The following is a 56,343-nucleotide window of genomic DNA, read 5'->3' on the forward strand; positions in this document are numbered from 1 at the left end:
ATTCAAACGAAACTAAACAACCAGTCGCCCGTTAAATACCGACAATTGGCTGTTTAAAAGGTGTTTTCTTACTGTCTCAAAAACGACAGTCAGTGCCATGATAGGCAGCTTTTTGTTAGGCATCCGGATAGGTTTTTCGTAAAAAGGCGATAGACTGTTGAATAAGAGCTTTCAAAATTTCTTCCTCAACATCAGCGAGTTTATGAATATAAACGCAAGCTTTCCCTGTTGTGTGTTTACCAAATTGCTGTAATAATTGTGCTCGTTCATGATCACCCGGGGCAAAATATAAGCTAATTTTAGCCTTGCGAGGGGAGAATCCGACGAGTGGTGCATCGCCTTCATGACCCGTTTGATATTTATAATGATAGTGCCCAAACCCTATGATACTTGGACCCCACATTTTAGCCTCATAGCCTGAGACCTCTGTAAAAATGTCCAAAAGTCGATAGGCATCTTCCCGCTTTTTTGGATGATCTACACTTTCAATAAATTCAATGACACTTGCATCGGTTTCTTTCGTCTTTAATTCATACATATATATCCCTCACCTTCACAAAATAGGATGTATCATCCCCTATTATTCCCTATTCTGCCTGCTCTAACAATAGCTTTTGTTGGAGCTGACAATACATGCCCTGTTGTTGCATCAGCTCTTGATGATTGCCTTGCTCGACAATTTCGCCCTGTTGAATAACGAGTATTTGGTCCGCGTTCTCAATGGTTTTTAAACGATGGGCGATAACAAAGCTTGTGCGACCCTGCATTAAATGCTGTAAACCTTTTTGAATATCGACCTCTGTTTGCGTATCCACACTTGATGTCGCTTCATCTAAGATTAAAATATCCGCGTTCTCTAGGATGGCACGGGCAATGGCGATGAGCTGCCGTTGTCCCTGACTTAAATTAGCGCCACCTGCTTGAACAGGCGTATCGTATTGTGCTGGTAAATATTTTATGAAATGATGGGCATTCGCGATTTTTGCTGCCTCGACAACCTCTGCATCTGTCGCATCCAGCTTCCCAAAGCGAATGTTCTCACGAATAGTGCCCGAAAACAAATAGGTGTCCTGTAAAACCACACCTACCCTTTGACGAATCGTTGCCATTTTATAGTGTTCAATATTGTGCCCATCAATTAAAATTTCACCTTGATCAACGTCATAAAAACGTGTTAGTAAATTAATAATGGTCGTTTTCCCTGAGCCAGTTGGACCAACAAGTGCTATTGTTTCCCCTGCCTTAGCATAGAAGTTAATGTTTTGGAGAACCGATTTCCCTTGTTCGTAGCTAAATGACACTTGCTGAAAAACGACATCCCCTTTTAACGATGACGCCTCGATGGCCAGAGGTTGATCAGCCACCTCTGATGGTTCATCTAATATTTCAAACACACGCTCCGCTCCAGCAATAGCCGACTGAAAGGTGTTTAAAAGGTTAGATAATTGATTGAGCGGGCGGAAAAATTGCCGTGTATAAGTGACAAATGCTGCAATAATCCCAACCGTCACAAAACCCTTCACCGCTAAAAAGGCTCCTGTCCCGATGACTATCGCTAGCCCTAAGTTATTCATAAAGTTATTAATGGGTCCTAATAATCCCGAAGTAATCTCTGCGCGTTGTGCGGAGTTTCGCAAGTTTTCATTTTGCTGATGGAATGTATCAATGGATTGCTGTTCCTTGCCAAAAAGTGTGAGTACCTCTGCACCCGTAATCATTTCCTCAATATAGCCATTTAGTTTACCAAGATCGCGTTGACGCGCTGCGTAATTTTTACTGCTGCGTTTGATAATTTGCTTGGTTGTGAAAACGATAAGCGGGATAATGATTAAGGTCACAATCGCTAATGGCCAGCTTAATGTGAACATGGCAATACTAACGCCAATGACGGTTAAGATGGACGACACAATTTGCGTCACACTTTGAGCTAGAGCTGTATTTAAATTATCTATATCGTTCGTGACACGACTCATTAAATCGCCGAGCGCCCGTTGATCAAAAAATCTTAAAGTAAGCGTTTGTAGCTTTTGAAATAATTCCAGACGCAATGAGCGAATTGTTTTCATCGCCACATGAATCATGACATAGGTTTGCAGCCATGTCAGAATAGACGCTACTGTAAAAATAACGGCTAAAACGATACCAAGTCGGATTGTCCCGTCGATATCTTTTTTCATAATGTAGTCATCAATGATATGGCCAATCAGATAGGGTCCTGCCAAGCTTAAAATGGTAGAAGCTATGACAAAGAAAATGGAAAAATACAGCCCTATTTTTTGCTGTTTGACATAGTGCCAAACTCTTGTTAAAGTTGCTTTTTGATTTTTCGCTTTTTCAGCTGGCGCACCCATACGAGGTCCACGTCCAAAATTCATTTGCTTTGGTTGATTTTGACTCATCCTTCTTCACCAGCCTTTTGCTGTGACGCGTATATTGCTTGGTAATGCACATTGTTTTGTAGTAGCTGCTGATGGGTTCCTTGCCCAACAATCTCGCCATCCTCTAAGACAAGAATGACATCTGCCTGCTGAATCGAGGTAATTTTCGATGCCACAATTAACGTCGTCGTGTCTTGAAAATTTGCTGCAATGGCCTGTTGCACATGTTTTTCTGAAGCACTATCGAGCGCTGAGGTAGTATCATCCAGCACGAGAATAGCTGGCTTTCGAATGAATGCCCGACCTAATGCCAAGCGCTGCTTTTGCCCACCAGAGAGATTCGTAGCACCCTGTGTCAATTCATGGGCTAAGCCTTGATCAAGTCGCTCCACAAATTCACTGGCACACGCGGCGTCTAATGCCTGTTGTATTTCCTCAGCCGTTGCATGTTCTTTACCAAGGCGTATATTTTTTTCAATTGCACCAGAGAACAATAAGGCCTTTTGCGAGGTAAATCCGATATGATCCCGTAGCGTGGATAAAGAGTAAGCATTTAGCGGTTTGCCATCCAAGCGAATTTCTCCACCTGTTGGATCAAATAAGCGCGGTAATAGCTTTACAAGTGTCGATTTACCACTACCTGTTTTCCCAATGATTCCAACCGTTTGCCCAGGCTTCACAGAAAACGAAATGTTCTTAAGAACATCTTCTGCCGTATCGTAGTAACGGTAACACACATGATCAAAGTCAATTGCTCCTTTTATGGGTTCCGTCAGCGCATGTTCTGCTTCCTTGACGGCAATGTCTTTGTTTAAGACATCCATAATCCGCTCTCCTGATGGCAATGCACGCGCAATTTGCATCAACACCATACTTGAAGACATTAAACCATTTAATATAATAGTTAAGTAGTTGATAAAAGCGAGAATGACCCCAACCTTTAGCGACCCTGCCTCCACCTTGATGGCCCCAAGCCAAAGTGCCGCGACGATTCCAAGATTGACCACGAACATCGTAAAGGGCACAAGCACTCCTACAATTTGCTCGGCAGTGATGAAGCGTTTTGTCAACCCATCATTCAGGTCACTAAATTGTGATACCTGTTGCGTTTCACGACGAAAAGCTTTAACGACACGAATACCTGCTAAGTTTTCCTGCAACTTCGTATTGACCGCATCAATAGCCTCTTGTACGCGGCGATACAACACACCCGAATACTTTGTGAAGAAGTACATGGCGATGATCAATATCGGCACAATAATGAGAAGTATAGAAAAAAGCTCACGCGCTGTTACAAACACGATAATTACTGCTCCGATAAAGAGTAGAGGTCCACGCACAAAAATACGCAGCGTCATCATAAACGCACGCTGAATACTTTCGACATCACTCGTTAAAATGGTAATCAGCTTGCCAGTCGTAAAGGCATCCCGCTCCTTTGCCGAATACTTCATCATTTTCTCATAAAGAGCCTGGCGAACATCCGAAGCAAAATGAATCGCTGCCTTTGAGCTATAATACGAACAACCAATCCCACCAACAAGCCCAAATACCGCACTTGCTAGCATCCATACAAACATGCTCAGCACATAAGCATGATCCCCATTGGCAATTCCTGTATCAATCATATGCTGCATGATCGTTGGCTGAATTAAATCCATCGTCACCTCCAACACCATCAAAAGCGGCGCTATCAAGGTGAAAAATTTATAGGGTCCCAAATACTGCCCTAACTGTTTTATTGCCTGCATACATTCGTCTCCGTTCTATTTAAATCCCATTCGTTCCTCATTATAACTGAAAACCATTCCCATTTGGCAATATTTTTTCGAGACTCGTAATATTTGAGATTTAACTAAATGATGAGATATGGTCGAGCTTATGGCTGACATCCTTCCAAATAAAAACCCCCATGCCTATAACATGGAGGTTGCTTTAAATGATTCTTGTACCGCTCATTGGATTTTTTTCAAAGCAGTCGTTTTGCTCAAAACAAACCCTATTGCATTGTACTTATCCGTAGTTTTTCAAAATTTCTTTGGAAAAATTGGTGTGCCAACTGCTCTTTTTCTGGATGAATACCAAGTAAAATAACTGTACTTGGTCCGGCTGATTTGGTCATATCATGTGAACATTCAACTAATTGCTGGCCAAAAAGACGCCCACATTCACCTTGAAGTCCCTTTGATCCGACAGGCCACACTTGCTGAACGATTTCCGCCAGCCATGCCTGATAAACAGGTCGCAGCTGCGCCACATCATCAGGCTGTGCTAATAGTTCCTCGCCAACAAGTGGTAAGCCGTATGTGTACCAACTGAGTTGTTCAAAGTCCAATGCCTTTCGCTGTTGTATTTCCCCAAACATAGTAATTGCTATACCAGACTGTAAAGTAGGCATATTGGATTCCGAACTGCCAGCAATGGCTGGACAAGAAAGGCCTGTTTCCTCGAACACTTGCTGAATCCCGCTTTCATAGCGTGACCATGTAGCATCCCCTGAAAAATTAGCGAGTAGAATTTGAATAGGAAGTGCCTGTGCAGCCAGCTGCTCTAGAAATGTCACACGGGCAGTCATATAGGCTGTCAATTGATCGGATGCCGACACAACATCTTGTGGCTTCTCCCCGATGGCTGCCGCATTATCCATTGTCGCAATAAACGCGCCCACTTTCATAGCATTCCTCACTAAACTCGACCTGCCTTACGCACAAAAACCTTGGACAGAATGGGCATGACCACCGCTACAATAATTAAATTAATAGCGGTTGCTATGAAAATACTCGCTAAAGCACCCCAGAAAAAGGCAGGACTAATAATAAAATAAAATGGAAGTGGCGCTACGATGCCGTTTAATACTAGGGCAACTGGCCATTTCCAAAAATGCATACCTTTTTTATGCATGACCCCAAAAATCCAGACAACGATAAACATTTCTACAGCAATAATTGCATGGAGTGGGCCAAGTGGGAAGCCAGCAGTTAATGCGCTAATAAAATGACCAATGAGACCTGCTACCCCAGCTAATAATGGCGATAAAAAGACAACACCTAAAAAGGCAGGTGCTGAATCAAGAGCTGCCGTTGAAATAAATGCGGGTACTTTAATGGCGGCTCCTACTGCACAAATGGCTGCTACCATAGCCGTTAGTATCCATTTCATTAATTTTTGTCGATCCATTTCATTTCCTCTTTTCCGTTAGTATGTTGACCTCACTTGAGTTGCTCGCTAATCCCGTACCAAATACGTACGACTCGCTCCGCCTCAGTAAATAATGCTTGGTATAGGCGGCCACAAGTATCACGTAATAAACGTGCTTGTTTTTCCATCGGTACAATACCGCGGCCCATATCTGTAACAATAAGTGCCAGCGAACAATGTTGCGCAAGGGCTGTTAATTTGGTGAGGACTGATTGTACTACAAGCTCATCTTCCTCAAGATTTTGTGTCATAAGCCATTTTTCCACATGTTTGATGACTAGGATTTCACAGGCTGGTGCAACATCCGGTAGATCGCCATCGATAAGTACCACCTCGTGCTGTTCATATAAACGCATCACATAATCGGTTTTTCCGCTATAGGCGCCTCCGATAAAAACATGCATCTAGCTCCCTCCTCCCAAGCCTTTCTAGTAAATGTTAAATTAAATTGGTGATCATGTGGCACTTGGTATGACCAAAACGGCTGCTCTGTTGGCGCATAGGCAACGAGTAAGGCACGAATCACCCCACCATGGGCTACTAAGAAATAACGATCTTCTTCCTTTGGCAAATCGTTGAAGCCTTCCACAACTCGTGCCACAAAATCATCAAAAGCCTCACCTTGTGGCGGTGGCGCATGAATAGGGTCGTCCAACCATGCACGGTAACGAATATCCTTCTTTAAATCCTCATAGGTTTTCCCCTCAAATTCACCAAAATTTGATTCACGAAAACGTGCATCTGCATAATAGCTAGCATTCGGAAAATAATGGGTAGCCGTTACTCGACAACGTTGTAAATCACTGCCATATACCTTTTCGACACTTGCATCCACTACAGAGAGCTTGGAGATATCAGCTAATGGTGCGTCCGTCCATCCCAGATAACGCTTTTCTAAATTGGCCTTTGTGGGGGCATGCCTCATTAAGCACACAGTAACAATGTCACCCATAACACAACCTCCATCCCTTCTATAGATGCACCCAGTAAATCACCCGACACGCCGCCAAAATTGCGCAATGTAAATCGCCGAAAAATGACAAGCGCAATCGCTAAAACGATGACTAATAGAATTGGTAAGATCGAGAACTTTGTGACGATCACCACAACTGACATGGCCGCTAAAAGTGATAACAGCATTAAAATTTTTAGTCGTTTCGCATTAATATGGGATTTAAAAAAGTAGGCAAGTCCTTTTTCCTTCGAACAGTTGAGTGACATAAAATAAAAGCTCATTCCAACCCTTGTTAAAAAAGGTACAAATAAGACCATCCATAATGCAAATCTGTGTTGTACAAAGAGCTCATGTAGAATAACAAATTTTCCTAGTATCAAAAACAATACGGATAGCACACCGAATGCGCCAACACGAGGATCATCTAAAATCTCCAGTCGTTTGTCCCGATCTCGATAAGAAAAATACGCATCCCCCATATCAATAAAGCCGTCCAAATGTAAGCCCCCTGTCCATAAAGCAAATAGACCAATGACCACAAAGGCAAGCATGACCTCACTACTAGCAGTCCATTGTGTAAGAACGTATAGGACTCCAGCCACAGTTGTGCCCATCAAGGCTCCTATCCATGGCAAGCAGGCAAACATCCCTGTAATGGTTGACCTCGTTAATGGTAGTTCTTTATGTACTGGCAATACCGTAAAAAATTGAAATGCCAACAGTAGGCTATGCCAAAAACTTTTCATCGTCTTGCCTTCCTTCTTGATTATTTCCATCTCTTCACGATACCATAATCCATTTCATAGGCCTCTTGAGCCAACGACACAAACCATTGATGGAATTGCCCTAATGTTCTTCGATACAACTCCACTTCTTCGTTCTGATAAGGAGGTTCATCAAACAGCTCATTCGACACAACCAATAATGTCACGTTCCTCTTCTGAAGAGACTGGATTGCCTGTTTGACAACCCGTAGCTTGGATTCTAAACAGCCAGGCTGCGCTAGACAGGGTGTTCCGCTGTCATAGCCTTCGTAAAAAGCATTGGTCAGCCAAGTAGTGACGCAATCCCATAGCACCACATCCCCATCCTCGAGTGTCTCGAATACAGATGCGATCGCATAGGGAGCATCGACAGTTAGCCACTGGATGGGCTGGGCTTGACGATCAGCCTGATGACGATCAATTCGTTTTTCCATTTCATCGTCCAGGGCAATACCAGAAGCAAGATACATTAAACGTTTTTTCGTACCAGGCTGTGCTTGGTAATGCTGGATCGCAGTTTGTTCCGCAAAATGAGATTTGCCACTACGCACACCACCTGTGATAAAAATTAGGGGCATTTGTGACACCTCCTATTGTAAATGATGTAGGTTACCAATTTCTTTGATTACCCACTGCTGTCCCTGACGTTCAATGACTGTGACACTTGTTCCATGAATATAAGGGGCTGTCCAGAGCTCACTCATATTACGTTGTAAAATAGCATTAATCATACATTTAATCGTCACGGCATGGGAAACTATCAGTATGGGTTCATCCCGATGCTGCTCTGCTATTTTTTTGAACGTATACATCGCTCTTTCTGTGACAGCACCAAAACTTTCCGTATGAGTGGCCAAAAATTGCGCCGGATATTTCGTATACAGTTCATAATCAAGCCCATGTGTCGCCAAAATATCCTCGATTTTCTTCCCTTGCCAATCGCCCAAAAAGATTTCCCGTAAATTATCCTCATAATAAATAGGTAATTGACGATGAGCCGTTAGAATATCCATCGTCTCCTTCGCACGACCACTGGAACTACTATAAGCTGCCGAAAACGGGATTGACTGTAGTTGCTGCTGTAACTTTACAGCCGCTTCTCTGCCATTGTCCGTTAATGGAGAATCCAACCATCCTTGTAGTCTTTGCTCCTGATTCCATTGTGTTTCCCCATGTCTTACTAGATAAAAAGTTGTCACTTTTCTCTCCCCTTATTTGCGTTAAACCAAGCTTGCAGACAATTATGTAAATAAGTCATGGCCGCAATATCTTTGATCCCAATACGGAACCATTCTCCCTGTAATCCTTTAAAGTTTTTCGTATGACGTAGGACAACCCCCTGTGCTAAACAATACGTAAAAAAGGCATCTGCTTGCTGCTCTTTTGGCAATGAAAAGCACACATAATTCGTGACACTATTGGTTACTTGGCAACCGTTTTCTTGTAAATAATGATGCAACCGCTCTCTTTGCGTTGTCGCGAAAGCAATTGCCCGCTGACTATAATGCTGCTCATCTAAACAACCCGCACCAATCACAAGCGCAAAGGCGTTTAAGTTCCAATGCGGCAGCATATCCTTTAGTTCTGTCACAATGGAGGGGTGAGCAACTAAATAGCCCAGACGCAAGCCAGGTATTGCGTACATTTTGGTCATCGAGCGCACGATAAGAACATGTGGATTTTCTGCACTAACGTGGATGAGAGAATTCGCCTCATCGACCCAATCCATAAAGGCTTCATCGATGACAAGTTCACATTTGACAGCTCGACCATGTTCCATTAAGACAAGTAAATCTTCCTTCCTTGGCAGTACGCCTGTAGGATTGTTCGGTGTACAAATATAGATAGCATCTGCCTCCATCATTTCTTGTTTAAGCCGTTCCATAGGCAAAGTGTACTGGATGAAGTCCGTCACCAAAATGGGAATAATAGTAGCGTTCGCAGCTCGCAATGTTCGCTCATATTCTGAAAAAGTCGGATGCACAACAATGACACGTTTTTGCGCATAACGTCTTGCGACAATACTAAAGAGCTCTGACGCCCCGTTGCCTAGTAAAATCGTCTCCTTCGCGACTTGATGAAAAGCAGCGACCTTTGTTAGAAATGGCTCACCATCTGGATCTGGATAACGTTGAATCAGCGGGTAAAATGTACGCCAACGTGCCTCGACAAAGGCAGGTGGTCCTGCTGCATTCACATTTTCACTAAAATCATACACCTCTTCTGGCATTGTTAAGCCTAATTGCTGATAAACATTTTGCGGATTTGCTCCGTGATTAGGTAATGGCATAAATGAACACCTCCACTGCTAACATGATAAGCGTAAAGAGCACTGTGGCTATACGCATATGAATAATAGATGTTGCAATATGCTCCTTTGTTAAAGGAACTAATTTTTCTCCCATAATTGCTCGATGAGAGACAACGCCCTGATAGGTATTTTTCCCACCTAGCTGCACCCCAAGCTGCACTGCTGTCGCTGCCTCTAAATAACCGCTATTGGGACTCGGATGTTTTTTAGCGTCCTGTGCCCAGCGCTTTAATCGTTGACCAAATGAATGACTCGTTTCATTTTTCGTACCTAGCACGATCAGGAAGCCCGTGATACGACTTGGAATAAAATTCAAGACATCATCAAGTTTGGCAGAAAACATACCAAAGTCTTTGTATTTCTCATTTTTATAGCCGACCATTGAATCTAACGTATTGACTGCCTTATAGCCCCATAAACCAATGGCACCAAATAAAAAGGCATAAAAGAGCGGTGCCGTCACCCCATCACTTGTATTCTCAGAAACGGTTTCTACTACACCTCGTACAATCTCATCTTCGCCTAGCTTATCGGTATCACGTCCCACAATCCAAGACAGCTTGACACGCGCTTCCGCAAAATCACCTCTAACAAGAGGCTCATAAACTGCCATTGCTGCCTCCTTCAAACTACGCTGTGCCAGTCCAATACCAATTAAAAGCCCTTCAACCAAAATTCCAAAAACCACACTTACCTGATAGCTAAGTAGCAAAATAAGTGTGACTACAAACATCGTCGTACCGACTACCGCAAGTGCCATCACCATGCCTCGCAGTTTCCGCCATTTGCCCTGATTCCATAAAGCTGTTTGCGATTGAATCAACTTGCCAATCCAGCGTACAGGGTGAGGAAGCTTCGGAGGATCTCCCACTAAAATATCGAAAATAAGCCCTATGATACAGGCAATCACTATAGCAATCATAACGCCTTCTCCTCTTTATCTTTTTTGTATTTACCAATGGCCTCACGCATCGTTTCATAGACACCATAGCCAATGACCTTACCTAACATTGTGATCGGACCAGCATATTGATGGTAGTCACCCTCTTCGGTAGAGGCAATGAGCAAGCTATCGGTAGAAGTTCCAGTAGCTTGCGTACCTGTAGTAGGGTCAGTTATGCCTTCATCCATTAAGGCCTTTACCTTAGCTTCCGTTGTCGAAATCATGGCCTGAAATAATGCTTCATCAGACAATTTTCCATTGATGAGCACCCATGTATTAATCGTTCCTGCATGATATTGTTCCTCGCGATGAAAAGCGCGTGTTATATCTACCGCATTGCCTAGGCCTGCGGTAATCATAATGACCAGGTGAATACCTTCATATGTAAAGTCACGAATAGTTGCAAACTTGGCTTGGACAGCCGTCATCATCGCCACTGTGTTGTCGATTGGAAAGCCCTGCCCCTGCAAAAAATGCTGTAAATCACGATGTGGTTGTCGCTCATCATAGGTAATGGGCACTGTCCGATTCATCAGATGGCTATAATGACCAAAGCCTGGATTATGCATGGCAGAGGATACGACCTTCATGGGTGAAGCTGCTTGAAGTGCTACATAATGGTCTGAAATTTGAATATGATCCTTTGAAAGTATCGGCATTCGATCGCCTCCTCACGAAAAATATGCTGCTGAACATAAAAAAACAAATTCTTACAAAGAAGAATTTGTACGGTCGATTCTTTATTAAAATTTGAACCTTCTGAACATTTGTACAGAATAACAACTTCATAATACTCAAATTATTTATTTTCTTTGAAATTGTATCATAAATTCTCCTATTGTCACAATTCCATTTTGAAGTGTTGTTACTGCTTTTGTTTGAGATTCTTAAAGCGGATAACGGAGCCAATGATGATAAAGACCCAACCAATGCCTATGTAAACCACTTTCATTGTTTTTGTCGATGACGGTAAAATATCCATAATCGTTAAACAGACAAAAAGTATCCCAATAATCGAAAAAAGCATACCAATTGTTAAATTCTTCACGCAAAACCCTCCCAACTATGTACGCCCTCGATTTTACCGTATTCTCAGCAAAAAGAAAACACTAATCCAAGCAAGGAACGCTTGGATTAGTGATAATTGTGTCATTAAGCATTCGCATGGGCAAAAAACTCTCCATATAACGCTTGTAAAATACGGTTTTCATATTCCTGAAGTACACCGAAAACGAGGCTTACTTCAGAAGAGCCTTGATTAATCATTTCAATGTTTGCCCCAGTTCTTGAAATCGCTGTGGCAGCACGGGCAGCTAAACCTGTATTATGTCGCATACCTTCGCCAACAATTACGATCATCGAAAAACCGTGACGCATTTCTACATACTCTGCATGTAGCTCTTCTTTCACTCGACTGATAATACGCTCTTCATTATCTATTGTTAATTGATTAGAACGCATGATGACTGAGATATCGTCTAGACCAGAAGGTGTGTGTTCATAAGAAATATTTTCATCTTCTAAAATTTGTAGTAGCTTACGTCCAAAGCCTACTTCACGATTCATCAAATATTTAGAGACATATAAAGTTGAAAAGCCACTGTCTGCCGAGATACCTGTAACGGGACGACCTGTTGCAGGACGACTTGGTACGATACGAGTACCTGGGGCTGATGGATTATTTGTATTTTTTATGTTAACGGGCACCCCAATCTTGTAGACAGGCATTAACGCTTCATCATGGAACACTGAAAAGCCTGCATATGATAATTCGCGCATTTCGCGATACGTAATTTCTTTAATTTCCACTGGATCATTGACAACCTTCGGATTCGCAGAGAACACACAATCCACATCCGTAAAGTTTTCATACAACTCCGCTTCAACAGCTGCTGCTAAAATGGAGCCAGTAATATCAGAGCCACCGCGGTCAAATGTTCGCAATACGCCCGCTTTAGTGTAACCGAAGAACCCTGGGAACACAATAATTTCTTTTGTGTCTTTTAAAGGGGCTAAATTAGCATACGCTTCGGGTAAAGCAAATGTGCGTTCAGGCAAATCATTGACCACTAAACCTTCTTTAGGACTTACATAGCGTGCGGGCATTCCAATCGCATTAAAATAAGCTGCAATAAGCTTGGCGTTATTATCTTCACCGGCTGCTTTTATGCTATCGACGAATAATTCCACGTTTGTTTTGTCACCTTGTACACGTTCACGTAAATCTTCTGCAATCACGTCACAAATGGCATCATCTAACCCCAAACCATCTGCAATTGCTCGAAAACGATCGACCACAATATGCAATTTGTCTTCGGTATCTTCATGTTGTAACGCGGCAGTTGCTAATTGTATTAATAGATCAGTTACTTTTATATCGTCACCAGAGCGTTTCCCTGGTGCTGAAACGGCAACGATTTTACGTGCCGGATTAGATTTCACAATGTTTGCCACTTTTTGAATTTGTTCTGCGTTTGCTACAGATGTTCCACCAAATTTACACACGATCATATACATCAAATCCTAACTTTTTCAAATTAATTGTATTCCTCCAAAAAACAATTGAATGTACACAGTGTACAAATTATCGTTTCCTACGTCAATACAATTTAAAAAATTCACGCAATTTACTGAGAAATATGGACAATTTTCGTACTGTTTGATTTATTATACGGATTTCATATGAAATAGTTAAGGTTTTTGTGAATTTTTTTTCGTGACGTTCACAGATTCGTGAAATTTTCAGTTTTGACTTTCTTCTATATAATGAAGAAAACGCTTACTCCCCCCTATGATATGCACAAACATCCTTGTTGTTTGTGCTAATTTGCAGGCGAAAGTAGGGATTTTCGTGCAAGGGACTATGCTTCTATATGGTGTTTTTACATCTTGACCACGCTATTCACCTAATCAGGGTGGACTAGTACTCAACCCGGAGGTTTATCACCATTAAAACTCCACTCCAAGTATTCACACATGAATCGAGGGATATCCCCCCATCAATCTGCTATTCCAATAAAAAAACTAGGCTCACAATTAGTGAAACCTAGTTTTAGTACGCTATTCGATTAAATCGCTGTCCAGCCGCCGTCAATGACTAGTTCAGCACCTGTCATAAAGCGTGATTCGTCAGATGCTAGGAAGACCACACCGTATGCTACATCTTCCGGCGCGCCAAAGTAAGGTAGCTGTGTATAGGTTTTGTAGAATGGCAATGCACCGCCCTCTTCCATCGTTGGCGCTGTCATTGGCGTAACAATAATCCCTGGGTGAACAGAATTCACGCGAATGTTCTCTTTCCCGTATTCTACTGCAGCTGATTTAGATAGCACTCGGAGCGCTCCTTTCGCTGCTGTATATGGGCTAGTACCTGCCATCCCCACGATCCCACCGATTGAAGAAATATTGACGATTGAACCGCCACCAGCTTTTTGCATTTCTGGAATCACATATTTCATACCAATGATACAGCCATTTAAGTTAATGTCCATGACTTTATTCCATTCGTCCATTTCCATATTGGCGATCGTTTTTGGTGATGAAATCCCTGCATTGTTGACCAGTACATCGACTTTACCATATGCCTTCACTGCCTCTGCAATCACTGCTTTCCACTCATCTTCAGAAGTTACATTATGTGAAAGACCTATAATATCTCCGCCATTTTCTTTAATTTCTTTGACTAAGTTATTCAATGCCTCGATTTGGACATCTGTCGCAATAACCTTTGCCCCTTCTTGTGCAAATAGTCTTGCTTCAGAAGCTCCCATGCCCATTGCCGCTCCTGTAATAATAGCTACTTTCCCATTTAAACGTCCCATATTAAAACTCCCTTTCTATTATCTATCAAATACGTCTTGGCGTAATTGCCACTGACGCATCACCTTTAGAAAAAAAACATTTACTCAATCAAGAGAAATGAACAATTCGTGAACACGTTAACAACTAGTTGTATTATCGACACCGTGTCGTTAAGATTATTATAACCTTCTGCTCAAAAAGGGCAAACAACACTCGTGCATTGATTGACGCATTAACAACATTTAAGACTAGCGTGTTGTGAAAACGATAAATTTAATACAAGGAGCTTGAAAATGTCGAAAAAAACGGACCCACGCGTAATAAGAACACGCCAGTTATTGAGAGATGCACTGGTAGAGTTAATAGATGAACAAGGCTATGAGAAAATTACTGTACAAGATATTACACAACGGGCAACCTTGAACCGTGCCACTTTTTATTTACATTACCGCGATAAATTAGACTTACTCTATCAAAGTTCAGAGGAGATCCTACATGAATTAGTAGGGAGTATTCATCCAACATTTGAAGAGAAGAAGGATTTTGATTTATTGCCCCACTACGATCAGCCCCATGAGACCTTTATGCATTTGTTTGAACAAATTGCGCTTAATAGTAAGCTTTACAAAGTCTATCTCACGGAAAAAAATATCCCTTATTTTTCTGCAGGCTTGAAAGACATTATTATCGATTTTGTATCAAGTGGCATTCAATACATGGAGCCTGATGATGAAAATTTAACAGTACCACGTGAGATGGCTATCCGATTTTATGCCGCCGCCTTCCTAGAGGTAATTGTTTGGTGGCTAGAAAAAGATATGCCGTATACGCCAAAATTTATGGCGACCCAGTTGATGCGTATTACCATTAAAGGGCCCTACGTTGATAATCCCTTCCAACAATCATAAAAGCTGGCACTATAGATGCCAGCTTTTTTCATAGATTATTTCCTGGAAAATCTATTATCCAGCTAAAATAAATATTGCATATGCGCGTCAAATCTAGGACACTTTTTCACCAACGATTACAACTCTTGCGGCAGTGGCATCAACTATACCCTCAGCCATGAAATACTATTCTAAAAGTTCGAACAGCCCTCACCGAATAGGATTTTCAAAGTTCCAGTTCGTATAAATGACAGCTGCAGTAATTGGGGCTGCGGACGTATCTTCTGTAAAACCGCCTATTAGATTACCCACTCTAAATGTTGGCTCAAAAAATTGTTCTTCTTTCGGTGGTGCAGTTGGACCATCTATCCCCAATTTCGTTTCATCTGTAACGACTACTTCCATTCCGTTATCCAACGTAAAGCTAAGTCCATCTTCTCCAACTTCAGTGATAACTCCTTCGATATTTACGACAGCACTTGCAGCAGGAGCTGAATGATCTACCACAATTCTTTCTGTTAAATCTACTGTTGTATCATTGTTTAAATTAACGAAAGCAACTACAGCAATTACTGCACAGGCAACTAAACTTCCAACACTTATTCTTACTTTTTTCATAAAGACCCTCTTTTCTTTTTCTTCAAATTCCATCATCTCTTTTTGCATCTTTCTCTTAAAATCTTCGGAAGCATGAATCTGCTTCATCACGTTCTTATAAGCATTCATCACACCTTACTCCCTTCTTCTAACATCAATTTCAACTTCATTCGTGCTCTTCTCAGCTTGGAGCCAACTGTGTTTACTTTCATTTCTAATAGATTGGCGATTTCTGCAGTTGTGTAGCCTTCGTAATAATGTAGATAAACAATAACTCTCTCTTCTTGATGAAGCTCAAAAATTTCCGAAAGAATCATTTGTTCCTCTTTTGCGATAAAGGACATTTCCTCTGTGATCGGTACCGTCTTCTTGACACGGGAAGACTTAAAGTAATCCTTGCATTTATTAAAAGTCACTTTGATGAGCCAAGCCTTTAAATGATCTACATTCTCGAAAGGCTTTTTCTGTTTCATAAGTGTCATATAAACGTCTTGCACAATATCCTCTGCCTCAGACATGCTTTTTGTCTGCTGCACAGCAATTCTTATTAGGGTGTCACTATATGTTTGAACAATCTCTTGAACACATAAGCCAGCAAACTTTTTCATATTTTTTATCTAGCCTCCTTCATTTCATAATACGATTCATCTTCTTTAATTCGTGCAGCAGGCATTTTTTTCACATAATTAACTCAAGAGAAATAGAATTGTTGTAAAAAGATGACAAGCCTTAATAGAAAAAGAAGAGAAAACTCATCCGTAGTAGATAAATCCTCTCTCCTTATGAAGTCATTTATTGTTTCTTTGAATAAGCATAAAAAAATCATGACAGAGGGTTATCTTACCATCTAACACCAAGAAATCATAAGCGAAATCCTGTGAATCAGAGCACATGCTTGAGGATTTCATTACAAATATAAAATAGATCAACATAATGATTGCTCTAGCAGTTATACTGAATATTAATTTATAATTATAAGACAAGCGTTGTAATTATTATTAACAGGAGAATGATAGATGAAAATAGTAATTGCAGAAAAACCAGACCAGGCAGCCAAGTTAGCTGCTCCCTTTTCCTTTACTAAAAAGACAGGATATTTTGAAGTAAAAGCAAACTCATATTTTCCAAACGGAGCACTTATCACATGGGCAATCGGTCATCTATGTGAATTAAAAACGCCTGAAGAATATAATCCAACATGGAAAAAGTGGAAGTTAGAAACATTACCTATTATTCCAGATAGATTTGAATACAAAGTGTCTAAATCAAAGTATAAACAGTTCAATATCATAAAAAATTTAGTAAAAAGACCAGACATACAAGAAATTATAATCGGGGGAGATGCAGGTCGTGAAGGTGAATTAATTATTCGCACCATTCTAAGAGTATGTGGTGTAAATAAACCAATGAAACGATTATGGATATCATCCTTAACTGAAAACTCGGTAAAAAACGGGTTTTCAAATTTGCTACCAGAAGCGAAAACAAAAGATATTTATTTTGAAGCACTAAGTCGTTCATGTGCAGATTGGTTAATCGGCATTAATACATCAAGATTATATACGGTCCTACTGAAGAAAAACGGTGTAAAAGATGTCTTTTCAATAGGGAGAGTTCAAACCCCTACCCTTGCATTAATTGTTAATAGAGAACATGAAATCTCGAAATTTAAACCTGAACCTTTTTGGGAAGTCGAAGCAGCGTTTAATTTCGCAGGAAAAATTCTTAAAGCAAAATGGCACAAAAATAATATTTCAAGGGTTTCAGAGGAAAAACAAGCGGTGGCGATCGCGAATTTTTGTCTAAATAAAGAGGTGGAAATTACAAGCATAAATAAAGAAACAAAGGAATACGCCCCACCTCTGTTATTTAATCTATCAGCGTTACAGGCTACAGCAAATAAGTCTTATAAATTTTCACCACAAAAGACTCTTGATATTTTACAAAAACTTTATTTGAAAGGTTTAGTTTCATACCCAAGATCAGATTCGCAATTTTTGACAAGTGAAGAAGCCAAAACACTTCCAACTATATTAGACAATTTGAGTAAAATTGAAAGGTATAAAAACCTTCTTCCTGCCCCCAAAAACTCAATTATGAATAACAAAAGATATGTGAACGAGAAAAAAGTTACTGATCACCATGCGATTATCATGACCGAACAATTACCTAACTTTGCAAAGCTCAGCATGGAAGAAGCGAATATTTACGATTTAGTAGCTAGGCAAATCATTGCAGCACATTATAACAATGCGATTTTCTCTTACACAACGATTCATTCGCTTGTAGATAAACGGGCTGAGTTCATTTCTAAGGGAAAGGAACAACTAGAGGAAGGCTGGCGTAAAGTAATTTATCAGGCTAAAGATTCATCTGCTGACGTAGGAGAAATGCTTCCACTACTCCATGAAAATGAGCTTGGAATTGTTGTTCAAGCTAGCGTTAAAAACGGGGAAACACAACCACCAAATCGATATTCAGAAGGTAATTTAATTACATTAATGAAAACAGCTGGTAAACATTTAGAGGATGCGGAATTAGAAAAGGTTTTGTCTAAAACAGAAGGATTAGGAACTGAAGCAACACGCGCTGGCATTATTGGTACACTAAAAGATCGAAACTATATTGAAATAAAGAAAAATCAAGTATTTGCAACAACTAAAGGGATGCTCCTAATTGAGGCATTAGGAGAAAGCATATTAACTTCCCCATCGATGACTGCAAAATGGGAGCAACGGCTATCTGCAATCGGTGAAGGCAATGCTTCTCCTCAAGCATTTATGGAACAAGTCAAAAAGCTTACCTATAAATTGATTACAGATGCCAATGACCGCGAACAAATGTGGGCATTCGACCAAAAAGAAGTTGAAGAAATTAGTGCCAATAACCCCTATCATAAAAAATATAAAAAGGAAAAAACGGCTGTAGGAAATTGTATTCTTTGCAATGGCTCCATCATAGATCATGGAACTTTTTATGGGTGCTCAAATTATAAGGCGGCAAACTGTAAATTTTCTGTTTCAAAGAAAATACTAAGTAAAACCATTTCACAAGCGAATATGAGAAAGCTACTAGCCACTGGTGAAACAGGTATAATTAAAGGGTTCAAAAAAGGCCAAAAGACTTTCAATGCTCATTTAATTTGGGATGAAAAAGATCATAAGGTTAATTTTAAATTTCCTCAGTAACAAACAATCATCATGATTTATGATTGAGTTAAAACATTCAATGTTAGACCTTCAAAGGGCGATACACATTAGACATGACTAATATGTATCGCCCTTTTTTATCGCCGTCCCACATGGAGGACAAAAATAATTGGTGTGGAGTGTGCCCTTTAGATTGTTTTCAGCACATTAGTATCCTTCATAAGAAATACTGTAAAGCATTGTTTCCGGAGGTAATTAACGCTAACAAACCTGCTACCATGATCCATATCGCATATTGGTTCTCTTCTTGTTTCCTCTTGCCTACCCAAATTAATATAAAGCTGATGAATAATAAAATTACCCCTAATATCGCACCTGTAATAATCCCGATCATCATTCCCAATTGCTGTCGCCTCCTTTTTTACACCTTGTCACAAACATCAATCATTGCTTTTTTCATCATTATTATCTTACCTAGACTATCCTTTTCATGTACTTTCATTGTAGATACCAATCATCACTTTTTTCTTACTCATTTCTTACATATTTATTAAATTAAACTTCTCTTTATATACGTATATCGCAATGATTCGCTACCAAAATAAATACACCTTGATAGTGAGATTAGTTCTCCAACTATCAAGGTGTAGCTCGCCTTAAAACCTTTATTAATTTTATTTTTATAGTTCTTCAATAAATTCACTAAAAATCACCTTTCCATTAGCTATTAAATAAGTAATAGAAAGCATGATTCGATTCGTTCACTACCTATACCTATTTAAAATACGATCCCAATTATGATAGCCGATAGAACACTTACTAGGGAAGCACCATATAACAATTTTAATCCAAAACGAGCAACCACATTTCCTTGCTTTTCATTTAAACCTTTAACTGCACCCACGATTGTACCAATGGACCCAAAGTTAGCAAATGATATAAGGAAAACAGATACAATTGCAGCTGTTCGCTCACTGAAACTATCTTGGATTTTAACAAAGTCCAACATGGCAACAAATTCATTTGCCACAAGCTTTGTCGCCATAATACTACCAGCATTAACAGCTTCATGCCAAGGTACACCCATGACAAAGGCAATTGGTGCAAAGACATACCCTAAGAAGCCTTGGAACGAGATGCCGAATATACCACTAAATAGGCCATTAATTAGGGCGATCAAGCCAACAAAACCTACCAACATTACCCCAACTATGATGGCTACCTTAAAACCATCCATAATATATTCGCCTAGCATTTCAAAAAACGTTTGCTTTTCGCCTTCCTGCACCTCAATTATATCTTCCTCCGCTTTTACTTCATATGGATTAATGATGGAGGCAACAATAAAACCACCAAATAAGTTTAATATTAATGCGGCCACTACATACTTCGGTTCTAGCATTGTCATATAGGAGCCAACAATTGACATAGATACTGTTGACATCGCAGAAGCACATAGTGTATACAGACGGTGTTTCGGTAAAAATCCAATTTGGTTTTTGACCGAAATAAATACTTCATTTTGTCCCACTATTGCTGCTGCAACCGCATTATATGATTCTAGTTTACCCATCCCATTTATTTTACTTAGTACTAAACCAATATACTTGATAATAAACGGAAGGATTTTATAATGTTGCAATATTCCGATTATTGCTGACATAAAAACAATTGGCATTAAAACGAAAAGAAAAAATGTATGTGCTCCCTCGTTCGCCATCCCACCGAATACAAAATTAGTACCTTCGTTGGCATATTCAAGTAATTTTGCAAAACTATCAGCAAAACCCTTAATTAAAAATTCCCCGATACCCGTTTTAAGTAAAAGAAATCCTAAAACAAGTTGGATAACAATCATCACAATGATCGGTCGATATTTAATCTTTTTCTTATTATTACTTGCAGCCCATGCTAACAATAGAACTAGAATTAGACCTACTACAGAAATTAAATAATGCATCTTGTCTCCTCCATAAATATCAGTGTTTAAGATATGATCTTACTCGAAAGTTTTTCCTTCCATATTAATCCTTGTTCTAGAATAATAGCTAAAAGGCTCCCACATATTAATCCATTATTTAAAATAGCAATCACGACAGGAGATAACTGGATTGTGGCAGATGAAGGGATAAACATTAAACCAACACCAACTAAAAGGGATACGCCACTAACGACATATGTTCGTTCCTCGTGAGTAACCGTTTTCAATTCTTTCATGGCGATTCCGACCATCTTGACAAAAATAACGAAGGTTACGGCATAGCCTATTGGTGCTGGAATACCCGCTAATATATGCATAAAAGGTGGTAGCAAGGAGATACAGATAACGAAGCAACACCCAATTAAAAACGATCTGCGTTCCTTCATACCTGTTTGTTCAACATATCCTGCTGCTCCCGAGATTGGCACTGAACCGATCGCACCCAAACCTCCACAAATTAGTTGTGTGATCCCTGACATAAATCCAGCACGCAAATAACGGTTTTCATCAATTGATTGTTTTTGTTTTACGACGGTCTCCATCAAACGGATTGATGCAATCGCATTAAATATTAACAACAGTGTTAATAAGAATGCTGTAGTGATGGTCCCACTGTCAAAGCTCGGCCATCCAAATGGGAACAACTCTGGGAGCTTTACTAGTGTATCTACCTGTGAAATTACCGATGTCTGACAGAAAATCACAAATAATAACCAACCTATTACTATACTAATGATGATTGAAAATTGTCGCAGCATAGCGTAGCGGCTGTTACCTAGCCAAAAGGTGATACAAATGACAATCGTACTAAGTAGAAATACTTTAACATTTACGGTTGCGTGGCTTGATGAAATACCCATCATCCCTTTCATAAAGGAGCCACTTAATTGAAAGATTAATAAAAGCAAATAGATAAATGTTATAGTCGGTGTAAATAAACGAGCAATTTTATCCATTAGCTTAAGTGCTGACAGTAGGATAAATAAAATACCGCTTATCATCATTCCTCCACATAATGCTTGTAAAGCAGCAATGTGAGAGGTATATAATACCCCTACCAAACTTGCATAAATGGTAAAAATGCTCCACCATAAACCTGCTGGTCCTTCATGGATCGGTAATTTATGACCAATCAGCCCTTGTAAAAAACCAGCTATTCCTAAAGTAATAATTGTACTTTGGATCAGCCCAGACGTTTCAATGGGTGTTAGATTATATAAATCTGCGATAGCAATCGGTGCTGCAATTGCACCCGCAAGCATAAAAATCATCCACTGCAATCCAGACAATATAACCTTCATTTCTTTCTTCCTCTTTCCTTACGATTACTATTTCATGACTCATCGATGATTGTATGAAGAGCAATTTCCACCATTTCATAAAAGGACTTTTCACTTTCCTCGTGCGATAAGCTTTCATTCGTTAATAACTGACTACCTACCGTCAAAATAGATAATGCCTGGACACCATATTTAGCAGCTAGGGTATAGAGGGATGTACTTTCCATTTCTACACCTAACACACCGAATTCCATAAACTTGTGTAGCCTGTCTAATGTTTCACGGTAGAATTCATCAGAATTATAAATGTTGCCAACAAAGACATTTACTTTTTTGTCTTGTGCATTTTGATACGCCTTCATTAACAAGGAAAAATCTGCAGTTGGTGCATAATTATTGCCGTAGAATATTTTCTCCGTCAGATTACTATCTGAGGACACTGCTTGGGCTAATATAATATCGCGGATATGAATGTCCTTTTGCATCGCACCACATGTTCCGATACGAACCAATTTCTTCACGCCATAATCGTTTACCAATTCAGTACCATATATACTCATCGATGGATTCCCCATCCCAGTCCCCTGAACTGAAATCGGCACACCTTTGTACATACCTGTGTAACCATACATCCCTCTTACTTCGTTATAACAATATGCCTTCTCTAAAAAATGCTCTGCGACAAATCTTGCACGCAAAGGATCTCCAGGAAGCAACACTCGTTCAGCTATTTCTCCCTTTTTTGCACCTAAATGCCTACTCATCTCTATCCCTCCAACTATTTATCTCAAATTCATTAAGGTAAACGTTTTCATTTGCCATTAAAAAAACTCATAGCCATTTCGAAACCAATTTCTCTTAAAAGAAATCCGTTCAGAAACTACTATGAGTATAAGATTTTTTTATCATGACAAACTAGACCAGATTGTTACGTAGCGTACGGGAAATAATTGACCAAATTACTGAAGCAATTCTTGACGTATATTTTCTAAATCTCTTTTAGAAGGGATCGTTGAAATAATAACAACTGGCACTGTCGTTAAGGCAACAGGAAAATTACTTATGACAAAATCAATGTGATGCTGCTGCACCATTTCATCGGTTAGCCCCTTCATAATGGAAGTATTAATAATTAACTGATCCCCAATTTCGTTCTTTATCAAATTAGCTACGTAATGGCGGATAGAAAACTCCTCTCCAATGACCAAGAAGGCTCTTTTACTTTTATAACGGAGCCCTGAACGAACAAGTAAGGTGAGTTTGGTTAAATGAAAGTCATTATACAGCACAGAAGGGTATACTATTTGCCACTGTTGCATACTATTCTGCATATCTTGATAAATCTGTTGACATTCCATTTGAACATAGCTGGTTAAATTACTTTTTGATATCGTCATCCATTCAGGGATCCCATTATCGATTAAAAGCTTGTCCAAGAATTCATATACTTCCAAGATAAAACGCTCTTGCATATCTAGATTGGGGTAAACCTTTGCCAATATGGTTAATAACTCCTGCGCCATTCGATCTACTTCTTTATTCTTGTATAACTCAATTTCTTTCATTGGTGTCATGTCTGAACCTTCATAATAATGATATTGACTTAGGCTAAATAGGGATTGCATGAAATACCATTCACTTTTTGGTAATTCAATAGAAAATCTTTCTTCCAATGCCTGCGCTAAGGCTTTTACTGGCAAATAAAAAAGACCGTTTTCCCAAATGTAATCACCCTCAGTAATTTTTACATAATTCCCGTTTCTCACTCTTTCAAGTACAATTGCTACTAAAAAGGATAATTTCCTTTTGGCATTGATAAAATAAACAATGTTTTGCTCGTCCTCTATATTTGTGATTAATTGACTGATAAAATCCAAGTCACTATTCGCAAATGGCCATCCTGTAAACTCGTAGGCATCACCATATAACTTCCAATAAAAATATCGAATATTCAATTCATTTCCCTTTAATGCTGGCGTTGAGTATGAAATTCGCAGTTTATATGGCTTCAGATCATGATTATTTAATTGCATAATCAATTTTTTCAAAGTTGAGGTGCTCATAAACATGGCTTCCGCAAGCCCCTCCATTGAGAATTGATTTCCATTTGTAAACAATAAATTCATTAGTCGATAGTAGATGGTTTGCCTGAACATGCTAGAAACCACTTCACTAACTGTTGTACTTCGACCGTCGCGTTGTAGAAAGATTCCCTTTCCTCTAGAAACTTCAATAGTCATTGCTGATGGCAATTGCCTATTGATTTCCTCAACTAGCTTACGTATGGTTTTATCTGAAATATGTAAACTTTTTTCAACCTCCGCTAAGGTAAACCATCTTTGTTCAGAATCCAGCAGAATTAATAAATGACTAGCTAATTTGAATTCCTTATCCACGTTCTCACCCTTTTCCATATTTCACAAAAAAGGAACATACACATCTATATGTATGTCCCTTCCTCTTATTTCATATACGTATTCAATACATTGTCGATATGAGCATTCAACTTGTTAAGATCAACTGCCTGTACGGGTTGATTAACAAGCTGATATTTTTGTTTCAGCTGAATGATTCTACGGACACTATCATTAATTTGTTTCTCAGTTATTTCTCCATTCTTTACGGCTGCCTTTAATGCATCTATAGCCGATGTGACATTGGAGAACTCATGAGCGATTAAAATAATATCATTACCCGCCTTCACAGAATCTACAGCAGCTTGCCCGATATTAAAATGATTCGTGATGGCTTTCATCGTCATATCATCAGTCATGACAACTCCATCGAAGCCAAGCTGATTTCTTAGGATCCCTGTAATGATTTCCTTCGACATCGATGAAGGATATTGTTGATCAATTTTTGGCAATAATATATGGCCAACCATGACCACATCCACACCCTTGTCAATGGCCGCTTTAAATGGAATGAGCTCCAGCTGTTTTAAATCATCCAGACTTTTTGACACCTTAGGCAGCTCCAAATGAGAATCCACTGATGTGTCACCATGGCCAGGGAAATGCTTGATGACAGGAATCACCTGTTGACTTTCTAACCCTTTCATCGTCTGAATCCCTAATTGGCTAACGATATCAGTATTACTAGAAAATGAACGATCACCAATAATTGGATTGTTCGGATTGCTGTTGACATCCATGACAGGCGCAAAGTCTAGATTGAAGCCAAATGCCTTTAATTGTTCCCCTAGTAATTGACCAATTTCAAAGGAGAACTGTGCTTGATTGATATCCCCAATCTTTTGGTTCGTTGGGAAATTTTTTAAAGGTCCTGGTAATCTGACTACTTTTCCTCCCTCTTGGTCAGTTCCCATGAAAAGTGGAAGGCGATTCGTAACATTGGCCGCCATTAAATCATTCATCAGTGATACTGTTTGCTGTGGTGTTTCAAGATTATTGGCATAAAGTATTAGTCCTCCAACCTTGTAATCACGAATCAAACTCGTAGTCTCCTGTTGGAGCGATGTGCCTGAAACACCTGCAAACATCATTTGACCAAGTTTTTCATCCAATGTCATTTGACTGATCATCTCTGTTATTTCATCTGTTAATTCTGTATAGACGGAAATGTGATGAACAGTAGGATTGGCATCATTGTCACTCGGTTTTGGCAAGATCCACTTTAGTTGATAGGTCGAATTGACTTGATAGACCAGAATGATTTGATCAGTCGTTGGATCCTGATAATAGCGGACCTGATCAGGTTCTCCCATAATATTTTTTATATCTGCTAAATGAATTTTCCTTACATTTGCTTTAAAAGAACGGATATCGAAAGCTTTCGTCCCTTGAAAGCCGATCGTTACCTCTTGTTGAAGAAAATCTTCGTACTGGCCATTAGCACTCTCCACTACTTCCTGAGGATCTCCCCATTGTTGATGCACCGAACGGCTATCTACCTCCCCAGCAATAAAGGGCACATCAGGTACTTTCCCTTCTCGTGCTAGGTCGACAATGTCTTGAATCAACATGTTACGATTTTTTGTCTCACCCTCAGTAGCTGAATCGCTATGCTCTTGGACTGGGGTTGACTCAGAATTTCTAGTCGATTGTGTGGCTGGCCTCATCTTCATACCGATAAAAAAAGCAAAACCCATTAAAATCAGCACAAGAAACAGGAGCAAGCCACGTCTTCTTTTATGCATGAAAAAACCTCCTCAAACCAACCCTAAGTGGTAACATATAATTCTACCAGCTAACGTTATCATAACTAACGAATGAATTCAAAACATGTGAAACCAACAGAATCGATTCACTCTTAAGAAAATATTATCGTAAGCTAGCAAAAATGCAAAAAAAGATGTTAAAATATTCTCATAAAGGGGGATGCAAAGTATGGGGAAATTAAGTAAAAGGAATATACTGTGGATTATACCAATCGGTATTTTAGGGGTGTTTTGGTACTTTTATGGTCCACAAAAGGATATTACAGACAATGAATATATTACATATGTAAAAAACTATTCTTATGAAAATAGTACAAAAACATTAGAAAATGGCTTTGCGGCTGCTTGCGAAAATCCCTATTGGGTTTATTTTGAAACACAAAAAGGACAGGATGTAGTAGAGTTCAAGGGAGATTGCTCCGTTGACAATGCAGTAACAAAAGTTAATGTGCAATTCCTTGTTGACAACGCCATCACAAGTGTTACAAATGGTGCGATGCTAGTGGATAGTAAAATGCAGGAAGAAACGGATCGCGATCAATTTTTACTGGCTTTAGTCAAATAAACAGTGCACACCCTCATAACTTGAGCTATGAGGGTGTTTAGATGAGAAGATTGTGACAAAAAAAGCCTTTGATTGATAGACCATTTTTTTGTTAATAGCTTTACTCCATTAATGATGGTGATATCGCTAGCGTGATGGATGACATTAAAAACCCATGCACTCAAAAATAGGCATGGGTTGAGCTACTATTCACATTTTTTTGAGGACTTTATAATGATCCGTTCAATCACTCTAATTTCGCTATTTAGCTTCGCAATCGCTGCTTCAATTTGTTGATAGCGCTCCATTTGGTTGATATTCTCGGTTGAAATTGAATCTTTCAAAGCGGCATGTCCTGCGTATAAGCTTGCTAATAAATCTAGCTTTTGAAAATAAGCTGTGCTGTATTGCTCCATAACACCCAGCCCCTCGCCTGTTACTTTTTTGGACAAACAGTTAAATTATTGTTCCTAAAACTCTATATCCGAAAAAAGCAAGCTCAAAACTTCCATTGTCGCTTAATTTATTATCCATTTTCAGTTAAATTATTATTCTTCTAAAGCCACTAGCTCTTTTTTAACAAAGAATAGATAAAAGTATCATGTGCATTTCCCTTTTGCACCATATAGTCTCTTAGAATCCCTTCTTGCTGGAACCCGAGCTTAAGCAGTAGTTGATTGGAGGCTTCATTTTCTAAAAATACGACAGCCCCAATTCGATGTAAGTTCATGTGTTCAAAGCCATAGGCGATCACCTTTTGGACTGCTTCTTTTGTATAGCCCTGGCGCCAGTAATCAGGATGAATTTCATAGCCAATTTCCGCTCGTTTATGTGCGGCTGACCATAAATGATAACCAATTGTACCAATGACTTCCCCTGTCTCTTTACGTTCAATACCCCAACGTATTCCTCTTTTTTCTTCAAAGTTTTTGCCAAATTGCTTGATTAACTGTCCAGCCTGTTGTTTTTCAACAAAGGGTTCCTGACCATAATAGCGTGTAACGGCTTCATTTGAAAAACAATGAAAAATCGCAGATACATCCGCCTGAGTCAGTTCTCTTAACTTAAGTCGTTCCGTTTCTAATATTGGAAACATCATGTTCTCCTCCCCTACCATCTATACCATTCTCTTTAGATTATCCTTCAAAAACCATACTGTACATAAGTAATTTCTCTTAAATATTAATAGAAATAGAAATTATTACTATATAAATATTATTAAATAGCTTATAATAGTAATCAGACTATGCACTCCTACTACATGCATATCCATTACAGCTCAGCTGCCGTATTCTTCGGTATATCATTTCTGCTGAGTATAGATAAAGGTGATTTTCAACATGACATCCTATGAACGTATACTTATAATGGTCCCGCCGTTTCCCTAGCTACGCTTTCTACTTGTAACTGACAAAGTAGAATTTGCTTGTAGGAGGGCAATATGTTGAAAAAACAGGCAGTACCATCTTTATTGTTAATGATTGTTCTTGTGGCGTTTCCACAAATTAGTGAAACAATTTACACTCCATCTCTACCGGATATTGCAGATGCACTCGGTGTATCCAATAGCTCTGTTCAATTAACCTTAAGCATCTATTTTATTGGATTTGCATTGGGCGTTTTTTGCTGGGGATGGATTTCTGATACCATTGGCCGTAGACCTGCCATGTTAGCCGGTTTAATTTTTTATGGAATAGGGAGCGCATTATGTTTTTATGCAGATACAATACCCTTTCTAATCGTTAGTCGCTTTATTCAAGCATTCGGGGCTGCTACTGGCTCCATCATTACCCAGACTATTTTGCGTGAAAGTGTAACAGGAAGTAAACGACATGCCATGTTCGCACAAATTTCCGCGGTCATTGCCTTTACCCCTGCGGTTGGGCCATTAATTGGCGGTTGGGTGGACCAAGCACTTGGTTTCCGCGCTGTATTTTTTGTCCTTGTGGTCATGAGTATATTGCTATTCATCTATGCATATGCCAGACTCCCTGAAACAACGGATCCGGCCACAAGGCAGAGAATAGCGGTATGGCCTGTCGTCAAACGCATTCTTGCCTCCCCAATCGTCCTTGTCTATGGACTGCTAATTGGGGGCATTAACGGTGTGCTATTTAGCTATTATGCGGAGGCACCTTTTATTTTCATTGATCACTTTCAGATGACGCCTGGCCTCTATGGTTTTCTTGGCATCATCGTAGCGTTGGCATCGATTTTAGGAGCCATGATCTCTAAGCGACTTATCACCTCCCATCCACCTCAACAAATTATTTATGTTGGCTGTTTGGTGATGTTGCTCGGTGCTTTCCTGTTGACGATTGTCTGTATATTCCCATTGCCTGCTAGTATGCTAGCTTTGAGCATCATGGGTACAGTTTTTATTATGCTGTTAGGCTCGGGCATTGCTCTTCCTAACTGTCTAAGTCTTGCATTAGTAGACTTTCAGGATGTTATTGGCACAGCAGGCGCCATTTTTAGTCTTGGCTACTACTTGCTTGTCAGTGTTATCACATCTGGTATGAGTTTGCTTCACAATGGTTCTTTGCTGACGATGCCACTTTATTTCTTGGTGTTAACGATCACGATGTGGTTTAGTGCAAAAAAATATATTCGATAATTGATGACAGCGGGCATCTAATCTATTTAAACAAAAACGCCACCCTTATTTAATTTAGGGTGGCTTCTCCATTTATTGAAAATAGTAGTCCACAACTTCCTGCGCGGATTGGAAGATCTTATTACTTTGTGTTTTATAGAGAAATTTTGGATTCGTACATGCTTTTTCAAGACTTTTGGCTTGCTTTAGCTTATCCGTCATTTGCTCAATAATATCAGTATAGCCATCCAGCTGGTTTGAAATTTTTGATAGCATAACCGGTGAGATGTCTAACACAATAGACAACTGATCCTCTGCGTAGCTATTTAAATTGATAAAAAAGCATTGTTCCAAATGCTTAGAATGTTTATCGACATTAATCACTGCTTCTTGATAATGGGCGATTAGGCCAGTAGAAGTTTTCGTGATGGTAAAACCTTGTTGTGCCAACTGTTGTTCAACAAGCTGCAAAAACTGATCAACTTCAGCATCTAGTTTCGGCGTGACCGTTGATAGGATTAAATTATCACAATTTTGATAAATTGTATCGATTTCAGACTGTTTTTCAACAAGTATTTTAAAATTGGACATTGAATACACGCTTCATCTCCCCTTTTTATTAAGGTAGACATTCGTGAAGCGTTTTAGTCATTGCCATATAAATTAACAAACCTAGGGAGGTTCCTATGATAAGAAATTCTGTCAAAGCCGTCATCCTCATTGATGGTAAAATACTGCTGACCAAAAATAAAGATTCGGAGGGCTATTTTTATCTTTGTCCAGGAGGCGGACAAGAGCATGGTGAAACATTTCATACGACACTTCAACGAGAATGCCTAGAAGAAATTGGGGCGTCTGTTCATATTGGAGAACTTCTTTTTATTCGGGAATATATCGGAAAAAATCATGAGCATGCTGCTTTCGACGCAGATGTTCATCAAGTCGAATATTATTTTCACTGTCAGTTAAACGAACAAGGGACCCAACCAACCAATCCAGATAGTCACCAAATTGGGACAGAATGGGTCTCGTTGGAGAAGCTCCATGACTTCAGACTTTATCCCAAAGCATTAATTCGACAACTTCAACGATATGAGCAAGGACAACAAACTACGATTTATTTAGGGGACATTAATTAGAAAAGGCTGCCTATTTCTATAGACGGCCTTATTCAAACACAAGTGTTTTTACCATTGTATAATAACTACTGCCCGGCGGATAATCTTTAATTTCACCCACAACTTGGTAGCCTCTTGCTTCATAAAACGTTCGAGCTTGGAATGCATATGTTGTCAGCAAAGCCTTCTTAGCGCCCATTTCCTTTGCTGCCATTTCTGCTTGTGCCAGTAGCTTACTGCCCAAACCTTTTCCACGATGTTCTTCATGAAACCAAAATTTATGGATTTCCACCCATCCCCAGTAAACCTCTGCAGTTATACCACCAATCCATTGCTGTTGTTGATCGGTAACTATCAAATTTAGAGGACGAATTGCCCCCTTCTGCCTACTTTCTCGATGGTACGGAGAATGTTCGTTATTAAAGCCACGAATTTTTTCGCTTAAAAAGTGTGTAAAATCATCATGCTGTTCATATAAAATCGAAATGTATGTATCTATTTTGAATTCCTCCTAATCCTGATAACGTTTCAAAAGCTTGTCTTGATGCGCCTTAAAAATTTCTTCAAGTGGTATATCATATTGATTCGCAATATCAATGATATTCCCTATTACATCGCCTAGCTCCTCAATAAGTTCTTGTTTATTTTCCTCATAGGATTGAGTTTTTTCATCAGGTCGATCTCGGCCAATTTCTAATGCTCTTATAGCTCTGGCTACCTCACCAGTTTCCTCTGCTAGAAAGCCGATTCGTGTGAAAATATTAAGCTCTGACCACCCACGGCTTTCATAGTAATCCTTTACCCAACGTTGAAACTCATTTAATTCCATTTTCTGTCCTCCATTTCCTTCCTCTTCAAATTAAATTATACTATAAAAGAATCTCATCAGATATGGAGGAATCAACTATGAAAAGTATGGCAGTATTTTGCGGATCTAGCATTGGCGCATCAGATGCCTATCGTGAAGGTGCGATACTACTAGGAAAGGAATTAGCCAAACGTCAAATTACCCTTATTTATGGTGGGGCAAGCGTTGGCATCATGGCTACAGTAGCGAATACGGTGCTGCAAGAAGGTGGTAAGGTCGTTGGCGTGATTCCGACATTGTTAGAAGAGTGCGAAATTGCCCATCAGCAGTTAACAGAGCTGATCGTTGTAAACACAATGCATGAACGCAAAAGTAAAATGATGGAACTAGCAGATGGCTTTATCGCTCTACCTGGTGGTCCAGGTACATTAGAGGAATTTTTTGAAGTGTTTACTTGGAATCAAATCGGCCTTCATCAAAAACCTTGTGCCATTTTCAATATCGAACGTTATTTTGATTTATTAATTTCATTTTTTGATCATATGCAACAGGAACAATTTTTAAAAGCACAATATCGAGAGGCTTTAATCGTTGATGCAGATGCAGCAGCGCTTTTAGATAAATGTCAAAGCTTTGTTCCTCCAACTGTCAAAACCTATGAGCTTAGCAAATAATCAGATGGTAAGATTGGTCATACTCGACTAATCTTACCACCTTTTATTTTGGTCTCATCACATCCCGTTTTTTCACCGCAACTACAGCCACCAACACCATAATAAGCTTCACCGCCAAAATGAACGCATAAAAACTAAATGAGATAATGGTTGGTAATAATACAAGCCACCATGACCAAGCAATAATATCTGTTACCTTTAAGAGGACAAGGACAATGGTCAATACTTCTGCAATGCCCATCTTTTCACCACCTTACCATTTTCTTTAACTATGTACCTTCGTGTAGGAAAATAATGCAACAGCAGATGTGTCCTATTTTTGTAAAAAGTGAGTTTGCTCCTTTAAAAAGAGCTCAATAAAATCCATGTGTCGTTAGAAGATGCATACGGTAGAATATGTCGATTTTACTATTTCAAGAAGCTTTGGCGGTACCTTCAGATGTCGTACACAACCACTATTTCACATGAGTGTTGTGTGTTACTTGTGAAGTCTTTATCCACCTTCAAAAAAATAATATGAATAATGCGCAACCTGAAATGGCACATTATTTGTAGGAGGTGGACAAATTATGTCTAGAATTATTGGTGTTGAAGAATCATTATCTAATGTTGAGGATGCTTTAAAAGCAAAAGGCTATGAAGTTATTCCCCTGCGCAATGAAGAGGATGCCAAAAAATGTGATGCTTGTATCATTACAGGTCAGGACCGGGATGTCATGGGGATTAGTGATCCCGTCATGGCAGGTCCTGTTATTGATGCAGATGGGCTTACGGCAAACGAAGTCGTTCAACGCGTCGAAAAATATTTCCACTAACTACGAGGTGCTGCCGCAATGTCTCTTTCACTGCGAGCAGCACTTTCTTATTTGTTTTCCCTACATACTTATTTATCTCTACTTATAATACACCTATTAGTTGTACAAAATAAATAATAGGAACTTAAAAAGTAGGGAGACATATGAGCCAAAAAAATATAGTACTTATTATTTTAATGCTTACGACTACACTACTCTTATCAGGCTGTTGGGATGTAACAGAGCCCCAAAGAATGTATTATGTGCAAGGTGTGGGTGTAGATTACAAGGATAATGAATATATAGCGTACATCCAAATTATGAACTTCGCCAATGTAGCAAAAACCGAACAATCGAACCCACAAGCTTCACCTACGGAAGTTGGTAAGGCTACGGGGAAAACAATCGAAGAAGCCATCTATAAATTGTATCGATCCATGGACCAAGAAGTATTTTGGGGACATATGACCTTTCTTCTTTTCTCTGAGAAAGCCATGGAAAGTGAGCACGCCATTCCCATTATCGACACTTTTTTACGCTTTCGAGAGACAAGATATCATATTTGGGTCTATTGCACACAAGACCCTATTGAGGAAGTTTTATTAGTGTCTCCTATTTTGGAAAAATCACCGACTGCCACCAAATTGAGTAATCCTAAAAATACGGCAAAGCAGGAGTCATTTGTAGAACCCGTTAACCTAAGAGAGCTAGTCATTGGTTTGAATGAGCCGAATCATGAAATGAAAGTCCCAATGGTTTCCATCAATAAAGACTGGGAAACAGCAGAGGATTCCAGAACAGAAACCACTTTTGCAGGTGTAGGCATTCTATCAAAGAACGGTTTCAAGGGCTTTATTAAAGGCAATACAGCCCGAGGTATTGAATGGATGAATGATGCAACCCAGCAAGGTGAAATCACGATAAAATTAGATAATAATGAGGACCACGACTATTTAACAGTTGATATAAAAAAGTTAGATGTTCGTGTTAAACCGATCGTTCGTAACAATCAAGTAAAATTTGAAGTGGTTATAAAATTTAATACTATTTTGAATGGTTTTAAAGGGGAAATCACCCCCCGTCAAGTAAGAAAAAAAGTGGAGGAAGAAGTCAAAAAAGAAATTATGGCAACCTTTGAGGAAGGCTTGAACATAAATGCGGACGTCTTTCGTTTATCAGAATACCTCTATCGCGATAATGTAAAGGTATGGAAAAGACTAGAAAAGGATGGCAAAATACCTTTAACGAAGGAATCCATTAGTAAAATCAATATTCATATCAACAAAGTTAGCCCTGGTCGAAAAACATTTGAAGAGACCATTACCGAATAAAAACAAGAGACCACCCATTATTGGCGTGGTCTCTTGTTCATGACAAAATTTTATGAAGCTGCTCAAGGACAGCTCCCCTACTTATGCCACCGTGATAGCAAACAACGGTTTCAATATCAAGGTCTAGGTACTTCTGTAAAGACTGACGAGCTTCTGCTAAATCTAAAACGGTCGGTTCATGAATGCCTGCGAGGCTGCCTTCCACACTGTAAAGCGAATCACCCGCAATTAATGTTTTACTTTGGGACAAATAGAGACTTATATGTCCAGGCGTATGCCCGGGTGTGTGAATGACACGAATACCACCACAAAACGGCAATTCTTCACCGTCACTCAAGGTTACATCCACTCTTCCCTTCGGTGGGTTCTCTAAATGTGCATCCTTTAATAGTGGTAGTTCCCCTTGAATATAGGGCTTATCTAGTGTATGCGCATAAACACGAATATGCTGTCCACATGCCTGTATGAGATCTGGAAGGCAACCAATATGATCAACATCCTGATGCGTGAGGATAACCGCCTTTAATTGGTCCAATGAAATACCTACCTGTGCCAAAGCCACAAGCAAATCTTCCATTTGTCCAGGAAAACCAGCGTCCAATAAAACAGCCATGTCTTGATCCCACAAAAGCGTTGGATGAATAATGAATCCTTGATAATTCAGTTCCAGTACCTCGACACCCTTCGAAATTTCTATAGCATTCGCCCCCTTTACCGAACATTGAAAGATCATGATGATCCTATCTAGTTTCTGCTTTCAAACCGAAAGTTCCTGCCATAGCAACACGCATGTATTTATTTTTTCTTGTTCATGGAATCTTTATAGACTAACATAGCAACAAGAAGGAAGCTTATGCTAACAAGACGGAAAATCATCTCTAAACTAATCCATTCGGCTAAAAGCCCCAATATAAATGCACTAATGCCAACACCAACATCAAAACTTGAAAGGAATGTTGCATTAGCTGCACCACTTTTTGCCTCACTTACTTTTTGAACAGTCCATGTTTGTAAACATGGCATAACTGTTCCATAACCTGCTCCGAATAAGATGGCTGCGATAATAAGCAACAAATTATTGGTCGCATAAGATAGCACGATAAGTGATAAAAATCCTACTGCTGCTGACACAATGATAATAGACCATGGCCCAGTTTTATCAAACCACTTTCCTGTAAATGGACGAAGTAAAGTGGAAACAATCGCATTGATTAGAAAGAATAAAAAAATATGATCTAATCCCTTTTGTTCGCCGTAAAGCACAAGGAAGGTAATTATTGCGCCAAAGCCAAGCGTCGTCAAAACAGTCAGTAATGCTTGAAACCATACATCTTTCTCAAAAACAGCTTCCAAAAATCGAAATGGCTGCTTCTCATGCTTAATTGGTGCAGCCGAATAAACAAATTGAAGCGCTATAACTGCCAGTAAGCAAAGTATTACAGAAGAATAAATTAATATATCGAAAGAAAATGCATTATAGATAAGGATACCTAAACTTGGCGCAACGATAGCCCCTACTGTTGTTGAAATAGAGAAATAGCCAATTCCTTCTCCTAATCTTGCTTTAGGAATTAAATCCACCGCCATTGTACTATTGGCAGTAGTAGATACTCCCCATGTTGCTCCATGGAAAAAACGTAACAACAGGAAAAGCCAAATAGTGTTCAAAAAAGGATATATGAATGTAATAATCAATAATGTTACGCCAGCCACAATAGCTAGACCTTTTCTTGTGTTATCGACTAAATAGTAGCCTACAAAAGGTCTTATGATAATAGCGCCTATTGTAAATACCGTAGTGACCAAACCTACTTGAAAAGGAGAGGCATGTATGCTGATTAAATAGGCTGGTAGAATAGGTAATAACATTTCAAATCCTATGAAAGTTAAAAAATTACTTATAAAAAGAAAAAGAAATGATGAAGTAAAAATTGTTTGTTTTTGCATTTTAAAATTCCTCGCTTCTAATAATTTTTTTAAATTAGAAGCGGATGGCACACTGAAACATTCCTAAATTGTCTTAATTTTTTAAGCAATCGTCTCACCCTTTCAAAACTAAAATAACAGGAGTTTTATTTACATCTCCTTCGACAAATACGCATACATCTTTACCAACTTTCCTTTTTTAAAAGCACAAAAAGACGCCAGATAACCGGCGTCAGATCATAGCATAGCGTATTCAAAAAGAACAAACTTAAAGATTTTTCTTCAAATTTTAAATACAAAGGCAAAAAGCTTCCGGTTGCTGAATTCTATATGAAGTTTCTCTAAAAAACCACAGACTGGTCCCGTTGACATGAAATCAGCTAATTGTAAAAATGTCTTAACTTCAATCGCCGTTCTTCTGAAAACAGTTTCCATAACTTTTTGCCTCCTCTCTAAATTTCAATAAACAGTTTAATATAATTTAATACAAATTGAGCAAAAAAGCAAATTCAGTTTTACCATATTGCATCTTCTAGGCCCAAATTGATCGATCCTCACACGTAAAAAAGTGAAAATATTACCTGTGCACAATATAACCCACCTTACGTGGAGCCACTACATTCTTCTTTTCAATACTTTTCATACGATCATCCGGCGTTTTTTTCATGGGCGTTACCAAAAGCTCAAACATGGTTATTTGTTTATCCATACACTTCCCCCTTTAGTAAAGGTACTGTACGTTTTCTATGGCTGCTTTTCTTATATATGAAGTACAACATGATTTTATACTAGCGAATTAAATTAAACGTGGATGGCACAACAAAAAGAACCAGGCTAGTACCTGGTTCTTTCATGATAAGGATTCATCTTGCGGCTTCATGAATACAAAAAGATAAGCTATCCAAACGATTGTCAGTAGTAACGCCAGTAATGTCCAGCCATTAAAAAAGATATGATTAGAAAAAGTGTTGAGAAGTGCAATTTCTGCTAGATCAGTAACTGAATCATTATGATGAAAGATGATTAATCTTACCTCTTTTGCTTTTTTGATCGTTAACAAAACCATCACACTCGGAAAAATGAACGAAAGTAGCATCATAATTTTAAATGACACCGTTTTAAAAGTTCTTTTTGCAGCAACATAGGCAATTTTGAATGTACCAATAATCGAAACAATGAAGAACGGGGTGATAAATAATAAGGGAAAGAGACCTGGATTACCATTACTTATAGAATTCTTTGAACTTCCTATTATTATTGGCTCAGTTAAAAAATGGACGAAACTAAAAATAATAGCTGTTATAATAAGGCTTAGGACATAAAAAAACAATGATAATTTACTCATTCTTCACTCCTATTATTGTTTGAAGGTCATCCTACTTGATGAATGGAAAATTAGCTTCCTTTTTGAACACCTATAAAATGCGTGCAGTCTCTCCGTCCCTTATTTTAATATGGATATACCTTGAGGCTCCTCCTTCAATATGTTTTGGAACTTCTGATAAATCGAGTAATTCCTTTATATGAAAGGATTTTTTACGATTAGCTTCAATCGTCATATGATAAGGACCCTCTATATTCATCAGGGACTCCATACGCATTCCATCCTCTAGAAATGGTCATCTAAAAATTCTAATTCAAATGACACCGCTCATTACTTCGATTTTGTAATTCAAGATGACATTCCCCATTTAATAAATCTTTACCTACCATATCAAATTTGCATTCGCCATACTCAGTATAGGAAATGGCATTTATACCATTAGCTAATGTTTCTTGATAGATTGTAATAAGGTAATGGGGTAAAAACGTATATACCATTAGCACTAAAACTATTGTTAGTAGGCGATATTTCTTTATGCTCTTGACAAGTAAAATCATGGCAATGATAAACAAAACAGAGCCAAATATTCCAAGTGACACATAGCCATCATAATTGGTGATGGGAAACGCCATGAAGGAAGATGTAGTTTTAATCATTAGATTATTTGGAAATGGGAAAAATAAACACATACAAATTCCTAAAATAACGATTGAATATATGAGCTTCTCTTTACTTTTTATCATTCTATCCCTCCTCTTTTAGAAATGAAAATAACGATGTCTCATTGCTACAACAGCGCACATAATTCTCTAACCTTTTTAGTCACTTATTTTATGTATAAACACAGAGAAATCTTAATTGTAAATTATTTATCAAATTCCTATTCAGTAAGGATCATTTAATATAATTTACCGCCCTTTTCTAAATTAATCGCTAAAATTATATATACAATAATGGATGTTGGACTTGTTACAAAAAATAGTATCCTTATAATTGTAGAAGATATTCCGAAGAATTCTGCCAGCCCTCCACAAACACCTTGCAACATCTTATCTTTTGAAGATTTTTTTAATGTTTGCAAAATATAATACCTCCTTCATAATTTTTTATTACATTAAATACTTCCAAGTTTAATCATACATCATTTAACATTAAATTGGATAAATTTTTCCATTTTAAATGCAAATACAATAAGACCACTCATCGTAAAGCGGTCTTATTTTTGTTTATGTAACTCCCAACCTTTATTATTACCTATTACTCTTCTAGACTTAATTAGGAAATATATATTAGTTCGAATCATAAGATTATCATTTGTAATGTTCAAAGTACTTACCTTTTTCAACAATGTCTTTGCACTTAAAGCCGTCCAATCCTTGGAAATCATCTATAGTCATTGTTCCTGAATTAAATTTATCTAATTATAGTTTTTCGAACTTCCCTTTTTCTACAGCTTGCATGATATGTAATCTTGTAAAATCTAATACTCTTTACATTGATATGACTCTTCTATATAGCAATGAAACTAATGGTTTTACCTCCTAAAAATAAAAAAACTGGCATTGTTAATTTCCTAAAGGGGTAATGTTGGAGCTAAAATATTCCCAAATTAAACGCTCGTGCACTAGTAATTAGTTTGATGATGTAATATAACTGGTCACTCTCTATATTTTTTAACTTATTACTCTACACATAATTCTCTAAAATTACATCCTCGACAATGCCATTTTTCTTGTGTTTGTTCAAAATCTTCATAGTCCACGGGCTCGTTGGAGAAAATATCGGCCTGGTACTTTTTCATTTCTAAAACACTACGTTGAAATGTATGTAAAATATTCTCCATATCGAAATCGGTCAAAACATATTTCTTCCGTTTTCCCGTTAGTAAATATTCGTTATACACTTCAATTTGCTCAAGCGACACCCTATATTTTTGCTGCACATAATAGGCATAGAGCGCCAATTGCTGGCGATCATCATCGGACTCTCCCCCTGTCTTCCAGTCGACAATAACCCATTTATCTGTCTGTTCATTAAAATAATGAAAATCCATTACGACAAACACCTGGATGTCGTTGATTTTCATCGAACGGAATTGTTCTGGTTCCCCAATCCGTAAAGAGCCTCTTTGTGACGTGATTTGTTGAAATGTTTCACTCATCAAAAAATGCTCAAAGACAAGCTGTAAACGCTCTTTATAGTCATGTACGAGATCGGATGATAATGTGCCATGATAGTAAATTTCCTGCATCATATAATATTTATTAGGCTTTTGCCTCCATGATTCAAGGTGGCGAGTAGAATCAATAAAAGCTGCATTAAGCTGGCCTCTAGCCCAATGAATCAGCTCCTCTAATGTAGGGGCCTTCCCTGTTTGTAAATAATCATTAATAGCTTGTTCAATATAACGGTGAACAATTTGCCCAAATAAAATAGGCATGGGCTGTAGCTTTTTTAAGCGATAAACATGCTGATGATAGGGCTCCACATTGTAACTCAGCCACCCATTATGGGAAAAGTAATATTCATAGCCATATTTGCGGGCACAGCTTGTTAGCGTTTTATGCCGTGAAAGTGACCATGAAAAGGTAGGGTACGGTGTAATTTCAAACAGGACAATCGCCTCCTATAGCTGTTGGATAAAATCATAGACAAGCTGTACGATGAGGATAATGGTTACAATACGGAGTAGAAGTTTGACTTGATTTGCTTTCACCTTTCTTGCTAAAACAAGACCAATTTGCGCACCAATTGTAGACCCAACCATTAAAACAAGAGTGAGTGGCCATTCAATTTTCCCTGTTGCAATATATGTAATCGCTGCGCCTGAACACATGGCGAATACACCTACTCTCGATAGTCCGACTGCTTTGATATAGGAAATTTTCTCATGGGCATATGTATAAAGGGCTAGTGTACTACTGCCAGGTCCAAACATACCATCATAAAAACCAACCCCAAGTAGAATTGGTCCATTTTTCCGATTCATCCTAAAGAGTTCCTTATCCCCAAAGTCAGCCCCTCCCAAAAAGGACATAATCAGGGCAAAGCCTAATAAAATTATGGCGATGACCGTCAAAGCTTGACTACTCATGAACGAGGCGAAAAGCCCACCCAAAGTTCCGCCAATTAAGGATACTAATAAGACCGATCGCATTTCGGACCAAGCTAATTCTTTTCGTTTATAGATTGTATAAAAGCTTGAAAAAGCACTCACCATATTGGACACTTTATTGGCACCAATTGCCGAATGGACAGGCACCCCCATTAACATCATCGTTGGCAATGTGATTAAACCACCGCCACCCACTAACGTTCCAATGACATTCCCCATGATGCCAATTAATAAAAATAACAAGTATTCCATCATATCCTTCTTTCTCTCTCACAAATGCATTCATTCTATGATAAAGTATAACAGATTGTGATTTTGAATGATGATGGAAATGAGGGGCAAGGATGCATACACAACAAAAAACACCAACACCACGCTTTTGTCACCAGCTGTCGGTCATCGTGGCCACCATTTTTTTAGCTGGCTTCACAGCAACGCTGATTCAATATCGGAAGCTTCCTGCAATGATTCCAGTCTTACAAAGCTTTACGAGTGACCATGCACAGTTTGGACCAAAAATTGCTATTTTTTATTTACCTTTCATCGCACTCATGCTATTTTTACTTTTACACTATTTAGAGATGAAAGCGGCTTATCCAGTGATGCGAAAAAATAAATCCCCACTATCACATAGCCAACGTCAAAATGGCATCATCACTATTTGTCTGATAAAAAATAGCATATTATTGTATTTTACATACTCTCTTTTCAACGACCTCACCGTGGCATTAGGCCGAGATCGAATTTTACAGCAGTGGCATGCTTACCTATTTCTTTTCTTGCTATGTGGTATCTTCAGTATGGGCATCGTTCGAGGGATTTTATTGGGTAAAAAGCGTTAAAAAAGACGTATTAAAGAGTTGCTCTTTAATACGTCTGCCAAAAATGAAACCATTAGATGAATTACATAAATGGAATAAATTGATCTTCTTGCGCACAATCAATAGCTATTTTATTGCGTGCCAGGTGACCACATTTCATACATGGGTGCACGAAAACCCTTAATAAACAGTACTAATTATTCACTACCCCAATCTTTTTCCATTTGTCTAAAATTATGTATTAAACCATACTTCTGTACGCCACGCGCTTGTTCGATACTGGCATCAGCCCATTGGCGGAACAATGCTTGATCCTTTTGGGTATGGGCGTACACTGCTTCTATGGCGGGTTGCATCCAAGACTGTGTCAGCTTATCACTTCTCATAGCAACTGTTCGACCTTCCAGGGCAGCGAGATAGCAAAAGGCATAGCTTGATAATGGCTCCTTGTTAATTTGCTGAGCAGCAGCCTTTGCCGCCCCATGATTCTCCTCCATGATCGCTTTCATAAATTGATAATTGTACTTGATGGCTGGCTGCTTATATTGGTGGATGATGACATCGAAAGCACGAATTTGTTCCTCGAGCGTCCCATAAGCAGATGCATAGAGAGCTGCAAAGATAGGCTCTTTTCGACGGCGCTTCACCCATTTATCCACAAGTTCCATATTGTTTGTTCGATATAGGATATGTATATGGCGATAAATCATAGCCACCGCGAGCACAGCAAATATTCCGAGTGAAAAGGATAAACGCACCCCTGATAAAGATAGGACCATCGCCAACAATATAATGGCTAAATAAAAGAATATTAATTGAATAATTTTCATAATGCCCCCTACTGTAATTTCCTGCGCATTTTACGTGAAAAGATGAGGCCGGCACCTAAAAAGAAGACTAGTGCCATTACTTTCATGATAGGGATGATAAATAGCTTACTGATGAGGAAAACAACGACTACATAATAGACCACCATTGCCAGTAAAAATAACGTCAACTTATTCATGAGGCTCCCTACTTTCCTTTAATGCCGCTTCAATCGCGGCGAGCGCTTTCGGCCCCATTCCATGTAAATGAGCTAAAGTGGAAAGGTCAACGTTCTCCAGCTGCTGTAATTGTGTATAGCCCGCTGCCTGTAATGCACGAACTGCAGGTTTGGCTACTCCCTTCGGCCATTCTGTCATGTTTGCACTTCCCTTCATTAAAAAACCTTCTCTGCCCTATTATGCAAGCGACAGCAAAGAAATGCAAATTAGTCATAACCTATAGAATTTGAAACAGGGATAAGCACGCAGCCATTAAATTAACGAAACTATGAATACTCCAACTAGTGACAATGGAGCCACCCCCAACCCGCTCATTCATCCACCCCATCACATAGCCTGCCAGTGCAGTAGTTAGTACGACTAGCAGGATGATGTGTAATGGCAGTGCCATCCACAACAGGGCCCCATGTACGCAGCCAAAAAGGAAACTTTGTACGAGATTCCCTACTTGGAAACCAAACGATTTTGCCAGTCTTTTCAATAAAAAGCCACGGAACAATAGCTCCTCAGATAGGCCAGTTTGAATAATAGCATAAATAAGAGCTGGTATGACCCCCGCCAAGCCAAGGCCAATGAATTGATTGTACGCTAATAAGGAATGATCAATATAAAAAAAGATGATAACCCAACTCGGTATCACTAACACCACAATAGAAAGGAAAAAAAACATGATATATCTTCCTTTATGGGCAACCACTGGCTTTTGAAAGCCTAACCACCCTAGAAACGACTGTTCCTTTCTAGCTGTGAAAAACCACCAAATAAATGGTATCACTGAAAATAACATTACTTGCACAATAGCACTGATCATTTTTTCCCCTCCTGATCGCATGTTACGTTAAGTGTAGAAGAAAATGGCAGACAATTCAATAGTATTTTAATGATAATCGTTAATTTTTTTATCTTTAATATTAATTTTTAAATGTTTAGCAATAAATAAATAGAATTTAACATCTCTTTATTGAGATTCGTGTCATTTTCATTTACACTTAATTACAGATATAACAGGTCTATAATATATACATTATCATTGGAGGCTATCGCTATGAATTTAGATTCTACACATTTAGAGGAGAAGGCTCATACCTATGAGCAAAACGCCCGTATCTCTGTACCAGCCTACGATACTTTGTTTGCCATGACACAAGCCTATTTCCGTACACATTTAGGCAATCAAGTATCCTCCCTGTTAGTTGTAGGGGCTGGTGGTGGAAATGAACTTTCCGCATGGGGGCCCTCAAATCCCAACTGGACTTTTACAGGCATTGACCCGTCTGAAGAGATGCTTCAAATCGCACAACGTAAAGCGCGACAACTGTCTATAGAAAGCCGAGTTCAACTTCTTCACGGAACCATTGATATCTTGTCATCTACTCCTTCCACATTCGATGCTGCTAGCTGTATCCTTGTGCTGCATTTTATCCAAGATAGACAGGAAAAGCTTAAATTATTACGCAACATTCACGCACAATTAAAGCCAGGAAAACCATTTGTCCTCGCTTGTGCCTATGGAGAACGTGAAAGTGACGAACTACAAGATCGCATTAAAATCTGGCAAAGTTTCTTTTTAGATGTAGGATACAAAAAAGCAAAAGTGGAAGATATGGGGAAAGTCATTATGAATATCTCTTTCATTTCAGATCAAGAAATTCAAGAATTATTGCAAGAAGCTGGATTTAAACATATTACACGCTTTTTCAGTTCTGGTCTTTTCGCAGGCTGGATGAGTCATGCCTAAGTGAAAACCCCCGCCATTTGAGCTCAAATGGCGAGGGCATTTATTCCACATTAAAATGAGCAGCTCATTCTTCACCAATACACACTGTAATAGTAAACATGATCATCCCTCGTCATACCCACTTTCTCATAGAGCTTCTGGGCGTTGACATTGTTCTTAGCTGTTTCGAGCATCATGTAACGAGCGTTCTCCTGTTGACAATAGGCATAGCATTGTTCGATTAAAGCTGTGGCCACTCCTCCATTTCTGGCATGTCCCGCCACAAATAAATCATTTAAAATAAACGCTTTTTTCATGGCTACGGATGAAAAAATAGGAAATAGCTGCGCAAAACCTACTGGTTCCTTTTCATGATAGGCAAGAAAAATGATGGATTGATCCTTCTCCACACGCTCCTTGATAAACTGCTCGGCTTGTTTTAAATCAGACGGCTGACCATAAAATTCTCGATAGGCATTAAATAGCGGTACTACTTCCCCCATTGTTGCCTGTGTCACTGTACAAATGTTCATATTCGACTCCTCATTTCATTTTCATTGTCCTTCTAGTATGATGGTAGTAAACAATCTGACATTTCAAAAGAAACAGTTTTAAACATTTCAGCATGTCAAAGAGGTGCACAATGGACGATTTCATCTTTTTATTAACAGACAATGAGGCCAAATATAAGCAAATCTATCAGCAATTGAAAGCACTCATTTTGCAAGGCACATTGGCAATGAATGAATCTCTGCCTTCTATTCGGAAAATGGCAGAAACATTGCAGGTTAGTCGAAACACAACATTAACTGCCTATGAACAGCTTGTAGCTGAGGGCTATATTCGGGGAGAAGGGCGCAAAGGTTACTTTGTGAATGCATTGGAGCAAGTTTTCTTACAAGAGCAGCCACAGCTGGTTCTATCGCAGCCACAGAGGGATACTTCCCCATTGCTAGTAGATTTTCTGGCTGGTGCTGTTGATCAACAACACTTTCCCATAAAGACATGGCGTCAAATGGCCAATCAAATTTTACAAGAATCACCATGCTATCAATACGGGGAAATGTTTGGAGAGTCATCGCTAAAGGAGCAGCTTGCCCAATATTTACTGCAAGCAAGGGGTGTTTATACAAATAGTGAAAATATCATTATTGGTAGTAGTACACAGCAGATGCTCCTCTATCTCGGCTTTTTATTGAAAGACGATTTTTCGAGTATACTTTTAGAGGACCCAGGCTATAACGGGGCAAGGGAGGCTTTTCAATTACATAACTTTGGCATTGAGGTATTACCAGTGCATGAAGCAGGCGCACAGCTTGACGTCTTAAATAATTGTCTAGCACGCTTATTGTATGTCACACCGTCACACCATTTCCCATATGGTGCCTCGATGAGCATTCAGCAGCGGCAAACACTAATACGATGGGCTCAAAAAATGAATGGCTATATTCTTGAAGATGATTATGATGGCGAATTTCGTTATACACAACAGCCATTTCCTGCCCTTGCTTCCATTGACCCATCTCGGGTAATTTATCTGGGTACATTCTCAAAATCCTTTTTACCAGGCGTACGAATAAGCTATATGGTGTTACCGAATGACCTTGTTCAGCCGTATAAAATAAGATTTACTCATTTTGAACAAAATGCCTCAACCCTGCATCAACGCACCATGGCCCGATTTATGGCACAAGGTGAATGGACACGCCATATCAAAAGAATGCGCCTTACCTATAAACAAAAAATGCAGCACCTTGTTCAGGAGCTACAACAGCAATTTGGTGAGCAAGTCACTATTTTAGGTGAGCAATCAGGCCTTTATGTTTTGGTGAAAGTAAAGTCCTCACTTTCGGAACAACAGCTAATCCAACAAGCGGAGTCCCACGGTGTGAGAGTTTATCCAACCAGTCCGTTTTTTCTTCGTCAAGCAAGTGTGGAACCCATGCTACAACTAGGGTTTAGTAAGCTAACAATGGAAGAAATTACGTTAGGTGTCCACCTACTGAAAAAAGCCTGGTAGCAAAAAGCCATAACCCTCAAAGTTATGGCTTTTCCCCAGCGTTTAAAAATAATCAATAAATGTCGGAATGCCTACAGGTAATACTGCCTCAAGCAAGGCAATTTCATCTGCATGTCCCTGTAACCGTTCAATTCGTTCTAAATAGCTTGGTCGCTTATAGCCTAAAAGCATAGTAGCCAATGTTTGCACCGTTAAATGAACAGCATTATCATTCAAAGTCTCACTAACCTTTTGAACAGAAAGCTTTCCACCCACCATTTTAATGATGAATGTACCATTATTCCAAGCCACAATTCGATCACTTACAGCTAGCTGAAGCTCAAAATCCTGACCAACAAATGGATAACGCAATAAAAACTCTTTGACATCAACAATTCTCGCCATGAAATATGGAGAAACCTTTTGGATAATTTCACTATCCTCTAATAGAAAAGCTACTGCTTCATTGCCCGTGGTTTTCCCATAGACATTATAAATCATTGAACTATGAGCAGAGGCAAAATTCCATAACCCTTTTCGAGCCTCTTCCTGTAAATAGACGATTTCATCGATGTAATAATTTTCCTCCATGATACGATAAAACATGTAGCCCTGTGCCACATCCTCTTCATCGTAGTAGACTGCTGCCTGAAGGTTAACATCACTGTCAATGAATTTCTCTTCCCAGAAATCTTCCTGAAACTTCTCATTCCACGCAATACTATTTCGCACCATCACACCATGTGTTTTTTGCGCATAACGGGCGTAGATTTCCACAACATCCTGATGCTTCGGATCCACCCGACGAATTTTGCCATTGAGCCCAGCATAATGCGGAAGCTGTGTGTCCTTTACCTGAAACTCCACGATGTCACTCATAATTTCCCATCCTTTTTTTCGATAATAAGGAATGGAATATGGAAATAAATAGGATATACATTGACCTTCGTTTCGCATACTTTGTAGGCTTTCAATAATCAAGCTTTCCATTAAGCCATGTCCCGAATACTCCGGATAGGTGCCAACTGCCGTAATACCACCCATTTCATAAATCTTGCCATGGACATTGACCTCAAAAGGCAAACTTAAAATTTGCGAAACCAACTGTGAACCATCGAACCATCCGATTGCATGCCCCTCGTTAAATTGTCTACTTTTAGCATTCACAAAACGGCGGTCCTTGTGAATAGACATGGACATTTGAAAGACATAATTTAGTAAATCAATGGACTGTGCCATTTCATCCAATCGAATTTCTCGCATGACTAAGCCTTTTCGTTGATTCATGATTCCCTCTCCTCATCAAATAACTCACTTAAAATGGTTTGTGGTGCATCTAAAAAACGTTTGGTGACAATGTAATGAATGGAATCCTCATAGCGAATCGATTCAATCTCTCCATTGTCAAAACTATAAATCGTCGCATTCGGATAGCCAAGTAAAATAGGTGAATGTGTGGCAATAATAAATTGTGCCTCATGCTCTAAATCCTTGATGATTTTCAACAGGCTTAATTGCCTCGTTGGGGACAACGCCGCCTCAGGCTCATCCAATAAATAGATGGCTTTGCCCTTAAAGCGATTCATAAATAATGCTAGAAAGGATTCACCATGGGATTGGTGATGGAGAGATTTCCCACCAAAAGCGTTATATCTTCTTGGATCTTCTATCAAATCAATATGACTGGCAAATTGATAAAATGTTTCTGATCGAAGAAAAAAACCATTCGAAATCTTCGGCAACCACGATAAACGGATATAGTCTCCCAGTGAAGATTCTGCCTTATGTACTTCATAAAGATTTTGGCGACCACCACCTGCCGTATTAAAATCGCAACGATCCGCAATAGCTTCCAGTAATGTTGATTTCCCCGAACCATTTTCCCCAACAAAGAACGTCACATTCGTCGGAAACTCCAGCTCATGTAAATCCTGCAAGCTTGGAATATTAAAAGGATACATCTGTTTATTTGGAATAGTGTCCTGTAGCACCTTACATGATTTTAAATACATCTCGTTTCCTCCTTTCCCTTATTATAACGAACAATGCCGTTGCTGAAACGTCATCGCTCTACCACTTTGATAAAAAAGAAATAAGAATAGTCAAACAAATCATAAAATCATTATTTTTGTTTCTAAAGAGCTCAATAGATATAATGCTTAAAAAAGGCGGGCATAATCATCGTCAACCCCATAATTGCCTATGAAATATTTCCCGAGAAATAAATAAAAAACATGTCGAAAGTTGCAATTGAAATTCATAAAATTTTGTCATATTTTTGATTTTCATAAAAATAAATGGTGGTGGATCTCATATGGAAGAATTCTATTGAGTGTGGGGAGCAATTTCCCAGCAATAGTCAACGGGGTTCTAGGGTTATATCCAATGACATCACCCATTACACTTTCGTGAGCTCACCCTCATACCGATTCTTCATTTCCCCATAACCGAAAGGATCATCTTATAAAAAGTTCTATATACTCGGCTCCCCTCATAAATTGAGTAACAATCAAAAGTTAGAAGGAGAAGAACAATGTTTGTGACTCATTATTATGAAAATAAAACGTCCGTTTTAAGCCAATTGCTCGTCAAACTCCCTGCTATCGAAGATGATATTCGAATTAAAGGGCGCAAGGCAAAGGTGGTCGAGGTACTCCAGATTGATGACAACAATTATCATGTGAAGATTATTTTTGAAAAAATTCCTAAAAAGCAACCACTCAAAGATTTAGGAAAGAAAAAGAGATAATCCATAAAGTTTATTTCCTACAAATTCGGGAATATCCATACTACTAATGCGAATTATTCTCACCCCTAATATTTCTTCAAGCAAACTTGTTGACTTTTTAATTGATAACAATTATCATTATCACTAGATTATTTCTTTTCTCCAAATTGCTTAATTCAGAATCCCCCTCTTTTTTGAATTAGCATGTATCAAACGGATATTCTTACATCAGACTAAGAGTATCCGTTTTTATTTGTATACGTGGAGGAATTTACATAATAAAGGAGCTGTTTGGACATGGATTATCGTATTGAAAAAGACACTATGGGTGAAATTAAAGTACCTGCCGATAAAATTTGGGGTGCGCAAACACAGCGTAGTAAAGAAAATTTCCAAATTGGCACGGAACAAATGCCAATCGAGCTTGTGCAAGCCATGGCTATATTAAAGAAAAGTGCAGCGATTGCGAACAACAAACTTGGCAAGCTTTCAGATATTAAAGCACATGCAATCGTACAGGCTGCAGATGAAATTTTAAATGGACAATGGGACGATCAATTCCCTCTTGTTGTTTGGCAAACTGGTAGTGGTACACAATCGAACATGAACGTAAACGAAGTTATCGCTCACCGCGCGAACCAACTTTTACAGGATGCTGGTGAGGCGGATCGAATTCATCCGAATGATGATGTCAATAAATCACAAAGCTCGAATGATACATTCCCTACGGCATTGCATATTGCGGCTGTTTTAAAAGTGGAGGATTATTTAATACCTCGACTTCGTTTATTAAAATCAACTTTGGAAGACAAAGCAGCTCAATTTAAAGATATTATTAAAATTGGTCGTACGCATTTACAGGATGCAACACCTCTTACATTAGGTCAGGAAATTAGCGGCTGGGCAGCCATGCTGGCAAAATCGGAGCATATGATTAGCCAAAATATTAACTATTTGAAAGAGCTTGCGATCGGTGGAACAGCGGTTGGTACTGGTATCAACGCTCATCCGGAATTTGGAGATCGTGTTGCTGCGGAAATTAGTGAACTAACAGGTAAACAATTCGCTTCTGCTGCGAATAAATTCCATGCATTAACAAGCCATGATGAAGCAGTTGTTGCTCATGGTGCTCTTAAAGCATTAGCGGCTGATTTAATGAAAATTGCCAATGACGTTCGCTGGCTTGCAAGTGGTCCTCGCTCAGGAATTGGTGAAATCACTATTCCCGAAAACGAACCAGGCTCATCGATTATGCCTGGTAAAGTAAACCCTACACAAAGTGAAGCGATGACCATGGTAGTCACACAAGTTGTAGGAAATGACGCTACGATTGCTTTCGCGGCATCCCAAGGGAACTTTGAACTAAACGTCTTTAAACCAGTGATCATTTACAACTTCTTACAATCAACTCGTCTACTAGCAGATACAATGAAATCATTTAATGACCATTGTGCAATCGGCATTGAGCCAAATAAAGAAGTGCTAGATCATAACTTACAAAATTCATTAATGCTTGTAACGGCATTAAATCCATATATCGGCTACGAAAACGCAGCAAAAATCGCGAAAAAGGCTCACAAAGAAGGAACTACTTTAAAAGAGGCTGCCATCGCAAGTGGCTTATTAACAGAAGAGCAATTCGATGAATATGTAGATCCGGCAACGATGATTTACCCGAACGCAAAATAATGTAAGTGCAATCGGACCAAGCATCGATAAATCAAATCTTCATATAGCTACCTTTTGGGGCTAAATTGGTAAAAGGATTGGGGCAATAACCCCAATCCTTTTATTCTGCCTTCCACACGAGCCTTAGCACGTAGACGTACCAATTTGATCGATTAATGATTCTGAATGAGGATGTTCTCTATTTATCAGAGAATAAACATAAGTATCATTTGGAACATTATTTTGATGCATATATTTCTTTAATAATCCTTCTTTTTCAAAACCAATTTTTGTTAATAGTTTGTTTGAAGCATCATTTTCTGTGAAAACTATTGCTCCTATACGTAATAACTTCATCTCTTGAAAGCCAAATGAGATTACTTTATTAAGTGCCTCTCGTGCATACCCTTTTCCCCAACTCTCTGGGAAAAGTGCATAACTTATTTCAGCTCTTTTATGCTCGGTTGACCACTCTTGAAATCCAATAGTACCAATTAGTCCTTCTTGCCCCTTTAATTCAATTCCCCATTTAATGCCACGTTTTTCATCATAGTTTTTTGAAAAATTATTAATTATTTGTCTAACTTGCTCTAAACTAGTTAATGGATTCTGCCCGTAATGACGTAATACATCGGGATTAGAAAAGCAGTCTAAAATAGCTTGAGCGTCATTAACGGTGATCTCTCGTAACACTAATCGATCAGTATTTAAACTAGGAAACATTATTCCACCTCTTTCAAGTAAGTTGTATCTTCCATATTTTATATTAAAAGTTCGTAGATTACTCTATAGATTTATAACAATTATCAATCCAACCAATTTTTAAGCTCTATTACATATCTCAAAACCAAATAAAAAGCACGCTCTTCTGAACGTGATTTTAGATATTTATTTTATTTTGATTTTTTGAATTTCAGCAACAGATATGGAGTCCTCCGTTATTTTCACATATTGATTTTTAGATTCCTTCAAATAACCTTCTTTGTTTAAATATTCTTTTAGGTCTGATTTTTTCTTAAATATTTTTTCTTTCATTTTTTGCTCGTAGTCTTGTTCATCGTTTCCTTTAGTAATAGTCATCATATAGATTTTCGTCATGTCCATACCCCCTTGGATAACTTACGAATCGTCTTGGAAAAAGTTTCATCATCAAAATGACTTAGAGCGCCCTCTTATAATTCTTCTAAATAAATCGTAACTGTAATGCTTGTTGAACTGTATGTAAAAGCTCTTTCACTCACGGCCCTGTACTGATCTTCAAAATTCACTACATCTCCAACATTTGGAACTAAAGCTGATAAAGAACCATTAATATTGTACGTCATAATGACATCGCCGTTTTGTTCACAAAAATTAATATAAATATGTTGTAATTGACTATCCATTTTTTAAGCCCCTTTCTTTTCCTGTTTTCTTTTATCTGTAATACTTTGGATCTGAAATAAATGGCCATGTTTCATACAGTTCTTTTGTTTGCTCTACGTTGAACGATCTTCACGCTTCGCTCTACTTCATTACCATGATTACCAAAACTTTTAAAATTATAGTAAATTTGTTACAACCAAATTATACCTGCTCCGTCTAATAGTTGAAAGGGTGTGAAGGAAGATTGAACAAAAAAGTGAGTGATGAGATAAAGATACAGAGATACTACTTGAAAGTGAAACATATGATCCCAACGGTGAGTTAACAAGCTATGTCCACCCTAATCGTGGATGTGAATGTACCATTTATTCCAGACTTAGAGGACTACCAGCTTCCCATAAGCAATCAGAATAAAGTTGAAAAAGATTGAGGCTAATTGCTTCAATCTTTTTATTTGATACGATAATAGTGTCAAAGGAGTCATTAGAATATAGATCATTGGAAAGTAATACCATTTCTGTTGAATTAAAATTTACTCCCCTATCTTTTCATTGTAATCAAGCATTTTTCATAAATTTCAATCTCATTTACTGGAGACTCATTCAACGTTAGTTCGAATTTGTTCTCACAATTGTCCTCTTCTTCTCCAACCCAGCAAATATAAATCTCGCAATAGTCCCCTTTTGCTAGCAAGTCTTTTAGGAAATCAAAGACATGGAGAAAGGTTCTTTTGGATTTTTCATAATTATGTGGGGAATACATTTTATTCTCATCATGCATGTCCCAAATAGGAGCCCCCTTTGTTGCAATTTCGTAAATATATGGCGTCGAAAAATGTTTTTGTTGAACGGCCTGGCGATTTTCTTGATCAGAGAAAACATAATTTATTTCAACTTCATCTTCCGTATAGTCGTCATTTATTTCAACGGGAAAATTCAATCCAATATAGGTTGCCATACTCATCTGTGTAATCCTCCTCATAAAAAATACCCTGTCAGTGGACAGGGCGTCAGCAACGAAGCTGTTGATATTGTAAAAAGAACCGTACTTTTGGACGAACATCTATACCTTTCATGAACATCATTATTTCGAATGTCATTCTATCTTGAAATGGCTGGATGGTCATAGGCTTCAAACGACGTCTTGTCCGTTTCTTTTTGTAAGGCTTGCTACCGTGGTATGTTAACTGTAATAGCCGCCGCTTTGATAGTTTGGTGTTGCGGTGGTGTTTTCGGCTCCATATACAGCGTTGTGTAATACGCATCCGCAATCACGATCAAGTAAATAATCAAAAGTAATCGTTTTGTTCAATGGTTCAAAAATTTCATTTCTCCCTTTTTAAATCTAATAAGTATCTACTTATCATACGGGCAGCAAAGAAAAAGGTTTCAAAATTTTTTAAGGGAGACAAATTTGCCTCCCTTACGCGCCCAGACTTTTACCACCATCATTTTCCCAACGATCGATATCCCAATGATCCTGATCCTTTTCTGTGCTTGTTGGAACGAATGCCAATTCTCTCACCCTTTTCAAACGTTCTTCTCTAGTTTATGAAGGGGAAGAGGTTTTCGTTCATCGTAAGATAGGCTTAATTTTAAAACCTAAGGCAATCGCCGCGCCAATACAGCTGGAGAGGCAGCCAATGATCAAATAAATGCTACCTGTAGATTCACCAATCAGAACAGAGGCGATGCCGCCAATTACGGGAAATAAAGCGACCATATAGCCACTCTTCGCTCCCCCGATTCTTTCGACTAGTTTTAAATAAAAAAGCCAGGCAAGAAACGAGGCGATCACTGTTAAATACATCAGAGCCGTTAAATAGGTAATGGATGTCGGAATCATGATTGTTTGTCCCTGCATCCAGACAATACCACACATGACCACACTGCCAATGGCAAAACCAATAGCATTGGCATAAATCGGATCAATATGTCGCTTTGCATTTCTAGCTGAACTAGCATCGCCTATTGCCGTCAATACCGTCCCTAAAAAAGCAATCAAGATCCCTTTGAAATCAGCTAAGCCTGAAAAACTATGTAAAGTTGGATAGATTAAGACCCCCACACCTACGACGCCTAAAATACCGCCAACAAGAACACGGTGATGCAAGGGTTCTTTGAGAAAAATTCGGAGTGCGATGGGCGTTAATATCACTTTTAAAGAAAAAATTAACGTGACGATGGCCGCAGAGCTTAACATCGTCGCATAATACAGACATAAATAACTGAATGCAAAATTACAAACACCAAAAACGATGATAAAGGGTACATCCTGCTGTTGCGGTTTGCCTTGTGGTTTCATGAACCAAGCTAGTATCAAAAATAATATCGCTGTTATGACTAAACGATAGGTTAACGATAATTCTAAACTGACAGGGGTCCCTTGAATTTTTACGGCAATAAAATTAAGACCCCAGACAATTAAACAAAAAATATACATAAAATTTGTCATACTGTTTTAAATTCCTTCTATTTCTCTATGCCTTCCATCTTCCCATCATCAAAGTGTGATAGTACTTGCCATCCGAAAGGCGCTTATCATTTTTCAAAATACCTTCCACTTCGAAGCCACATTTTTGATAGAGCTGAACGGCCTTATCATTTGTTTCTAACACTTCAAGGACCATTTTCTGAATACTATTCGCATCTGCCCAGTCGATGGATACTTGCATTAGGGCTTTTCCAATGCCATAACCCCAAAAATCCTTCCGAACACCTACGCCGAATATGACCTTATGAGCAAGCCTTTTTAATGAGGAGCCCTCACACCTTGAATATCCAATAATTTGATCATCAACGACCGCTACTAAACAAAGATTTTTGGGACTTGCTGTGTCATTTAAAATGACCTGTTCGAATCCTGCTTGATCGATCAACCCCTCTCCTTGTTCTCGGTCAAAGTTTTCCGTTTCACCATCTAATTGTAGACGAAGCTCCGACAAGGCTTGTGCATCATCTTGTTTGGCGCAGCGGATCGTGTAAAACAGCTCTTTATGTCGAAAATCTCTCTTGTTAATCAGCATGTTGAAACTCCGCAACTGGCTGAATTCGCACAAAACGATTGTGCCAAACAAATTCATGATGCTGAATGATTTGAGGTGCCTCTAGTACTTCATTCGGTAATGTGCTATGGGCTTCCTTCACTAAAATATTGTGATGATAGCCATGACTATAAGCACTACGGATCGTTGTATCAAGGCAGAACTCTGTTTGAGCCCCAGCAAAAATCAGTTGGTCAATATGTTGCTCCTGTAAGTATTGTGCAAGCTCAGTTTGATAAAAAGCATCCCAGGTTGGTTTTTGAATGACCTTGTCTTCTACTTGTCTATGAAGACCATGATACAGCTCCCACCCAGGCTGACCATATGCAAAGTCTACATCATCGGCATCTGTATGCTGAATATAAATAATAGGTGCTTCATGCTTGCGTGCCCATGTGATTAACGTATTGATATTTTTGATAATCGTTTCATCATTCCATAGATTTTGTTGGCTGTCTAAAAAGAAGGCTTCTTGTATATCAATAATGATAAGTGCTTGTTTCATTGGATTCTCCTTTATATTTGACTTTTTCTTCATTATTGTACTGAATTTTTTATTGGAAGAAAATATAAAAAAAGAAGTACCTAGCAATTGGCTAGATACTTCAACGTTATTATTTCATTAATTCTTCGACAAATTTAACTGATACATATGTTTTTCCGTTTTCTAATAAAGCGGGTGCTACGTCAAATTGACGAATCGCTTTATTGTAACCATATTCCTTTTGACCACGTGTAATTGTGTAAGAAACGGCACCTTTAGAAATAATCGCACCTTTAGGCGTTACTTCTACTTTAAAGCCAAGCTCTTCTACGACTAATCGTAAAGGAACCATTTTCGTCCCTTCTACTTCATAAAAATCGTTTTGAATGATTTCTTGAATCGCTGAATCTGATGGTGCTGGTTCAGGCGTTGGCACTGGATCCACCTCAACTGGCTCTTCCTTTTCGATATTATCTAACACGATCACCTTTGAAGGTGGTGTTTGGGCAGGAATACTCATCGTCGCGATTGTGTAGAACACAACTAAGTGCTGCTCTGCTAAATCACTTGCTTTTAGTTCTTTTCCAGAAGCACTCTCAATTTTCGTGTCTTCCCCAACATTTAATTTTAAGTAATTGTCAGTATCTACTAAATTTTTATTGAAGAAATCTACTTCCACACTACCCATTTCCTCTGTTTCAACAATAACCATTTCTGGGTTATATTGTGGTGGATAGATCATAAGCATAGGCTTTTTCGCATAAGAGTAAGCCGACACCTTATCCCCTTTTTGAAGCTTAGCTTCTTTTCCTGTATTA

General features: G+C 38.7%; 68 protein-coding genes (1 of these 68 only partly in view). 13 read left to right on the forward strand and 55 right to left on the reverse strand.

Features of this window, described 5'->3' with window-relative positions; genetic code table 11:
* Positions 1-115 precede the first annotated feature (115 nt).
* The 16 genes from AO843_RS04030 to AO843_RS04105 all read right to left on the reverse strand — a co-directional run bounded on the left by AO843_RS04030 (position 116) and on the right by AO843_RS04105 (position 14,370).
* The gene (locus AO843_RS04030) at positions 116-538 is read right to left on the reverse strand and encodes a DUF1801 domain-containing protein (RefSeq protein ID WP_054609879.1); all 423 of its coding nucleotides are present in this window, start codon (positions 536-538) and stop codon (positions 116-118) included.
* Between the two features lie 49 nt (positions 539-587).
* Positions 588-2,399 (reverse strand): ABC transporter ATP-binding protein, encoded by a 1,812-nt coding sequence (locus AO843_RS04035; protein WP_054609880.1) that lies wholly within the window; start codon positions 2,397-2,399, stop codon positions 588-590.
* Positions 2,396-4,129 (reverse strand): ABC transporter ATP-binding protein, encoded by a 1,734-nt coding sequence (locus AO843_RS04040; protein ID WP_054609881.1) that lies wholly within the window; start codon positions 4,127-4,129, stop codon positions 2,396-2,398. Before AO843_RS04040 ends, AO843_RS04035 begins: the two co-directional genes overlap by 4 nt.
* A gap of 248 nt (positions 4,130-4,377) precedes the next feature.
* Entirely contained in the window at positions 4,378-5,052 is a 675-nt protein-coding gene (locus AO843_RS04045) for a hypothetical protein (RefSeq protein ID WP_054609882.1), read from the reverse strand.
* Positions 5,053-5,063: 11 nt separating this feature from the next.
* Positions 5,064-5,555, reverse strand: coding sequence for an ECF transporter S component (locus AO843_RS04050; protein ID WP_054609883.1), 492 nt, complete (start codon positions 5,553-5,555; stop codon positions 5,064-5,066).
* Positions 5,556-5,587: 32 nt separating this feature from the next.
* Positions 5,588-5,980 carry a bifunctional adenosylcobinamide kinase/adenosylcobinamide-phosphate guanylyltransferase gene (locus tag AO843_RS04055; RefSeq protein ID WP_054609884.1) on the reverse strand — a complete coding sequence of 131 codons (393 nt, stop codon included), beginning with the start codon at positions 5,978-5,980 and terminating at the stop codon, positions 5,588-5,590.
* Entirely contained in the window at positions 5,932-6,528 is a 597-nt protein-coding gene (locus tag AO843_RS04060) for a histidine phosphatase family protein (RefSeq protein ID WP_054609885.1), read from the reverse strand. Before AO843_RS04060 ends, AO843_RS04055 begins: the two co-directional genes overlap by 49 nt.
* Positions 6,501-7,277 carry an adenosylcobinamide-GDP ribazoletransferase gene (gene cobS, locus AO843_RS04065; protein WP_054610099.1) on the reverse strand — a complete coding sequence of 259 codons (777 nt, stop codon included), beginning with the start codon at positions 7,275-7,277 and terminating at the stop codon, positions 6,501-6,503. Before cobS ends, AO843_RS04060 begins: the two co-directional genes overlap by 28 nt.
* 20 nt (positions 7,278-7,297) lie before the next feature.
* Positions 7,298-7,873 carry a bifunctional adenosylcobinamide kinase/adenosylcobinamide-phosphate guanylyltransferase gene (locus tag AO843_RS04070; RefSeq protein WP_054609886.1) on the reverse strand — a complete coding sequence of 192 codons (576 nt, stop codon included), beginning with the start codon at positions 7,871-7,873 and terminating at the stop codon, positions 7,298-7,300.
* A gap of 12 nt (positions 7,874-7,885) precedes the next feature.
* Positions 7,886-8,494 (reverse strand): histidine phosphatase family protein, encoded by a 609-nt coding sequence (locus AO843_RS04075; RefSeq protein ID WP_054609887.1) that lies wholly within the window; start codon positions 8,492-8,494, stop codon positions 7,886-7,888.
* On the reverse strand, positions 8,491-9,585 hold the full coding sequence (locus AO843_RS04080) for a pyridoxal phosphate-dependent aminotransferase (RefSeq protein WP_054609888.1): 1,095 nt from the start codon (positions 9,583-9,585) through the stop codon (positions 8,491-8,493). Before AO843_RS04080 ends, AO843_RS04075 begins: the two co-directional genes overlap by 4 nt.
* Positions 9,572-10,528, reverse strand: coding sequence for an adenosylcobinamide-phosphate synthase CbiB (gene cbiB / locus AO843_RS04085; RefSeq protein WP_054609889.1), 957 nt, complete (start codon positions 10,526-10,528; stop codon positions 9,572-9,574). The genes AO843_RS04080 and cbiB overlap by 14 nt, the downstream gene beginning before the upstream one ends.
* Positions 10,525-11,208: an adenosylcobinamide amidohydrolase gene (locus tag AO843_RS04090; RefSeq protein ID WP_054609890.1), complete on the reverse strand. Its 684-nt coding sequence runs from the start codon at positions 11,206-11,208 to the stop codon at positions 10,525-10,527. The genes cbiB and AO843_RS04090 overlap by 4 nt, the downstream gene beginning before the upstream one ends.
* Before the next feature lie 206 nt (positions 11,209-11,414).
* Positions 11,415-11,597, reverse strand: coding sequence for a hypothetical protein (locus AO843_RS04095; RefSeq protein WP_054609891.1), 183 nt, complete (start codon positions 11,595-11,597; stop codon positions 11,415-11,417).
* 104 nt (positions 11,598-11,701) lie between these two features.
* Positions 11,702-13,060 carry an aspartate kinase gene (locus AO843_RS04100; RefSeq protein WP_054610100.1) on the reverse strand — a complete coding sequence of 453 codons (1,359 nt, stop codon included), beginning with the start codon at positions 13,058-13,060 and terminating at the stop codon, positions 11,702-11,704.
* 557 nt (positions 13,061-13,617) lie between these two features.
* A complete protein-coding gene (locus AO843_RS04105) occupies positions 13,618-14,370 on the reverse strand; it encodes an SDR family NAD(P)-dependent oxidoreductase (protein ID WP_054609892.1) in 753 nt (250 codons plus the stop codon).
* Between the two features lie 273 nt (positions 14,371-14,643).
* Here AO843_RS04105 and AO843_RS04110 point away from each other — a divergent pair, with 273 nt between their 5' ends.
* The gene (locus tag AO843_RS04110; RefSeq protein ID WP_054609893.1) at positions 14,644-15,258 is read left to right on the forward strand and encodes a TetR/AcrR family transcriptional regulator; all 615 of its coding nucleotides are present in this window, start codon (positions 14,644-14,646) and stop codon (positions 15,256-15,258) included.
* A 189-nt stretch (positions 15,259-15,447) separates the two neighbouring features.
* On the opposite strand, the gene AO843_RS04115 is transcribed toward AO843_RS04110, so the two are convergent.
* Together AO843_RS04115 and AO843_RS04120 are read right to left on the reverse strand one after the other, a co-directional pair.
* A complete protein-coding gene (locus tag AO843_RS04115; protein ID WP_231630062.1) occupies positions 15,448-15,963 on the reverse strand; it encodes a hypothetical protein in 516 nt (171 codons plus the stop codon).
* On the reverse strand, positions 15,963-16,442 hold the full coding sequence (locus tag AO843_RS04120; protein WP_054609895.1) for an RNA polymerase sigma factor: 480 nt from the start codon (positions 16,440-16,442) through the stop codon (positions 15,963-15,965). Before AO843_RS04120 ends, AO843_RS04115 begins: the two co-directional genes overlap by 1 nt.
* Before the next feature lie 408 nt (positions 16,443-16,850).
* Between AO843_RS04120 and AO843_RS04125 the strand changes: the two genes are divergently transcribed.
* The gene (locus AO843_RS04125) at positions 16,851-19,022 is read left to right on the forward strand and encodes a DNA topoisomerase III (RefSeq protein ID WP_054609896.1); all 2,172 of its coding nucleotides are present in this window, start codon (positions 16,851-16,853) and stop codon (positions 19,020-19,022) included.
* A gap of 178 nt (positions 19,023-19,200) precedes the next feature.
* Here the strand turns inward: AO843_RS04125 and AO843_RS04130 are convergent, their stop codons facing one another.
* From AO843_RS04130 to nagZ, 6 genes are all read right to left on the reverse strand, one after another.
* Positions 19,201-19,386 carry a hypothetical protein gene (locus AO843_RS04130; RefSeq protein ID WP_054609897.1) on the reverse strand — a complete coding sequence of 62 codons (186 nt, stop codon included), beginning with the start codon at positions 19,384-19,386 and terminating at the stop codon, positions 19,201-19,203.
* A 375-nt stretch (positions 19,387-19,761) separates the two neighbouring features.
* A complete protein-coding gene (locus AO843_RS04135; protein WP_054609898.1) occupies positions 19,762-20,943 on the reverse strand; it encodes a NupC/NupG family nucleoside CNT transporter in 1,182 nt (393 codons plus the stop codon).
* A 26-nt stretch (positions 20,944-20,969) separates the two neighbouring features.
* On the reverse strand, positions 20,970-22,265 hold the full coding sequence (locus tag AO843_RS04140; protein ID WP_054609899.1) for a purine/pyrimidine permease: 1,296 nt from the start codon (positions 22,263-22,265) through the stop codon (positions 20,970-20,972).
* A 32-nt stretch (positions 22,266-22,297) separates the two neighbouring features.
* Entirely contained in the window at positions 22,298-23,008 is a 711-nt protein-coding gene (deoD, locus tag AO843_RS04145) for a purine-nucleoside phosphorylase (RefSeq protein WP_054609900.1), read from the reverse strand.
* Between the two features lie 195 nt (positions 23,009-23,203).
* Positions 23,204-24,640, reverse strand: a complete 1,437-nt coding sequence (locus AO843_RS04150; protein WP_231630063.1) for a helix-turn-helix domain-containing protein — start codon at positions 24,638-24,640, stop codon at positions 23,204-23,206.
* Between the two features lie 65 nt (positions 24,641-24,705).
* Positions 24,706-26,403 carry a beta-N-acetylhexosaminidase gene (gene nagZ / locus AO843_RS04155; RefSeq protein ID WP_054609902.1) on the reverse strand — a complete coding sequence of 566 codons (1,698 nt, stop codon included), beginning with the start codon at positions 26,401-26,403 and terminating at the stop codon, positions 24,706-24,708.
* A 190-nt stretch (positions 26,404-26,593) separates the two neighbouring features.
* Between nagZ and AO843_RS04160 the strand changes: the two genes are divergently transcribed.
* Complete coding sequence (locus tag AO843_RS04160) at positions 26,594-26,989, forward strand: hypothetical protein (RefSeq protein WP_054609903.1); 396 nt, start codon at positions 26,594-26,596, stop codon at positions 26,987-26,989.
* Positions 26,990-27,174: 185 nt separating this feature from the next.
* Here AO843_RS04160 and AO843_RS04165 read toward each other — a convergent pair whose 3' ends face one another.
* Positions 27,175-27,384: a hypothetical protein gene (locus AO843_RS04165; RefSeq protein WP_054609904.1), complete on the reverse strand. Its 210-nt coding sequence runs from the start codon at positions 27,382-27,384 to the stop codon at positions 27,175-27,177.
* A 149-nt stretch (positions 27,385-27,533) separates the two neighbouring features.
* On the reverse strand, positions 27,534-28,064 hold the full coding sequence (locus AO843_RS04170) for a GNAT family N-acetyltransferase (protein WP_054609905.1): 531 nt from the start codon (positions 28,062-28,064) through the stop codon (positions 27,534-27,536).
* 348 nt (positions 28,065-28,412) lie between these two features.
* Here AO843_RS04170 and AO843_RS04175 point away from each other — a divergent pair, with 348 nt between their 5' ends.
* Positions 28,413-29,585, forward strand: a complete 1,173-nt coding sequence (locus AO843_RS04175) for a multidrug effflux MFS transporter (protein ID WP_197278874.1) — start codon at positions 28,413-28,415, stop codon at positions 29,583-29,585.
* Positions 29,586-29,657: 72 nt separating this feature from the next.
* On the opposite strand, the gene AO843_RS04180 is transcribed toward AO843_RS04175, so the two are convergent.
* Positions 29,658-30,155 (reverse strand): hypothetical protein, encoded by a 498-nt coding sequence (locus AO843_RS04180; RefSeq protein WP_197278875.1) that lies wholly within the window; start codon positions 30,153-30,155, stop codon positions 29,658-29,660.
* A 95-nt stretch (positions 30,156-30,250) separates the two neighbouring features.
* Between AO843_RS04180 and AO843_RS04185 the strand changes: the two genes are divergently transcribed.
* Complete coding sequence (locus tag AO843_RS04185) at positions 30,251-30,703, forward strand: NUDIX domain-containing protein (protein WP_054609908.1); 453 nt, start codon at positions 30,251-30,253, stop codon at positions 30,701-30,703.
* A gap of 28 nt (positions 30,704-30,731) precedes the next feature.
* Here the strand turns inward: AO843_RS04185 and AO843_RS04190 are convergent, their stop codons facing one another.
* On the reverse strand, positions 30,732-31,181 hold the full coding sequence (locus AO843_RS04190) for a GNAT family N-acetyltransferase (protein WP_082389385.1): 450 nt from the start codon (positions 31,179-31,181) through the stop codon (positions 30,732-30,734).
* A gap of 12 nt (positions 31,182-31,193) precedes the next feature.
* The gene (locus AO843_RS04195; RefSeq protein ID WP_054609910.1) at positions 31,194-31,511 is read right to left on the reverse strand and encodes a MazG nucleotide pyrophosphohydrolase domain-containing protein; all 318 of its coding nucleotides are present in this window, start codon (positions 31,509-31,511) and stop codon (positions 31,194-31,196) included.
* A 77-nt stretch (positions 31,512-31,588) separates the two neighbouring features.
* Here AO843_RS04195 and AO843_RS04200 point away from each other — a divergent pair, with 77 nt between their 5' ends.
* A complete protein-coding gene (locus AO843_RS04200) occupies positions 31,589-32,164 on the forward strand; it encodes an LOG family protein (RefSeq protein WP_054609911.1) in 576 nt (191 codons plus the stop codon).
* Between the two features lie 43 nt (positions 32,165-32,207).
* On the opposite strand, the gene AO843_RS04205 is transcribed toward AO843_RS04200, so the two are convergent.
* On the reverse strand, positions 32,208-32,405 hold the full coding sequence (locus tag AO843_RS04205) for a hypothetical protein (RefSeq protein WP_054609912.1): 198 nt from the start codon (positions 32,403-32,405) through the stop codon (positions 32,208-32,210).
* Between the two features lie 328 nt (positions 32,406-32,733).
* On the opposite strand from AO843_RS04205, the gene AO843_RS04210 reads away from it, so the two are divergent.
* Positions 32,734-32,979: a YkuS family protein gene (locus AO843_RS04210; protein ID WP_054609913.1), complete on the forward strand. Its 246-nt coding sequence runs from the start codon at positions 32,734-32,736 to the stop codon at positions 32,977-32,979.
* Positions 32,980-33,122: 143 nt separating this feature from the next.
* Positions 33,123-34,289: a Ger(x)C family spore germination protein gene (locus tag AO843_RS04215; protein WP_054609914.1), complete on the forward strand. Its 1,167-nt coding sequence runs from the start codon at positions 33,123-33,125 to the stop codon at positions 34,287-34,289.
* Between the two features lie 37 nt (positions 34,290-34,326).
* Here AO843_RS04215 and AO843_RS04220 read toward each other — a convergent pair whose 3' ends face one another.
* From AO843_RS04220 to AO843_RS04250, 10 genes are all read right to left on the reverse strand, one after another.
* Complete coding sequence (locus AO843_RS04220) at positions 34,327-34,986, reverse strand: MBL fold metallo-hydrolase (protein ID WP_054610101.1); 660 nt, start codon at positions 34,984-34,986, stop codon at positions 34,327-34,329.
* Positions 34,987-35,084: 98 nt separating this feature from the next.
* Entirely contained in the window at positions 35,085-36,236 is a 1,152-nt protein-coding gene (locus tag AO843_RS04225; protein WP_054610102.1) for an MFS transporter, read from the reverse strand.
* A gap of 261 nt (positions 36,237-36,497) precedes the next feature.
* Complete coding sequence (locus AO843_RS24820) at positions 36,498-36,650, reverse strand: hypothetical protein (RefSeq protein WP_197278868.1); 153 nt, start codon at positions 36,648-36,650, stop codon at positions 36,498-36,500.
* Positions 36,651-36,792: 142 nt separating this feature from the next.
* Entirely contained in the window at positions 36,793-36,924 is a 132-nt protein-coding gene (locus tag AO843_RS25350) for a hypothetical protein (RefSeq protein ID WP_255350366.1), read from the reverse strand.
* A gap of 141 nt (positions 36,925-37,065) precedes the next feature.
* Entirely contained in the window at positions 37,066-37,560 is a 495-nt protein-coding gene (locus AO843_RS04230; RefSeq protein WP_054609915.1) for a hypothetical protein, read from the reverse strand.
* A gap of 70 nt (positions 37,561-37,630) precedes the next feature.
* A complete protein-coding gene (locus AO843_RS25025) occupies positions 37,631-37,810 on the reverse strand; it encodes a hypothetical protein (RefSeq protein ID WP_231630064.1) in 180 nt (59 codons plus the stop codon).
* A gap of 37 nt (positions 37,811-37,847) precedes the next feature.
* Complete coding sequence (locus AO843_RS04235; protein ID WP_231630065.1) at positions 37,848-38,282, reverse strand: hypothetical protein; 435 nt, start codon at positions 38,280-38,282, stop codon at positions 37,848-37,850.
* 155 nt (positions 38,283-38,437) lie between these two features.
* On the reverse strand, positions 38,438-38,620 hold the full coding sequence (locus AO843_RS04240) for a PspC domain-containing protein (protein WP_369814404.1): 183 nt from the start codon (positions 38,618-38,620) through the stop codon (positions 38,438-38,440).
* Between the two features lie 600 nt (positions 38,621-39,220).
* The gene (locus AO843_RS04245) at positions 39,221-40,153 is read right to left on the reverse strand and encodes a PD-(D/E)XK nuclease family protein (protein WP_082389386.1); all 933 of its coding nucleotides are present in this window, start codon (positions 40,151-40,153) and stop codon (positions 39,221-39,223) included.
* Positions 40,154-40,165: 12 nt separating this feature from the next.
* The gene (locus tag AO843_RS04250) at positions 40,166-40,906 is read right to left on the reverse strand and encodes a sulfite exporter TauE/SafE family protein (protein WP_054609918.1); all 741 of its coding nucleotides are present in this window, start codon (positions 40,904-40,906) and stop codon (positions 40,166-40,168) included.
* Between the two features lie 92 nt (positions 40,907-40,998).
* Here AO843_RS04250 and AO843_RS04255 point away from each other — a divergent pair, with 92 nt between their 5' ends.
* Positions 40,999-41,496 (forward strand): hypothetical protein, encoded by a 498-nt coding sequence (locus tag AO843_RS04255; RefSeq protein ID WP_054609919.1) that lies wholly within the window; start codon positions 40,999-41,001, stop codon positions 41,494-41,496.
* A 176-nt stretch (positions 41,497-41,672) separates the two neighbouring features.
* On the opposite strand, the gene AO843_RS04260 is transcribed toward AO843_RS04255, so the two are convergent.
* From AO843_RS04260 to AO843_RS04270, 4 genes are all read right to left on the reverse strand, one after another.
* Positions 41,673-42,305 carry a hypothetical protein gene (locus AO843_RS04260; protein ID WP_054609920.1) on the reverse strand — a complete coding sequence of 211 codons (633 nt, stop codon included), beginning with the start codon at positions 42,303-42,305 and terminating at the stop codon, positions 41,673-41,675.
* An 8-nt stretch (positions 42,306-42,313) separates the two neighbouring features.
* The gene (locus tag AO843_RS24825) at positions 42,314-42,481 is read right to left on the reverse strand and encodes a hypothetical protein (protein ID WP_197278869.1); all 168 of its coding nucleotides are present in this window, start codon (positions 42,479-42,481) and stop codon (positions 42,314-42,316) included.
* Entirely contained in the window at positions 42,474-42,659 is a 186-nt protein-coding gene (locus AO843_RS04265; protein ID WP_197278870.1) for a helix-hairpin-helix domain-containing protein, read from the reverse strand. Before AO843_RS04265 ends, AO843_RS24825 begins: the two co-directional genes overlap by 8 nt.
* A gap of 79 nt (positions 42,660-42,738) precedes the next feature.
* Positions 42,739-43,332: a CPBP family intramembrane glutamic endopeptidase gene (locus AO843_RS04270; RefSeq protein WP_054609922.1), complete on the reverse strand. Its 594-nt coding sequence runs from the start codon at positions 43,330-43,332 to the stop codon at positions 42,739-42,741.
* Positions 43,333-43,566: 234 nt separating this feature from the next.
* Between AO843_RS04270 and AO843_RS04275 the strand changes: the two genes are divergently transcribed.
* Positions 43,567-44,259: a class I SAM-dependent methyltransferase gene (locus AO843_RS04275; protein WP_054609923.1), complete on the forward strand. Its 693-nt coding sequence runs from the start codon at positions 43,567-43,569 to the stop codon at positions 44,257-44,259.
* A 71-nt stretch (positions 44,260-44,330) separates the two neighbouring features.
* On the opposite strand, the gene AO843_RS04280 is transcribed toward AO843_RS04275, so the two are convergent.
* The gene (locus AO843_RS04280) at positions 44,331-44,771 is read right to left on the reverse strand and encodes a GNAT family N-acetyltransferase (protein WP_054609924.1); all 441 of its coding nucleotides are present in this window, start codon (positions 44,769-44,771) and stop codon (positions 44,331-44,333) included.
* A 110-nt stretch (positions 44,772-44,881) separates the two neighbouring features.
* Between AO843_RS04280 and AO843_RS04285 the strand changes: the two genes are divergently transcribed.
* A complete protein-coding gene (locus AO843_RS04285) occupies positions 44,882-46,258 on the forward strand; it encodes a MocR-like pyridoxine biosynthesis transcription factor PdxR (RefSeq protein ID WP_054609925.1) in 1,377 nt (458 codons plus the stop codon).
* A 42-nt stretch (positions 46,259-46,300) separates the two neighbouring features.
* On the opposite strand, the gene eis is transcribed toward AO843_RS04285, so the two are convergent.
* Entirely contained in the window at positions 46,301-47,524 is a 1,224-nt protein-coding gene (eis, locus tag AO843_RS04290; RefSeq protein WP_054609926.1) for a GNAT family N-acetyltransferase, read from the reverse strand.
* Complete coding sequence (locus AO843_RS04295) at positions 47,521-48,249, reverse strand: AAA family ATPase (RefSeq protein ID WP_054609927.1); 729 nt, start codon at positions 48,247-48,249, stop codon at positions 47,521-47,523. Before AO843_RS04295 ends, eis begins: the two co-directional genes overlap by 4 nt.
* Before the next feature lie 521 nt (positions 48,250-48,770).
* Between AO843_RS04295 and AO843_RS04300 the strand changes: the two genes are divergently transcribed.
* The gene (locus tag AO843_RS04300; RefSeq protein ID WP_054609928.1) at positions 48,771-48,986 is read left to right on the forward strand and encodes a hypothetical protein; all 216 of its coding nucleotides are present in this window, start codon (positions 48,771-48,773) and stop codon (positions 48,984-48,986) included.
* A gap of 276 nt (positions 48,987-49,262) precedes the next feature.
* Positions 49,263-50,654, forward strand: a complete 1,392-nt coding sequence (gene fumC / locus AO843_RS04305; protein WP_054609929.1) for a class II fumarate hydratase — start codon at positions 49,263-49,265, stop codon at positions 50,652-50,654.
* A 123-nt stretch (positions 50,655-50,777) separates the two neighbouring features.
* Here the strand turns inward: fumC and AO843_RS04310 are convergent, their stop codons facing one another.
* From AO843_RS04310 to AO843_RS04345, 8 genes are all read right to left on the reverse strand, one after another.
* Positions 50,778-51,356: a GNAT family N-acetyltransferase gene (locus AO843_RS04310; RefSeq protein ID WP_054609930.1), complete on the reverse strand. Its 579-nt coding sequence runs from the start codon at positions 51,354-51,356 to the stop codon at positions 50,778-50,780.
* Positions 51,357-51,521: 165 nt separating this feature from the next.
* A complete protein-coding gene (locus tag AO843_RS04315; RefSeq protein WP_054609931.1) occupies positions 51,522-51,731 on the reverse strand; it encodes a hypothetical protein in 210 nt (69 codons plus the stop codon).
* A gap of 74 nt (positions 51,732-51,805) precedes the next feature.
* Positions 51,806-52,018 (reverse strand): hypothetical protein, encoded by a 213-nt coding sequence (locus AO843_RS04320; protein ID WP_054609932.1) that lies wholly within the window; start codon positions 52,016-52,018, stop codon positions 51,806-51,808.
* 520 nt (positions 52,019-52,538) lie between these two features.
* Positions 52,539-52,961: a hypothetical protein gene (locus tag AO843_RS04325; RefSeq protein WP_054609933.1), complete on the reverse strand. Its 423-nt coding sequence runs from the start codon at positions 52,959-52,961 to the stop codon at positions 52,539-52,541.
* A 609-nt stretch (positions 52,962-53,570) separates the two neighbouring features.
* Positions 53,571-54,452 (reverse strand): DMT family transporter, encoded by an 882-nt coding sequence (locus tag AO843_RS04330; protein ID WP_054609934.1) that lies wholly within the window; start codon positions 54,450-54,452, stop codon positions 53,571-53,573.
* Positions 54,453-54,477: 25 nt separating this feature from the next.
* The gene (locus AO843_RS04335) at positions 54,478-55,023 is read right to left on the reverse strand and encodes a GNAT family N-acetyltransferase (protein WP_054609935.1); all 546 of its coding nucleotides are present in this window, start codon (positions 55,021-55,023) and stop codon (positions 54,478-54,480) included.
* Positions 55,013-55,546, reverse strand: a complete 534-nt coding sequence (locus AO843_RS04340; protein ID WP_054609936.1) for a cysteine hydrolase family protein — start codon at positions 55,544-55,546, stop codon at positions 55,013-55,015. The genes AO843_RS04335 and AO843_RS04340 overlap by 11 nt, the downstream gene beginning before the upstream one ends.
* A 109-nt stretch (positions 55,547-55,655) precedes the next feature.
* Positions 55,656-56,343, reverse strand: partial view of a stalk domain-containing protein gene (locus tag AO843_RS04345; RefSeq protein WP_054609937.1) — the 3' portion only. It continues 263 nt past the right edge of the window; only the last 688 of its 951 coding nucleotides appear in the window; the start codon falls outside the window, past its right edge; it ends in the stop codon at positions 55,656-55,658.

Origin of the sequence: Lysinibacillus sp. ZYM-1 (assembly GCF_001308875.1) — a bacterium.
GTDB lineage: Bacteria > Bacillota > Bacilli > Bacillales_A > Planococcaceae > Lysinibacillus.

What these genes read in the sequence shown, in the direction of transcription:
- AO843_RS04030 (WP_054609879.1), bottom strand. Translation starts at nt 538, where the DNA reads ATGTATGAATTAAAGACGAAAGAAACCGATGCAAGTGTCATTGAATTT.
- AO843_RS04035 (WP_054609880.1), bottom strand. Translation starts at nt 2,399, where the DNA reads ATGAGTCAAAATCAACCAAAGCAAATGAATTTTGGACGTGGACCTCGT.
- AO843_RS04040 (WP_054609881.1), bottom strand. Translation starts at nt 4,129, where the DNA reads ATGCAGGCAATAAAACAGTTAGGGCAGTATTTGGGACCCTATAAATTT.
- AO843_RS04045 (WP_054609882.1), bottom strand. Translation starts at nt 5,052, where the DNA reads ATGAAAGTGGGCGCGTTTATTGCGACAATGGATAATGCGGCAGCCATC.
- AO843_RS04050 (WP_054609883.1), bottom strand. Translation starts at nt 5,555, where the DNA reads ATGGATCGACAAAAATTAATGAAATGGATACTAACGGCTATGGTAGCA.
- AO843_RS04055 (WP_054609884.1), bottom strand. Translation starts at nt 5,980, where the DNA reads ATGCATGTTTTTATCGGAGGCGCCTATAGCGGAAAAACCGATTATGTG.
- AO843_RS04060 (WP_054609885.1), bottom strand. Translation starts at nt 6,528, where the DNA reads ATGGGTGACATTGTTACTGTGTGCTTAATGAGGCATGCCCCCACAAAG.
- cobS (WP_054610099.1), bottom strand. Translation starts at nt 7,277, where the DNA reads ATGAAAAGTTTTTGGCATAGCCTACTGTTGGCATTTCAATTTTTTACG.
- AO843_RS04070 (WP_054609886.1), bottom strand. Translation starts at nt 7,873, where the DNA reads ATGCCCCTAATTTTTATCACAGGTGGTGTGCGTAGTGGCAAATCTCAT.
- AO843_RS04080 (WP_054609888.1), bottom strand. Translation starts at nt 9,585, where the DNA reads ATGCCATTACCTAATCACGGAGCAAATCCGCAAAATGTTTATCAGCAA.
- cbiB (WP_054609889.1), bottom strand. Translation starts at nt 10,528, where the DNA reads ATGATTGCTATAGTGATTGCCTGTATCATAGGGCTTATTTTCGATATT.
- AO843_RS04090 (WP_054609890.1), bottom strand. Translation starts at nt 11,208, where the DNA reads ATGCCGATACTTTCAAAGGATCATATTCAAATTTCAGACCATTATGTA.
- AO843_RS04100 (WP_054610100.1), bottom strand. Translation starts at nt 13,060, where the DNA reads ATGATCGTGTGTAAATTTGGTGGAACATCTGTAGCAAACGCAGAACAA.
- AO843_RS04105 (WP_054609892.1), bottom strand. Translation starts at nt 14,370, where the DNA reads ATGGGACGTTTAAATGGGAAAGTAGCTATTATTACAGGAGCGGCAATG.
- AO843_RS04110 (WP_054609893.1), top strand. Translation starts at nt 14,644, where the DNA reads ATGTCGAAAAAAACGGACCCACGCGTAATAAGAACACGCCAGTTATTG.
- AO843_RS04115 (WP_231630062.1), bottom strand. Translation starts at nt 15,963, where the DNA reads ATGAATGCTTATAAGAACGTGATGAAGCAGATTCATGCTTCCGAAGAT.
- AO843_RS04120 (WP_054609895.1), bottom strand. Translation starts at nt 16,442, where the DNA reads ATGAAAAAGTTTGCTGGCTTATGTGTTCAAGAGATTGTTCAAACATAT.
- AO843_RS04125 (WP_054609896.1), top strand. Translation starts at nt 16,851, where the DNA reads ATGAAAATAGTAATTGCAGAAAAACCAGACCAGGCAGCCAAGTTAGCT.
- AO843_RS04135 (WP_054609898.1), bottom strand. Translation starts at nt 20,943, where the DNA reads ATGCATTATTTAATTTCTGTAGTAGGTCTAATTCTAGTTCTATTGTTA.
- AO843_RS04140 (WP_054609899.1), bottom strand. Translation starts at nt 22,265, where the DNA reads ATGAAGGTTATATTGTCTGGATTGCAGTGGATGATTTTTATGCTTGCG.
- deoD (WP_054609900.1), bottom strand. Translation starts at nt 23,008, where the DNA reads ATGAGTAGGCATTTAGGTGCAAAAAAGGGAGAAATAGCTGAACGAGTG.
- nagZ (WP_054609902.1), bottom strand. Translation starts at nt 26,403, where the DNA reads ATGCATAAAAGAAGACGTGGCTTGCTCCTGTTTCTTGTGCTGATTTTA.
- AO843_RS04160 (WP_054609903.1), top strand. Translation starts at nt 26,594, where the DNA reads ATGGGGAAATTAAGTAAAAGGAATATACTGTGGATTATACCAATCGGT.
- AO843_RS04165 (WP_054609904.1), bottom strand. Translation starts at nt 27,384, where the DNA reads ATGGAGCAATACAGCACAGCTTATTTTCAAAAGCTAGATTTATTAGCA.
- AO843_RS04170 (WP_054609905.1), bottom strand. Translation starts at nt 28,064, where the DNA reads ATGTTTCCAATATTAGAAACGGAACGACTTAAGTTAAGAGAACTGACT.
- AO843_RS04180 (WP_197278875.1), bottom strand. Translation starts at nt 30,155, where the DNA reads ATGTCCAATTTTAAAATACTTGTTGAAAAACAGTCTGAAATCGATACA.
- AO843_RS04185 (WP_054609908.1), top strand. Translation starts at nt 30,251, where the DNA reads ATGATAAGAAATTCTGTCAAAGCCGTCATCCTCATTGATGGTAAAATA.
- AO843_RS04195 (WP_054609910.1), bottom strand. Translation starts at nt 31,511, where the DNA reads ATGGAATTAAATGAGTTTCAACGTTGGGTAAAGGATTACTATGAAAGC.
- AO843_RS04200 (WP_054609911.1), top strand. Translation starts at nt 31,589, where the DNA reads ATGAAAAGTATGGCAGTATTTTGCGGATCTAGCATTGGCGCATCAGAT.
- AO843_RS04205 (WP_054609912.1), bottom strand. Translation starts at nt 32,405, where the DNA reads ATGGGCATTGCAGAAGTATTGACCATTGTCCTTGTCCTCTTAAAGGTA.
- AO843_RS04210 (WP_054609913.1), top strand. Translation starts at nt 32,734, where the DNA reads ATGTCTAGAATTATTGGTGTTGAAGAATCATTATCTAATGTTGAGGAT.
- AO843_RS04215 (WP_054609914.1), top strand. Translation starts at nt 33,123, where the DNA reads ATGAGCCAAAAAAATATAGTACTTATTATTTTAATGCTTACGACTACA.
- AO843_RS04225 (WP_054610102.1), bottom strand. Translation starts at nt 36,236, where the DNA reads ATGCAAAAACAAACAATTTTTACTTCATCATTTCTTTTTCTTTTTATA.
- AO843_RS24820 (WP_197278868.1), bottom strand. Translation starts at nt 36,650, where the DNA reads ATGGAAACTGTTTTCAGAAGAACGGCGATTGAAGTTAAGACATTTTTA.
- AO843_RS25350 (WP_255350366.1), bottom strand. Translation starts at nt 36,924, where the DNA reads ATGGATAAACAAATAACCATGTTTGAGCTTTTGGTAACGCCCATGAAA.
- AO843_RS04230 (WP_054609915.1), bottom strand. Translation starts at nt 37,560, where the DNA reads ATGAGTAAATTATCATTGTTTTTTTATGTCCTAAGCCTTATTATAACA.
- AO843_RS25025 (WP_231630064.1), bottom strand. Translation starts at nt 37,810, where the DNA reads ATGGAGTCCCTGATGAATATAGAGGGTCCTTATCATATGACGATTGAA.
- AO843_RS04235 (WP_231630065.1), bottom strand. Translation starts at nt 38,282, where the DNA reads ATGATAAAAAGTAAAGAGAAGCTCATATATTCAATCGTTATTTTAGGA.
- AO843_RS04250 (WP_054609918.1), bottom strand. Translation starts at nt 40,906, where the DNA reads ATGGAATACTTGTTATTTTTATTAATTGGCATCATGGGGAATGTCATT.
- AO843_RS04255 (WP_054609919.1), top strand. Translation starts at nt 40,999, where the DNA reads ATGCATACACAACAAAAAACACCAACACCACGCTTTTGTCACCAGCTG.
- AO843_RS04260 (WP_054609920.1), bottom strand. Translation starts at nt 42,305, where the DNA reads ATGAAAATTATTCAATTAATATTCTTTTATTTAGCCATTATATTGTTG.
- AO843_RS24825 (WP_197278869.1), bottom strand. Translation starts at nt 42,481, where the DNA reads ATGAATAAGTTGACGTTATTTTTACTGGCAATGGTGGTCTATTATGTA.
- AO843_RS04265 (WP_197278870.1), bottom strand. Translation starts at nt 42,659, where the DNA reads ATGACAGAATGGCCGAAGGGAGTAGCCAAACCTGCAGTTCGTGCATTA.
- AO843_RS04270 (WP_054609922.1), bottom strand. Translation starts at nt 43,332, where the DNA reads ATGATCAGTGCTATTGTGCAAGTAATGTTATTTTCAGTGATACCATTT.
- AO843_RS04275 (WP_054609923.1), top strand. Translation starts at nt 43,567, where the DNA reads ATGAATTTAGATTCTACACATTTAGAGGAGAAGGCTCATACCTATGAG.
- AO843_RS04280 (WP_054609924.1), bottom strand. Translation starts at nt 44,771, where the DNA reads ATGAACATTTGTACAGTGACACAGGCAACAATGGGGGAAGTAGTACCG.
- AO843_RS04285 (WP_054609925.1), top strand. Translation starts at nt 44,882, where the DNA reads ATGGACGATTTCATCTTTTTATTAACAGACAATGAGGCCAAATATAAG.
- eis (WP_054609926.1), bottom strand. Translation starts at nt 47,524, where the DNA reads ATGAATCAACGAAAAGGCTTAGTCATGCGAGAAATTCGATTGGATGAA.
- AO843_RS04295 (WP_054609927.1), bottom strand. Translation starts at nt 48,249, where the DNA reads ATGTATTTAAAATCATGTAAGGTGCTACAGGACACTATTCCAAATAAA.
- AO843_RS04300 (WP_054609928.1), top strand. Translation starts at nt 48,771, where the DNA reads ATGTTTGTGACTCATTATTATGAAAATAAAACGTCCGTTTTAAGCCAA.
- fumC (WP_054609929.1), top strand. Translation starts at nt 49,263, where the DNA reads ATGGATTATCGTATTGAAAAAGACACTATGGGTGAAATTAAAGTACCT.
- AO843_RS04310 (WP_054609930.1), bottom strand. Translation starts at nt 51,356, where the DNA reads ATGTTTCCTAGTTTAAATACTGATCGATTAGTGTTACGAGAGATCACC.
- AO843_RS04315 (WP_054609931.1), bottom strand. Translation starts at nt 51,731, where the DNA reads ATGACGAAAATCTATATGATGACTATTACTAAAGGAAACGATGAACAA.
- AO843_RS04320 (WP_054609932.1), bottom strand. Translation starts at nt 52,018, where the DNA reads ATGGATAGTCAATTACAACATATTTATATTAATTTTTGTGAACAAAAC.
- AO843_RS04325 (WP_054609933.1), bottom strand. Translation starts at nt 52,961, where the DNA reads ATGAGTATGGCAACCTATATTGGATTGAATTTTCCCGTTGAAATAAAT.
- AO843_RS04330 (WP_054609934.1), bottom strand. Translation starts at nt 54,452, where the DNA reads ATGACAAATTTTATGTATATTTTTTGTTTAATTGTCTGGGGTCTTAAT.
- AO843_RS04335 (WP_054609935.1), bottom strand. Translation starts at nt 55,023, where the DNA reads ATGCTGATTAACAAGAGAGATTTTCGACATAAAGAGCTGTTTTACACG.
- AO843_RS04340 (WP_054609936.1), bottom strand. Translation starts at nt 55,546, where the DNA reads ATGAAACAAGCACTTATCATTATTGATATACAAGAAGCCTTCTTTTTA.